Source organism: Roseomonas mucosa ATCC BAA-692, assembly GCF_000622225.1.
In the GTDB taxonomy this organism is placed as follows: domain Bacteria; phylum Pseudomonadota; class Alphaproteobacteria; order Acetobacterales; family Acetobacteraceae; genus Roseomonas; species Roseomonas mucosa.
On the sequence record NZ_KK211415.1, the window covers coordinates 4952 to 49222 of the forward strand.

Here is a 44271-nt window from a genome sequence, read left to right on the forward strand (position 1 = left end):
GCGCCGCCCCGCCAAGGTCCGGGCCTTCTTCCAGGCCCCTTCCGTCCGCTACGCCGCATAGACAACATGATACCTTTTTGAGGGCCGGATTAGTAACCACTATCCTGTCCTCTGGCCGGAGGACCGCCAGGTAGAGCGTGGTCAGGATCGTCGCCATGGAGGCGGAGGAGGCCTGGTGGCCGCCGACCTTCAGCCCGTCCGTGTTCGGGCGGAGATGGTTGGCATGATGGATGGTCCATGTCGCCAGCCAGAGGACCTTGCGCTCCAGCTCCGCCAGGGCCTGAAGATCGACGCCCGTCACGCCTTCCCCCTTTTCCCGGTGGACTGGAACCGGCTAGCTGCGCCGCACGTTCCAGAACTTCGCGAAGCCGGGCAGCACGCCCGCGACATCCGCGCGCAGCACCGTGGGCAGGAAGACCTGTGCGACGGGGATCCAGTTGGCCTCGCGCAGCGTCTGCACCTGCAGCTCGCGCGCGATTCGCTGGCGCTCCGCCTGATCCGAGGCCAGGAACCAGTCGCGGTAAAGCTCCTCCACCCGCGCGCTGGTTGGCCAGCCCACCCAGGCATCCCGGCCATTGGCCCGGATCGAAGGGACCACGGTCGGGTCGGTGAAATAGTCGCCGTCCGCGCTGACGCCGAAGATGTTCCAGCCGCCCTTGTCCGGCGGCTGCTGGTTGACGCGCCGCTGCACCACGCTGCCCCAGTCCATCGCCTGGTAGTCGAGGTTGAAACCCATCTTGCGCAGCAGGTCGCCCATGACCTCGCTGACGGCGTTGTTCACCGGGCTGTCGGTGCCGACCAGCATCACCACGCGCTCGCCCTTGTAGCCGGCCGCGGCCAGCTCGCGCTTCAGAGCGTCGAAGTCGCGCCGGCCGCGCATCTCCTCCAGCCCCGCCTCGGTGGCCATCGGGCCGCCAGGCAGGAAGATGCCGACCTTGCCGCCGCGCAGGCCAGGATCGGTGCCGCTGATCATCTGCTCGAACTCGTCCTGATTCACCACGGAAAGGACCAATCGGCGGATTGCAGCATTGTTGAAGGGCGGATGCAGGTGGTTGAACTGGATGAAGGCGATCGTGCCGGCGCGGTTGGTGATTTCCGCGCGCAGCGACCTGTCGCGCCGGACCAGGGGCAGCAGGTCGGGGATCGGCCGCTCCCACCAGTCCACCTCGCCGTTCTGGATCGCCGCCAGGGCGGTGGAGGCATCGGGGATCACCTGCCATTCCACCCGCTCGAAATGCACCTGCTTCGGGCCGCTGGAAAGGCCGGGCTGGCCGCCCTGGCGCGGCGCATAGCCGTCGAAGCGCGCATAGGCCACCCGCGCGCCCGGCAGCCGCTCATCGGGCAGGAAGCGGAAGGGGCCGCTGCCGATCATCTCCGCCATCGGCGTGCCGGGATCGGAGGGGATCAGCCGCGCCGGCATGATGAAGGGCGTGTAGGGCGTGGTCTTCGCCAGGGCGAGCGGCAGCAGCGGGAAGGGACGCTTCAGGCGGAAAAGGATGGTCCTGTCGTCAGGCGCGGACAGCTCGTCGGTCGCGGCCATCAGCGTCTTGCCGAAGGGATCACGGCGCGCCCAGCGGCGCAGGCTGGCCACGGCATCCGAGGCCAGCACAGGCTCCCCGTCATGGAAGCGGAGCCCGCCGCGGAGCCGCAGCATCCAGCTTCGGCCATCATCGGCGACCTCGTGGCCCTCCACCATCTCCGGCACCGGCTCGCCGACGGCGTTCAGGCCATAGAGCGTGTCGAAGATCATGAAGCCGTGGTTGCGTGTCACCGTGGCCGTGGTGATGCCCGGGTCCAGCACCGCCAGGTCCGCCTGCGGAATGACGCGCAGCACCGAGGAGGGGCGCCCATTCGTTTGGGCGCCTGCCAGCCGTGGGGCCGCGAGCGAAGCCATGCCCGCCGCGAGGAAGCTGCGCCGCTTCATGCCTTGATCTCCTCCCTGCCGCCGGGTTCGTCCCCGCCGGATCATGCTTTGGCCCAGGTCTAACCCTCCGGTCTCCGCAAGCCAAGCCGGTCTTTCGGCACCCTCCGGCAGCGGCCATCATCGCGCCACGCCAACCCCGATCCCGTGATGGGCATGCCTCATGAACCCCTTCCAGGCCGACTGGACGACCCTGCGCATCCTGCTGGCGACGGTGGAGCTCGGCAGCATCACCCAGGCGGCGCAGCGTTGCGGCATCGCCACCTCGGCGGCGGCGAAGCGTCTGCAACTGCTGGAACGCGACTGCGGCCTGCCGCTGCTGGAACGGGGTGCGCGCGGGGTGCGCCCGACTGCGGCGGGGGAGGCGATCGCGCAGCATGCGCGCGCCCTCTTCGACCTCTCGGCCCGCTTCGCCGGGGATTTCCGCGCCTTCGCCAGTGGCGGACAGGGCAGCGTCCGGCTGGGCGCCTCGGCCTCGGTGATCGCGGGCCACGACCTGGGGGCGTTGCTGGCCGGCTTCGCGGCGCGGTATCCCGCCATCCGTGTCGAGCTGAAGGAGGAGACGAGCGGCACGATCCTCCACGACCTCGTGGAAGGACGGGGGGACCTGGGACTGATCACCAGCGCCAGCGAGATCCTGTCCTCCCTGGAGGCCCGCCCCTGGCGGCGCGACCGGCTGGTCGTCCTGTGCCGGGCGGACCATCCCCTGGCGACGGCCCGATCCCTGCGCTTCGGTGCGCTGCTGGAGCATCCGCTCATCGGCGTGCAGGAGGGGGGCGCGCTGTCGCTGATCCTGGACGACGCGGCACGCAGGCTCGGCCACCGGCTGGAATTCCGCTTCCAGGTCGGCGCGACGGAGGCGGCCCGTGGCCTGGTGGCGGCGGGGCTGGGCCTCGCCGTGGTGCCGGAGGGACTGGCCGGGACAGGCCCCGGGACGCCTGCCCTGTGCGCCGTGCCGCTGGAGGAGGGCTGGGCGCGGCGGCAGTTGCGGCTGATCACCCGGCCGGCGGCGATGCTGCCCCCCGCCGCGCGGCTGCTGCGGGATCATCTGGCCCGGCCGACTTCCGCGGATGGCGGACGCTGATCCCGCCAACCACGGCTTCACCTCCGCGCCTCGCGGGGGCATCATGCGAGCATGAGGAACGCCAAGGAAAAACCCGCCGTCACGGTGCGGGAGGTAGGGCCGCGCGACGGCCTGCAGATGATCCGGTCGGTGATGCCGACCGGGACGAAGCTGCGCTGGATCGCCGCCATGGCGGAAGCCGGTATCCCGGAGATGGAGGTGGCGAGCTTCGTGCCGCCCGCCGCCATGCCGCAGATGGCCGATGCCACCGAGGTGGTCGGCAGCCTGCGCGCCTCGCATCCGGGGCTGCAGGTGATGGCGCTGGCGCCCAACCTGCGCGGCGCGCAGAATGCCGCGGCCGCCGGGGCGCAAGCGATCGTCCTGCCCGTTTCCGCCAGCGAGGCGCACAGCCGCTCCAATGTCCGCCGCAGCCGGGCGGAGCAGGTGGCGGAGTTCCGCCGCGTGGTGGAATGGGCCCGCACGCTCGGCGCGGCGCGGCCCTCGATCGAGGCCGGGATCTCCACCGCCTTTGGCTGCTCCCTTCAGGGCGAGGTGCCGGAGCGCGAGGTGATCGCCCTGGCCGCCGAACTGGCCGGGGCCGGGGCCGATGCTGTCGCCCTGGCCGATACGCTGGGCTATGCCAGCCCCCGGCAGGTCCGCCGCCTGGTGCGCGCGGTGCGGCTGGAGCTCGGCCCCGTGCGCCTCGGCAACCTGCATCTGCACGATACCATGGGCACCGGGCTGGCCAATGTGCTGGCCGGGCTGGAGGAAGGCGTGCGCGGCTTCGATGCCGCCCTGGGCGGGCTCGGCGGCTGTCCCTTCGCCCCCGGCTCGGTGGGCAACATCGACACGGAGGACCTGGTCTATCTCCTGGAATCGGAGGGCTTCGACACGGGCATCGATCTCGCCGCGCTGATCGAAACGCGTGCCCTGTTGCAGGAAGACCTGCCCGGCGAGGTGCTGCACGGCCGTGTCGCCAGGGCCGGCATCCCGCGCACCTTCCATCCGGCGCGGGAGGCCGCCGCCCGGCCGGCCGAGGCGGCACCGGAGGCCGTCCCGGCCACGCCGCGCGGCACGACCGGTCCGCTGCATGGCATCCGCGTGCTGGAATTCACCCATATGATCATGGGGCCGAGCTGCGGCATGGTGCTGGGCGATCTCGGCGCCGACGTGATCAAGGTCGAGCCAGGCCCGGAAGGCGACAACACCCGGCGCCTGATGGGCGCGGCGATCGGCTTCTTCCCCAGCTTCAACCGCAACAAGCGCAGCCTGTGCCTCGACCTGAAGCGCCCCGAGAGCCTGGAACTGGTGCGCCGCCTCGCCGCCGAGGCCGATGTGGTGCTGGAGAATTTCCGCCCCGGCGCGATGGACAAGCTCGGACTCGGCCATGCCGATCTTTCCGCGCTCAATCCCCGGCTGATCTATTGTTCCTGCAAGGGCTTCCTGCCCGGCCCCTACGAGCACCGCGCGGCGCTGGACGAGGTCGTGCAGATGATGGGCGGCCTCGCCTACATGACCGGGCTGCCTGGCAAGCCGATGCGCGCGGGCTCCTCGGTCAACGACATCATGGGCGGCTTGTTCGGCGTGATCGGCATCCTGGGCGCGCTGCGCGAACGCGAGGCCACGGGGCGGGGCGCGCATGTGCAGTCGGGGCTCTTCGAGACCAACATGGTGCTGATGGCGCAGCACATGGCCGCCAACGCCATCACCGGGCAGAACCCGCCTTCCTTCGGCGATCCGGCCATGGTGAAGCCCTGGTCGGTCTATGACGTCTTTGACACGGCCGATCCCGGCGAGCAGGTCTTCGTCGGCGTCGTGACGGAGACCCAGTGGCGCGGCTTCTGCGAGGCCTTCGGCCTGTCGGACCTGTTGCGCGACCCGGCGCTGGCCACCCAGGCGCAGCGCGTGCTCGACCGGTCCCGATACCTGCCCCGCGTCGCGGAGGTCTTCCGGCGGCTTTCCAAGGCCGAGCTGATGGCCCGTTGCGAGGCGCTGGGGCTGAGCTTCGCGCCGATCGCCCGGCCGGGCGACCTCTTCGACGATCCGCATCTGCGGAATTCGGGCGGCCTGCTGGACACGGAGATGGCGAGCGCCGAAGGCGCCGCCCGCGTCGCGCCCGGCGGCACCGCCGCGCGCCCGCTGGCGGGGCTGCCGGCCCTGCCCGTGGCCGTGGACGGCGCCCGCCTGGGGCTGCGGCGCCAGCCGCCGCGTAGCGGCGAGCACAGCCTGGAGATCGCGCGGGAGGCCGGGCTGTCCGAGGCAGAGATCGGGCGCATGGCAGCGGCGGGCCTGCTCTGGGCACCCGACCTGCCGATGGCGGCGGAATGAGCGACCGCCTGGAACTGCCGGGACGCGTCCTCTTCCTGTCCGGCGACCCGGAACTGGTCACGGCGCAGCTCGGGGGCTGCGACCTGACGCTTGCCGAAGCGGGGCGGCTGCGCGACGACGTCTCCACCGACGAGATCACCCCCCTGCCGTCGCTCGTCCATTTCGACGAAGCGCTGGCCGACCATGCCTATACCGGCGTCAAATGCGATGACGCCTTGCCGTTCCAGCCCGGAGCGGCGCGCGCGGGTGGCTTCTCGGTGGTCGTCGCCGGGGCACGCTACGGCAAGGGCTCCTCCCGCGAGCACAGCCCGCTGGCCGAGAAGATGGCCGGCATCCGGCTCGTCATCGCGGAGAGCTTCGAGCGTATCTACCGCCAGAACGCCGACAATCTCGGGCTCTTCACCTCGACGGATTTCGGGCTGGTCGAACGCATCCGGCGCGGCGAGTCGATCGGGGTGGAGGAGCTCGTCGCGGGCCGGGACGCGGTCACCGCCGCCGTGCTGCGGGCCGGCGGGCTGCTGGCCTACGGACGGTGCGTGCTGCGGCACGCATCCGGCGCACGCCCGGCGGTGTTACCGGGGCCGCAGACCCTGGCCGCCAAGATCCTGGCCCGCCATGCCGTGGCGGTTCCGGGTGCCGGGGAGCGGCCCGAACCGGGCTCGGGGATCTTCGTGCGCGCCGACCTGCGCTTCATCCACGACATCTACACGGCGATGTGCCGCTTCATGCTGCGCGGCGCCTTCGGCGAAACGCCGGTGCTGGAGGACCCTGGCTCCATCCTCACCTTCGAGGACCATTATTCCTACGCGCACCGGAGCCCGGCACATGTGGAGCGCGGATTGCTGCCGCATGTCCGGGCGCTGTCGGAGGCGCACCGCGCCTTCGTCGCCGAGCATGGGCTGACGGATCACGGCTACCTTCCGGGCGGAGAGGGCTCCGAAGGCATCTCGCACGCCCTGGTGGCGGAACGCTACGCCCTGCCGGGGCGGCTCATCGTCGGCACCGACTCCCACACGCCGCACAGCGGTGCGCTGGGCTGCCTGGCTTTCGGCGTCGGCACCACGGACATGGCGAATGCCATGGTGACCGGCATGGTGCGGCTGAGGGTGCCGGAGGTGCTGCGCATCGAGATGCAGGGCAGCCCGCCGCCCGGCGTGACCGCGAAGGACATCGTGCTGCATCTCCTCGCCCGGCCTGGGCTGAAGGCCGGCACAGGCGTCGGAAAGGTCTTCGAGTTCGCGGGGCCGGGCGTTGCCTGCCTCGGCATCGACGAGCGGGCCACGCTCACCAACATGACGGCCGAGCTGGGGGGCTTCGCCGGGATTGTCGCCCCCGATGCCGAAACCCGGCGCTTTCTGCGCGATCGGCGCGGCATCGACTTCGAGCCGGAACCCTGGATGTGCAGCGATCCGGGGGCACCCTATGCCGAGGTGATCACCCTGGACCTGTCGCACCTGTCGCCCATGCTCGCCGCGCCGGGCGATCCGGGGCGGGGCGTGCCCGTCGCGGCGCTGGACGGGCCGGTGCGGATCGACATCGCCTATGGCGGCTCCTGCACCGCCGGGAAGCGCGAGGATTTCGACCATTACCACGAGGTGCTGGCCTGGGCCGTGGCGCGCGGACTCAGGCCGCCGCCGCATGTCCGGCTGCTTCTGCAGTTCGGCACGGCGGCCGTGCGGGACTATTGCGCGGCGCGCGGCTACCTCGACACCTTCGCGCGCATTGGCGCCGAGATCCTGCAGCCGGCCTGCGGCGCCTGCGCCAATTGTGGCCCCGGAGTCTCGGTTTCTCCTTCCCAGGTGACGGTCAGCGCCATCAACCGCAACTTCCCGGGCCGCTCCGGCCCCGGCCAGGTCTGGCTCGCCAGCCCGCCGACCGTGGCCGCCAGCGCCATCGCGGGGGAGCTGATCTCCTTCCAGGCGCTGCGGGAGCGATATCCCCTCTCCATGCCGGGTCTCGCGGGGGGCGCCGGGAAAAGCGTGCCCGGCTGACGCGACGGTGCGGCGCTCAACGCGCGCATTCGGCCAGGAAGTCCCGCATCAGGGCCGCGACACGCTCCGGCCCTTCCAATGGCAGGAGGTGCCGGAGGCCCGACAGGACCTCCAGCCGGGATTCGGGGAAGTGCGGCGCCATGAGCCTCCGTTGCGCCGCCGGGCCCAGATCCGCGTCCTCGCCGCCAGCCAGGATCAGCGTCGGATAGGGCAGGATGCCGACGCGCCGGCCCCAGTCCTCCCGGCTGCCGGATTCAAGCCAGTGGCGCCAGGCGGCGGGGTTGGCGCGCAACACGTCCTCAATCGCCAGGCGGCGTGACTCGGGCGGCAGTGTGACGACGTTGTTGTCGATGAAACGCTCCGCCTGGGCGCGGCGCTCCTCGGGCGGTCCCTGGAACCATCCGAGCATTTCCTCGCGGTGGGCCTCCGCCATGGGTTCGGGCGAAGGGGGCGAACCCGCCAGCAGGACGAGCCCGGCCAGGCCCTCCAGCCCCGCCTCCCCGTCGAGCGCCCTTCGCGCCAGCACCGCGGCGAGCTTGGCCCCCATGCTGTGCCCCACCAGGACCCAGCGGCCAGGGGGACAGCCAGGGGGACAGCTAGGGAGCTGTGCGGCGATGATCCCGGCGAGGCGATCCGCCATGTCGGCGACGGCGTAGCCGGGTTCCGCCGCCGCCGCGCCGAAGCCCGGCAGATCGAGGGCCAGCGGCCGCACCCCCTCCCCCAGGCACCGCGTCACCTCCTGCCATTCCCGGGCACTGCCGCCGAGGAAGTGCAGCAGGACGAGGCGGATCGCGTCCGGGCCATTGCGGTCCGCGGCCGGGGCGCTGGAAGGGGGCCTGGGAGGGGTTGGTTCCATGCAGGGCAACTGGGGGCGCATCGCGCGGCATCAAGCGGCCGCCGGCACCCGGTTCCGCGTCTTTCCGGCAGGCATCGTGCCACTGGGGCGGTTGCGCTTCCCGCTTTGCTCCCCACAGACAGACGATGCAACGAGACATGCACCGGATCTCCATTCCCGCCCCGGCGGAAAGCCCGCCCGAGGGCGCCGGCTTTCCCATCCAGAACTATGCCGCGCTGGGCGACGGGCGGTCCGTGGCGCTGATCGCGCCGGATGGGGCGGTGGGCTGGTGGTGCGTGCCCAACATGGACTCACCGCCCCTCTTCGACCGGATCCTCGATCCCGGAGAGGGCGGCTATTTCCAGATTCGCCCCGAGGGTGCCTTCGAGGTCGAGCGGCGCTATCGCCCGGACAGCAACATCCTGGAGACGCTGGTCACCACCCCGGGCGGGCGCGTCCGGGTCACGGAATCCTTGAACAGCAGCCTGGCCGGGCGCCTGCCCTGGAGCGAGTTCGCCCGGCGCATCGAGGGCCTCGCCGGAACGGTGCGGTTCCATATCCAGGCGGTCTTCGGCACGCGCGGAGACACGGCCTCGCCCTGGCTCCAGCCCAACCCGAACGGCTGCGTCTTCCATGTCGGTCCGCTGCTCGGGATGATGCGCTGCACGCCGAACATCCGCATCCTGGAGGAGCAGGACCGCAGCATCACCGCCACGGTGACGCTGTCCGAGGGTGAGCGTGCCACCGTCGCCCTCCTGGCTGCCGAGGACGAGCCGCTGGGCGTGCTGCCGATCGAGGAGATCGATGCGCGGATCGATACCAGCGACGAGGCCTGGCGCAGCTGGGCGGGGGACCTGCGCTATGACGGTCCGCACCGGGAGGCGGTCCGGCGCAGCGCCCTGGCCCTGAAGCTGCTGCTCTATTCACCCTCCGGCGCCATCGCCGCGGCTGCCACGGCCGCGTTGCCGGAACGGATCGGCGGCGACAAGAACTACGACTACCGCTATGCCTGGATCCGCGACGCCGCCTATACGGTGAACGCCTTCCTCCGCATCGGTGCCATGGCGGAAAGCAAGGCCGCCTTCACCTGGCTGATGCAGCGGCTGGGCGAGCACGGTCCCCGGGTACTCTATACGCTCTGCGGCGACAAGGCACCGGAGGCAAGGGTGATCGAGGCGCTGCCGGGCTATCGCGGCTCCGGCCCCGTGGTGATCGGCAATGCCGCCGCGCACCAGCACCAGCACGGCGTCTATGGCGACATCTTCGAGACGGCGGCGCTTTTCGTCGGCGACGGCCATATCATCGACCAGCGCAGCGCCCGCGTGCTGTCCGGGCTGGCGGATGAATGTGCCGATCGCTGGCGGCAAAAGGATTCCGGCATCTGGGAACTGGAGGAGCCGCAGCACTACACCATGTCCAAGATCAGCGCCTGGCAGGCCCTCGCCCGTGCGGTGGAGCTGGCGGAGGCCGGGCACCTGCCCTCCACCTGCGTGCCGCGCTGGCAGCGCGAGCGGGACCGGATCGCGGCATGGATCGACACGCATTGCTGGTCCGAGAAGCGCCGCGCCTATACCTTCTTCCCCGGCACCGAGAGACTGGATGCCTCGCTGACCCTGGCCGTGCGCTTCGGCTTCGACGGACGGGAACGCCTGTCCTCGACGCTGGACGCAATCCGGGCGGAACTCGGCCGGGGCGCCCTGCTCTACCGCTATTCCGGCGCCGAACAGGAAGAGGGGGCCTTCCTGGCCTGTTCCTTCTGGATGGCCGAGGCCCTGGCCATGCTGGACCGCGACGCGGAAGCCGAGGCGGTCTTCACCGGCACGCTCGACGCCGTCGCCCCCGGGGTCGGCATCATGAGCGAGATGGTGGAGCCTCGGACCGGCGACCATCTCGGCAATACGCCGCAGGGGCTGAGCCACCTTGCGCTGATCCATGCCGCCTGCACGCTCCGGGGCGACCGCAAGCGGCCGTTCGGGCGCAGGGAGGGCGCGGGCTAGAACAGGCTCGCCGGCGGGGTGCATGGGGCCGGGGTGCCCGCGTCTTCCCCCCGGACCGTGGTCCCTGTGCCCGGTGCGGGGGACTATGCCAGGGTGGCGAGCAGGGCCTGGGCGACGGCCGCCTGGCAGGGCTCGATCACCGGCAGGCCGAGCGCATCCTCCAGGAAGCGCCGGTGCCCGGCCATGCCGGCGCAGCCGAGGATCACGCTGTCCGCTCCCCGTGCCTTCAGCGCCTGCCCGAGTTCGAGCAGGCGGGGCCGGGGTCCTTCCGTGCCCGTCAGGATCTCCATGGGCAGGTTCAGCGGCAGGCTCGCGACGCAGCGCGCCTCCAGACCCATGGCCTGCAACACGCGGCGCTGACGCTGCACGCTCGCCTCGACGAAGGCGATGATGCCGAAACGCTCGCCCCGCGCCACCGCGGCGGCGATGCCGGAACGCAGCGCGCCGAGAACCGGCCGCGGGGTCACGCTGCGGAGCAGGTCGATGGCCGGGTCGGAGACGCAGGCGATGACATAGGCCTCGGCTGGCTCCGCCTCCACGAGACGGCAGAGCGGCTCGGCCACTGCGTGCCAGTCTCGCCAGGTCGCGATGGCGGGTGGACCTTCCGGCAGGCCGGTCACTTCCAGCCGGGGCCCGTGCGCCATGGCCTGGGGCTGCACCGAGGCCCGGATCGTGTCGGTGCAGCTCGGCGAGCTGTTCGGGTTGATCACCAGGATACGGGACATGCCGGAAGCCTTTCCTGCGAAATGGATCGCCCGGCAGGTCGCAGCCGCCCCGCGCAGCCCGTGGCTGCCAGCGCCTGCGCACATCAATCCGGCAGGATGGCACCGACCTGCTCGGTGATGCGGCGGTAATGCTCGGGGCGGCGATGGGCGGCGAAGTTGAACATCTTCTCCTTGCCCTGGCGGCAGGCGTCGAGGTCGCAGTCGGCCACCACCACCTCGTCGCCCAGGGTCTTGGCCTGCGCCACGATCACCCCGTTCGGATCGACGATCACCGAGCTGCCGATCAGCCCGGAGCCGTCCTCGTTGCCGGCCTTGGCCACGCTCACCGCCCAGGTCGCGTTCATGTAGGCATTGGCCTGCGCCGCCAGGTTGGAGTGGAAGGTGCGGATCTCCTCGTTCTCGGTGCTGCCGCCATTCGGGTCATAGGCGGCGGAGTTGTAGCCGATCAGCATCAGTTCCACGCCCTGCAGCCCATAGGCACGCCAGGCTTCCGGCCAGCGGCGGTCGTTGCAGATCAGCATGCCCATCACCGGCCGGCCCCAGGCCTCCGGACCCCGGAAAGCCTCGAAACCCTGGTCGCCGTATTCGAAGTAGCGCTTCTCCAGCTGCTGGAAGCGGTCCCCCACACGCGGCTCCACCGAGCCGGGCAGGTGCACCTTGCGGTACCTGGCCAGGATGCTGCCATCGGGGCTGGTGGTGATGGCGCTGTTGAAGCGCCGCCCTTCCGGTGTGCGCTCGGCATAGCCGACATAGAAGCCAACACCCAGCGCCTTCGCGCGGTCGAAGAGCGGCTGCACCGAGGGGTTGGGCATGGCTGTCTCGTAGTACTGGTCGAGCTCCGCCCCCTCCAGCAGCCAGCGGGGGAAGAAGGTGGTGAAGGCCAGTTCGGGGAAGACCACGAGCTGCGCCCCCTGGCCTGCCGCCTGTTCCAGCAGCGCGATCAGGCGGGCCAGCACCGCTTCCCGGCTGTCCACGCACTGGGTGGGTCCCATCTGGGCGGCGGCGAGGCGGAGGATGCGGGACATGGCGGGAACCTTGTTGGCCGGAAGCGCTCCGATCATGCGAAGCGTTTCTGGGCAGCACAAGGGCCAATGCCATGGAATAATTGCCGGAGTTATATGGTTTGTTTATAGGCTGCCGCATGCTTACGCTGCGCCAGCTGGAAATCCTCCGCACCATGGTCCGCTTCCAGACCACCATGGCCACAGCCCGGCACCTGAACCTCTCGCAGCCCGCGGTCAGCACCGCCATCCGCCAGATCGAGGCGCAGCTCGGCTTCCCGCTCTTCGAGCGTGTCAACAACCGCCTCCATCCGCTGGAGGCAGCGAGCATCGTGCAGGAGGAAGCAGAGCCCCTGCTCGCCCTGCATGCGGCGCTGACGGATCGCCTGCAGGACCTGCGCGAGGCCAAGACCAGCCGCCTGCGCATCCTCTCGACACCGCCCCTGGGACAGGGCGTGGTGCCGCGGGTGCTGGGCGGCTTCGCCCGGCGCCATCCGAAGCTGAAGATCCATTTCGACATCCGCGACCTGAACGACGTCGTCCGCGCCGTGGAAAGCGGGGCCGCCGATCTTGGCATCGGGCTCGGCCTGGGGCCTCAGGCGATGCTGGAGGTGGAGGTGCTGGCCGAGGCGCGGATGGTCGCCATCTGCCCGCCCGGCCATGCGCTCGCCGGGCTTGCCGTGGTGACACCCGGGGATCTGGGCGCACACAGCCTGGTCGCGCTGGATGCCGATACGCGCATGGGGGCCGCCGTGCGTCATGCCTTTCAGTCCGCGCGGCAGCCCTTCCTGTTCCGGGCGGAGGTCCGCACCTGCAGCACCGCCTGCGCCCTGGTCGAGACGGGCACCGGCGTCTCCGTGGTCGATCCCTTCTCCGCCGCGCATCCGCCGCCCGGCAGGCTGGAGATCCGTCCCTTCGAGCCGGCCATCCCTGCCACCGCCTGGGCCTTCTGGTCGAACCGCAAGCCGCTCTCACCACTCGGCCGCCGCTTCATCGGAGAGGTGAGACTTGCACTGGCGCCGAAGCCATGAGGGCTGCCCGCCGAACAGTGAGCGCCGAGCTGTCAGAACGCTCCGCGCGCCCCGGTCAGGCCGGCGCGGAAGGCCTCGAAGCCCGCGGCATCCGCGAAGGCCTTCTGCGTGCCGGGGCGTGTGATGGAATCCGCGGCATAGGTGGCGCCCCAGGCCATGGCGGCCTCGATGTCGCGCGAGCGGACGTAGTGCTGGGCGAAGGCGCCGATGAAGGCGTCCCCGGCACCGCTGGTGTCGCGCGGCCGGACCGTCACGGGCGGCACATGCCGCACCCTTTCCGCCGTCACCAGCAGGGCCCCTTCGGCCCCCAGCGTGACGATCACCGTGCGGACGCCTTTCTCCACCAGCACCCTCGCCGCCCGCTCCGCTTCCTCGCGCGTGGCGGTGGGCAGGCCGGTCATGATGGCGAGCTCCGTCTGGTTCGGCACGAGGAAGGTGGCGGCGAGGACCCGTCCGACATCGAGCTCCGGCGTCGCCGGCGCCGGGTTCAGCAGAACCTCGATCCCTTCCCGCGTCGCCCAGTCGATGGTGTGGTAGACCGTCTCCAGTGGGATCTCGAGTTGCAGCAGGATCAGGCTGCATCGCCGCAGGTCCTCCGCCGCCGCCTCGACATCGGCGGGCAGCAGGTGCTCGTTGGCGCCCTTGACGATCAGGATGCGGTTTTCGCCTGAAAGTTCGACGAAGATCGGCGCCACGCCGCTCTGCGTGCCCGGCACGGCACGGACATGGCGCGCGTCGATCCCGGATTCCTGGAAGTTGCGGATCGTGCCCTCGCCGAAAAGGTCGTCGCCGACACGGCTGACCAGCATCACATCGCCCCCCAGCCGGGCGGCGGCGACGGCCTGGTTGGCACCCTTGCCGCCATGGCCCATCGAGAAGGACGGGGCCGCCAGGGTTTCCCCGGCCTCGGGCATGCGATCGATATAGGTCACGAGATCGACCATGTTGCTGCCGACCACGCCGATACGGCCGCCGGAACTATGCCTGTTGCTTCCGACCATGGTTTCCTTGGTCCCCTCGTCTGTCTTGTCATTGGCCGGTCAGCGGCGCCAGCCTCGCTGGCTCCAGGGGCGTTTGATCGGATGCATCGCGCGTTGGCATCCCCCGGGGGCGCAGCATTGGCGCCGATAGCCCAAGGAGGCCAGTTGTCGGGCGGCGGCCTCCTTGGGCGTGATACGAACCATTGCTTTCAGCGGCCTGCCGGCCCGCGAAGGTCGCCGCCGATGCGGCGGGCCTCACGGGCAGGACGCTAGGCGGTGACGGCGGTCAGCGCCTGGTCGATCGCATCGGTGATGCGGTCGATGTCCTTCTCCGTCGCGATCAGGGCGGGGCTGAGGGTCAGGGTGTTGTTCAGCCCCGGCAAGGAGCGGTTGGTGGCGCCGATGATGACGCCGGCCTCCATGCACTTCGCCACCACGGCCTGGACCTTGGCCTCGGCCAGCGGCTCCTTGGTCCTGCGGTCCGCCACCAGCTCGGCGCCTTGGAACAGGCCGCAGCCGCGCACGTCGCCGATCACCGCATGGCGTTCCATCAGGGCCAGCAGGTTGCCGCGCAGGCGCTGGCCCATCGCCGTCGTGTTCTCCAGCAGGCCCTCATCCTCGATGATCCGCATGTTCTCCAGTGCCGCCGCAGGGCCGGCGAGGCAGCCGCCGAAGGTGGAGATGTCGCGGAAGTAGCTCATCGGATCGGCGGCATTGTCCTTGAACAGGTCGAAGACCGCCTCGGTCGTCACGGTGCAGGAGATCGCTGCGTAGCCCGAGGCCAGGCCCTTCGCCATGGTCACGAAATCCGGCTTCACCCCATACTGCTGGTAGCCGAACCAGGCCCCCGTCCGGCCCAGGCCGCAGACCACCTCGTCGATATGCAGGAGGACGTCGTACTTGCGGCAGATCTCCTGCACGCGCGGCCAGTAGCTGGCCGGCGGGGTGATGACGCCGCCGCCGGCGGTGATGGGCTCCAGGCAGATGGCCCCGATCGTGTCCGGCCCCTCGCGCAGGATGACCTCCTCGATCGCATTGGCGGCGGCAATGCCGTAATCCGCGGCATCCGGGTACTGGCTGCGGTACTCCAGGCAGTGCGGCACCTCCACGAAGCCCTCGGGGAAGGGGCCGTAATCGGCATTGCGCTGCGGCTGGCCGCAGGCGGCCAGGGCGCCGAAGGTGGTGCCGTGGTAGTCGCGCTCGCGATAGAGGATCTTCCACTTGCGGCCGCCGTGATGGCGCGCGGCGATCTGGCGCACCATCTTGAAGACCTTCTCGTTCGCCTCGGAACCGGAGTTCGAGTAATAGACGCGGGTCAGGCCCGGCATCTTCTCGATCAGCCGCTTCGCGAAGGCCGCCCCCGGCGCGCTACCCTTGGCGCCGGCGAAGTAGTTCAGCTTCACCAGCTGCTCGCGCACCACATCGGCGATCGATTCACGGCCATAGCCGACATTGACCGTCCAGACCCCACCGGAGGTGGCGTCCAGATACTCCTTGCCCTTGGCATCCCACACGCGCATGCCCCGGCCTTCGACCATCAGCTGCGGATCGACGGTCTCATAGGCCTTGTGCTGGGAAAGATGGTGCCAGACATGGGCGCGGTCGGCCTCGATCAGCCCGGCGATGTCGTTGGTCTTCGGAACGTAGTTCATGATCAGCCCTTCGCTGGATCGTCCGGACCGGACATGCGCCGTACGATCAGATGCCCCATCAACATGCCCCCTGGCCGACATGCTCCCGGCACGGGCGAACGCAGGCACGCGCCCGGCTGCCCCGACCGGCCCGTTCGGCATCCGGAAGAGCCGCACGCCACGCCCTGTGGCAAGGCGTCACGGCCCATGACCCGATGGAACAGGCCGGCCGCGATACCAGGAACATGCTGGAATGACGGCGTCGGGAAGCGTAACGCGATGCGGCACCCGGCCTCAAGCCCCGGCGGGCATCGCGCGGAGCGGAATGCGGCGGAGGCCCGGCCGTCAGGCCCGGTCCACCATGCGTATGCCACCCGGCGAAGCGGACGCGGCCTGGGGGCGGCCTATCCTGCCGCGATCAGTTCCCGGATGCGGCTGGCCAGGGCCTCCATGGCGAAAGGCTTGGTCATGACATGCATGCCCGGCTCCAGGTGCCCGTCGCCCACCACGGCGTTCTCGGCATAGCCGGTGATGAACAGCACCTTCAGCCCCGGCCGTCCGACCCGGGCAGCATCGGCCATCTGCCGGCCGTTCATGCCGCCGGGCAGTCCGACATCCGTCACCACCAGGTCGACGCGGGCATCGGATTGCAGCACCCGCAGGCCCGAGGCGCCGTCGCCTGCCTCGATGGCAGCGTAGCCCTGTTCCTCCAGCACCTCCATCACCAGCATCCGCACGGTGGGATCGTCGTCCACGACGAGGACGGTCTCGCCGAGTTCCGCCCGGGGCGCCTCGGCCAGTTCGGGCACCGGCTCGGCCACCTCGGCCTCGCCCAGGTGCCGCGGCAGGTACAGGCACACCATCGTGCCCTGCCCGACCTCCGAGTAGATACGCGTCTGCCCGCCCGATTGCCGGGCGAAGCCATAGATCATCGACAGGCCCAGCCCCGTGCCCTGGCCCAGCGGCTTGGTGGTGAAGAACGGGTCGAAGGCCTTGGCGATCACGTCGGGCGCCATGCCCATGCCCGTATCGGAGACGCAGAGCGAGATATACTGCCCCGGCGCGGTGTCGCGTTCGCGAGCGGTGCGCTCGTCGAGCCAGCGGTTGGCCGTCTCGATGGTCAGCCTGCCGCCATGGGGCATCGCATCCCGCGCGTTGATGCACAGGTTCAGCAGCGCGTTTTCCAGCTGGTTGGGATCGACCAGCGTCGGCCACAGCCCGCCCGCGCCCACCACCTCCAGCTCGACGGAGGGCCCGACGGTGCGGCGGACCAGCTCCTCCATTCCCGCCACTAGGCGGTTCACGTCCGTCGGCTTGGGGTCGAGGGTCTGCCGGCGCGAGAAGGCCAGTAGCCTGTGGGTCAGGGCGGCGGCCCGCCTTGCCGCGCCCTGGGCGGCCCCGACATAGCGATCGACGTCCTTGTACCGCCCCTGGGCGACGCGGGTGCTGAGCAGTTCCAGCGCACCGATGATACCGGTGAGCAGGTTGTTGAAGTCATGCGCGATACCGCCGGTGAGCTGGCCGACGGCCTCCATCTTCTGGCTCTGGCGCAGCTGCTCCTCGGCGAGCAGCAGGTCGGCCGTGCGCTCGGCGATGCGCTGTTCCAGCGTCTCGGTCAGGGCGCGCAGCTCGGCGGTGGCACGGTCGCGCTCCGCCTCCATGGCGCGGCGCTCCTCCACGTCGACCAGCACGCCGGGAAAGCTCAGCGGCGTGCCGTCGGGCGCATGGTCGACGCGGCCATTCGCCTCGATCCAGTAGTACTGCCCGTCGTTGCGCCGCACCCGGTACTGGTGGGCATAGGCGCCGCCGCGGGCGATGACGTCCTCAATGGCGGCGATGAGGCCCGCCTTGTCGTCGGGATGGACGGTCGCGACCACCTGTTCGAGGCTGAGGCCGACGCGCCCGAGCGTGGGATCGAGGCCGAAGCTGCGGGCGAAGGCTTCGTCCACCGTGAAGCGGTCGGTCGGCAGGTCCCAGAACCAGGTGCCCACGATGGCCCCGGCCGCGAGCGCGAGCTGGACGCGCTGGATGTTCTCCCGCGCCAGCGCCTCGCTGGCGCGCAGGGCGGCCTCCGCTTCCCGTCGCGACGTCACGTCGCGGAACAGCACCGACACCTGCCGCCGGCCCGCCGGCTCGATCCGGGCGGCCGAGACCTCGATATGGCGTCCCGCCGCGGCGAAGTAGCGCTCGAAGCGGATCGGCTGGCCGGTGCGGAGCACGCCTCCGTAGAGCTCGACCCAGCCATCCGCCTCGTCGGACGCGAAGCCCCGGATCGTCCTGCCGACGATGTCAGGGATGCCGGTATGCCGCTCGTAGCCGGGATTGGCCTCGACATGAACGTAGTCGCTCAACGGTCCGTGCGGCCCGTCGAAGAACTCGATGATGCAGAAGCCGTCGTCGATCGAGTTGAACAGGGTGCGGTACCGGGTCTCGCTTTCGCGCAGGGCCTCCTCGGCCCTCTTGCGGTCCGTGATGTCGAGCACGGTTCCGATCAGCCGCACCGGCTGCCCATCCTCGAAATGCGTCTCGCCCTGGGCGGAGACCCAGCGCTCGATCCCGTCCCGCAGCCCGACGGTGCAGTACTCGGCGGCAAAGCGGCCCGATCCCGCCGGGTCCATGGACCGCCGCACCGCCTCGTCCGCCCGCACCCTGTCCTCAGGATGCAGTCCCGCCAGGAAGGTGCCCTCGTAGCTTACCGGCACCCCGGGCGGCAGGCCGAACAGCGCGCGGCAGCGGTCGTCCCAGGTCAGCTCCTCCGTCCGCACCCAGTAGTCGAAGGTGCCGATCCGGGCCCCCGCCGTGGCCAGCCGCAGTCGGTTCTCCCGGTCGCGCAGGGCGGCGTCGGCCCGGCGGCGCTCGCTCTGGTCGAGCAGGGCGCCGATCATGCGGACCGGCCGTCCCTCCGCGTCGCGGATGACGTAGCCGCGGTCCAGCACGTCCGCGTAGCTGCCATCGGCCCGGCGGAAGCGGTATTCCTCCGTCCAGCCCGTGCCGGTGCCGTCGATCACCGCATGGATGCTGCGATCCACCCGCGTCCGGTCCCCGGGATGGATCTGGGCGATCCACCAGTCCCCGGTCGGCTCCACCTGCCCGGGGGTCCAGCCATAGGCATCTTCCAGCGCCTCGTTCCAGAGCACGCTGTTGTCCGCGAAGCTCCAGTCCCAGATCGCGTCGCGGGTCGCCCGCTGCGCCAGGCGGAAGCGTTCGTTGATCGCTTGCAGCGCCTGGCCGGCGAAGTGCTGTTCGGTCCGGTCCCGCAACATCTTGAGGTAGCCGGTGTGGGCGCCCCGCTCGTCCCGGAGCTGCATCATCTCGCCCGAGGCCCAGAAGCGGGAGCCGTCCTTGCGGCGGTGCCAGCGTTCGTCGGCGGCCCGGCCGTCCCGGGTCGCCCGCTCCATCTCGGCCTCCGGCAGGCCAGCCGCCTGGTCCTCCGGCACGAAGATCACGTCCGCCGCCCGGCCGAGCATCTCGGCCTCCGTCCAGCCCAGGATATTCGCCGCTCCGGTGTTCCAGCCGGTGACCCGCGCCGCGAGATCCGTGCTGATGATGGCGAAGTCGGTGGCGCTGTCCAGGATCTGCCGCCGGAGCGCCTCCGACCGGGCCTGCTGCGCCAAGCTCAGGCGGAGGGTCAGCTGGCTCATGACCTGGCGGGCCAGGGTCTTCAGCACGAATCGCTGCCGGGGCGTCAGGCCCTCCGGCCGGGGCTTCGTGTCGAGGACGCAGAGCGTGCCCAGGGGCAGCCCGTCCGGGGTTTCCAGCAGATGGCCGGCGTAGAACCGCAGCCCCGGTTCCGAGGTGATCAGCGGGTTGCAGTTGAAGCGGGGGTCCTCCAGGAGGTCCGGGACAACCAGTTCGCCGGGCTGGAGCATCATCCGGGAGCAGATCGAGTTGTCGAGTGGCATCTCCCGCACGCCCAGGCCGACTTCCGCCTTGAACCACTGTCGGCTCTTCGCGATCAGGTTCACGGCGGCCATGGGCGCCTCGAGCAAATCGGCGGCCAAGCGGGCGAGGTCGTCGAAATCCTGCTCCGGGGGCGTGTCGAGAATGGCGTAGCAGTCCAGAGCCGCGAGCCGGTCGGCCTCCGTCCAGGGACGGTCCTCGTTCTGGTCGGTCACGACGATCGGGACTCCACCGGCGCCTTGTCCGCCGGGCGGCTGGCCTGTCCGGAGGATCGGGTGGACCGGCCATCGCCAGTGACCCTGGCCTGGACGGCCACGCCGGCTATCCGGCGTCGCCCCGATGCCCCTCGCTCCCTGGTGCAGGGCGCAATTCGGACGCAGGCAGGGCTACGGGGGGAGCTGGAAGGCATGAAGGCCGCCTATACCAATGGTACGATCGGGATGAAATCCTCATGCCGGGAACGCCGTGATACCCTCCTCCAGTTGCAGAGGTGTCTGCCGTGACACGATCGGTCCGCTCGCGATCGTAACCGGCCCCGCGCCCGGCACATGAGGGATGGAACCCTGGGGGACCTTGTGACGCACTGCATGGGACGGCAGTAATCCACGCTCTGTGTTTCCGGGGTTTCTTCATGCGTTGGCTCTATCCGCTGATCCTGTGCGCGCTCGCGGGATGCTCCGGTGGGCTCCGCACGGCGAATACTCCGGCCAGCCCGGCCGACAGGGCGGCCTTCTGCGCGGAACAGGCCCGGCAGACGGAGGCGAACTACGCCGCGAAGGACCAGTTCGACGCCTACGTCGCCGGTGCCCAGGCACACCGGGATTGCCTCAGCGCGGGGCACTGAAGGCCGGCTTTCCCTGCGCCCTAGAAGGGCCGGTGGATCAGCGCCGCAAGGGAGAGCGGCAGCGCCGGCGGCATGACCAGGGCGCGGAGCTTCAGGAAGCTCCAGGCGCTGGCGTCCTGGCCCTCGCGGCGGATCGCGACGAGCCAGAGCAGGGTTGCAAGCGAGCCGGTGACGGACAGGTTGGAAATCGGCCAGGAAGACGTTCAGCCCGTCCAGCCCGTAGCGGATACGGGGGAGCGTGCCGCTGCGTGGCGGCGGGTGGGCGGCAGGGGCCATGCGGTCGGCATCCTCGGACGGGCCCTGGCCAAACGCCGCGGTGCCTTTCCGGGTTGGCACGGACATCCTGGCCCGGCAGGCTTCGCCCGGGCTGGACCGCCATCCGCTGCCGGACAGGTTCCGCGAAGCCATGCGGCCGCCCGCAGGAGGCACGGGCCGCCGGCCTTCAGCCGGCCTCTCCCCGCCGTTCCCGCGCCCGCAGCCTTTCGCGATGCGCGGTGTAGAGGCCGCTCGCGATGATCACGCCCGAGCCCAGGAGCATGGCCTGCCCCGGGAAAGCGCCGAAGACGACATAGCCGACGAAGGCGGAGGTGACGATCTGGCCATAGGAGAAGGGGGCCAGCACCGAGGCGGGCGCCTGACGGTAGGCCTGCACCACGAGCATCTGCCCCGCCGAGCCCAGCACGCCATGCAGCAGTCCGAGGCCGAGCTCCCAACCCGTCGGCATGCGGAAATCAAAGGGCAGGAAGAGGGTCAGCGCCACGAAGCCGGTGCAGGCCGTCCAGAACATCGTGGTCCCGGGATGGTCCGCCACGCCGATGCGGCGGGTGATCACCACCGCGCCCGCCCAGGCCGCGGCGGTAAGTAAGGGCAGGACGGCCGCCCACTGGAAGGTGCCGCCGCCGGGCTGCACCACGATCAGCACGCCGACGAAGCCCACCAGCAGCGCGATCCACCGGCGTGGCCCGACCACCTCCCCCAGCACCGGGATGGAAAGCAGGGTGATGAAGGTCGGCGCCACGTAGTTGATGGCGGTGGCCTCGGCGAGCGGGAGGTAGCCGAGGCCGATCACGAAGAGGACGGAGGAGGTGAGGACGCAGAGCCCGCGCAGCAGTTGCAAACCAGGCCGCCGCGCGTGAAGGCCGCGGAAGCGGTTCCTCCCCAGAAGCGCGAGCGTCATCGCCACGAAGACGAGATAGCGGATCCAGACGATCTCGCCGCTCGGCAGGGTGCCGCGAAGATGCTTGGAGACCGCGTCGGAGCAGGAGAAGAGCGTGACCGCGCCGAGGATCAGCAGGATGCCGCCGAGCACGTTGTCCTGCGGCGCCAGGCTGGCCGGAACGCTGCCGCGCGGGGCGGTGGCCGGGGCGAGATCCGGAGGGATGGGCACCTCCGTGGCGGGTTCTTCCGTGGGGTCCGCCGCCATGCCCCCGTCCGGCCTGGCCGCGCCATCCGGTGCGGCTGCGGAGAGGGGTCTCGGTCCAGTCATGGTGCTCGCTGCGATCCGTGTTCGGGAAAGGGGGAGGTATCCGGCCGACATGGCCACAGGATGGGCGGAGGGGGCAAGGCGCGGGGACGTCGTTCCAGACGGCCCGGAATGCAACCCCGGGGACCGATCCTCTCCATCTCCGCTCCCGCCGCTTCCCGCTGTCCCGCGGCCCCGGAACTCGAATTCGGCCGCGCCGGCCATCCGCCGCGGTCAGGGCGCGGCCTTCGGCGCCTCGTCCTGCCGGCTTTCCCGGCCGTCGCGGCGATGCGGCGGCCGGGTCAGCGCGATGCGCCAGGAGGCACGCATGGTGCGCTGGATCCGGTCCGCGACTTCCGGCGAGATCAGGCTCTCGTCCCGTATGCGGTCGATCACCCTGGCCCCGTCGCGCAACCCTTGCAGAAGCAGCAGCCGCTTCTCCAGCGTCGCGGTGATGTCGGGAAAGCGGGCACGCATCTGGTCCACGGCCTGGTCCAGGCGCTCGATCCGGCCCACCAGGACGCTGTCCAGCAGCACGGTCATGCGGCCGCTCAGCAGCGGGCCGATGGAGGCCTGGTTGTAGCGGCGGAGCTGCTCCAGGACCGCGCGCCGGCAGAGCAGGAGCTCGAAGCGGTCGGAGAGCGCATTCTCCAGCGGGCGGCGGAGGCCGAGGCGCCGGTCGAGCCATTCCAGGACCGGCATGGTCCAGCCCGATTGCAGGATCCTCTGCGCGGCGCGGTTGTAGCCCAGGCGGCCCTCCCGGCGCGCGGCATCGATCATGTCGCCGGTGTTGCGCATCATGGTATCGAGGTTGCGGATGGAGATGACGCCGCTGCTGAACAGCGGGATCAGGCTGCGCTCGCGCGTGGCCAGCGTGACCAGCCCGATGATCAGGCGGTCCCGCTCGGGCAGGGCCAGGTCGAAATCCTCCTGCGCCAGCCCGGCTTCCATGCCGGTGCGGTATTCCGCCGCCGCCTGTCGGGCGATCTCCTCCGGCAGATGGAAGGTCCTGGCGGTCTCGGCCATCCGTCCCAGCACCTCGGTCGTCGCCAGATGCACCGCCTGCCACTGCAGGGCCTGGTTCTGCGGCGAAAGGCGGTCGATGCCCAGCATACGGATCACCCAGCGCAGCGTGGTGCCGTTCACCAGCAGGCTGAAGAGCACGAAGGCGGTGGCGAAGCGGGCGACGAAGAGCCGCTGTTCCGGTGGCAGGACGGGGTTCTCCGCCAGGCCCAGCGCCAGCACCACCGTCACTGCCCCGCGCAGGCCGCCCCAGGCGATCACCAGCTTGTAGGCCGTGCTCACCGGCGCGCCGAGTCGCAGCCAGCCCAGCAGCGGCAGCAGGCCGAAGAGCACCAGCAGCCGCGCGCCGAGGGCCGCCACGACGAGGACGAGAAGCAGCAGCAGGTCGTGCAGCTCCATCCCGCCGAGCAGGTGGCGGGCCTGCAGCGTGGCCAGCAGGAAGATCATCGCCCCGGCCAGCATGGCGAGCTGTTCCCAGATGAGCTGGAGATGCGTCCAGTTCCGGGGCGAAAGCCGCGTGCGGCCCAGCGCGTTGATCACCAGGCCCGCCGCGACGATGGCCACGACCCCGGAGACCCCGATCCCCTGGTCGGCCAGCAGGTAGAGCGGATAGGGCAGCGCCAGGGTGAGGGCCGCCTCCGCCAGGGCGAGCCCGCCGAGGGCGGGGAGCAGCGCCGCGGTGATCCGGCCGGCGACGATGCCGAAGACGGCCCCGCCCCCCAGGGATACGGCCAGTTCCCGCAATCCGGCGATGGGCGAGGCCGCGGCCGCATCGCCGCTCAGCATCGCCAGCAGGACGCTCATGATGGCGATGGCGGCAGCGTCGTTGAGCAGGCTTTCCCCGGAGACCAGGCGCATGAGCCGCCCCGGCGCCCCGACCTCCCGGAACACGGCGATGACGGCGGCGGGGTCGGTGGTGGCGATGATCGCGCCGAGCAGCAGGCAGACCGTCAGCCCCTGCGCCGTGACCGCCGCCATGGCGAAGCCGATGACGGCCGTGGCCACGAAGACGGCCACCACGGCCAGGAGCAGGATCGGCCCCAGGTCCGGCAGCATCTCGCGGAACTCGATGGACAGCGCCGACTGGAACAGGAGCGGCGGCAGGAAGACCCAGAGATAGGCCTCGGCCGGCAGGCTGGGGCTGAACAGCAACGACAGGCCATCCTGCACCGGCCCCGGCAGAATGGCCGCGGCGAAGGGAAGCAGGCTGCCCAGCGCGATGCCGGCCAGCGACAGGACCGTGGCGTCCGGCAGGCCCGTGCGGGCCGCCATGACCTGCACCAGGACGATCACCGCCAGGAGGCCGCTGCCCAGGGAGAGAATCGTCGCGATGAGACTCACGGGAGGGGTCCTGGCAGGAAGCGGCGGCACCACCCGAACCGGGGCACCAGCCCTGGCCTATCAGCCGGGCCCGCGCCTGGGAAGCGGCACCACGGCCGCCAGTACCGGCAGGCGTTGCGGCCATGCGGAAGCGCCGCCGCCGGGCCCCGCTCACGCTTTATTGGGAAAAGCACATCACCCGGCGAGGAGGTGGCAATGTCGCCGCCCCCATGGTGCGGGTCCTTCCGGGCCGCAGAGGCGTCGACGATGTTCCGTTCCACCTCCGACGCGGGCGTCACGGCCGCGCTCTGCCACAGGAGCGGGAGGCGGACCGCGGAGCCTGACTGAAGCGCGCGGCACCCGTCGCCGCGGAGCGATGGCGTGTCCTTCGGGGCAGGCCACGGCTCCGACGGCATGTGCCCCGGTGCGGTCATGCCACGCGCCCGTTCCACCGGGTCCGGGATCACTCCTGGACCGGCCCGTGCCAGGCCTGGCTTCATCCGGCCCCCTGCCCTTCCGGCCTCACACCAACACCCGCACCCGGGCCAACTCCATCCCCGGCCGGCCCGGGTGCCGGACAGCAGGAGCAGCTTTTCTTGACAACCCTCCAGGCCATTCTGATCGCGATCCTGCAAGGCGCGACGGAGTTGTTTCCCGTCAGCAGCCTCGGCCATGCCGTCCTTCTCCCGGCCCTGCTGCGCTGGAACCTGGACCAGCGCGCGCCGGAATTCCTGCCCTTCCTGGTCATGCTGCATGTCGGCACCGCCCTGGCGCTGCTGCTCTACTTCTGGCGCGACTGGCTGGCCCTGATCCGGGGCGTGCTGGGGGCGGGACAGGCTGGCAAGGTCCGGGAGAACCGGCGCCTGCTCCTGCTCATCGTCATCGCGACCATTCCCGCGGTGATCGTCGGCTTCGTGCTGGAGCATTCGCTGCGGGGCCTGTTCGGCTCCCCCGTGGCAGCCGCGGCCTTTCTCGCGGCCAACGGGCTGCTGCTGCTGTTCGGCGAAAGGCTGCGCGGGCGCGCCACCGCGCCGCGCTCCATGTCCTCGCTCACGCCAATGGACGCCCTGGTGGTGGGGATCTGGCAATGCGGAGCCCTGATCCCCGGCATCTCGCGCAGTGGCGCCACCATCGTCGGCGGCCTGCTGCGCGGTGTCGGGCACGAGGGCGCCGCGCGGTTCAGCTTCCTGATCGCCACGCCCATCATCCTGGGCGCGACCGTGCTGGAGGTGCCGAAGCTGCTGCATGCGGCCATCCCGCCCGGCACCTTCGGCCTCTCGGTCCTGGCCGCTGCCGTCGCGGGGGTCACCGCCTGGCTCAGCACTGCCTTCCTGATGCGCTACTTCCGCGAGCACGAGGCCTGGGCCCTGAACCCCTTTGCCTACTACTGCCTGCTCGCGGGGCTGGGCAGCCTGGCCTGGCTGCTCCTCGCCTGAACGGCAGCCTGGAAGCGGCGTGCGGAACGTCCGCCGGGGCGCGTCACCCCTGGCCTCCTCCGGTGCCAGGGGCAAGGTGGCTGTCGCGCGGCCCCATGGCGAAATCCGGGACGGCTTCGCGAGTCAGGCGGAACCCGCGCCGCCCCGCAGCACCGAGAGGATCCGCTCCTGCTCCTCCGGTCGCAGGAAGAGGCTGTTGCCGATGCTGAGGCTACGCGCCGCGAAGTCGCGCGCCCGCGGGCAGGGGCGATCCGGGACGATGCCGCCGAGATAGGCATAGTCCGGCAGGGCGCGCGCGAAGAGCCGGCTGACGCCCAGCCCCTCCCTCCAGAGCCGGGCCAGCGCGGCCTCGGCATCCCGGGCGCGGTCGAACACCAGCACCAGGACGGGCCAGGTGCCCCGCTCCCCCGGGCGGTCCCCGAGCACCCGCAGGCCGGAACATGGGACGAGGCGAGCGGCGAAGCCCTGCGCCTGCCGCCGGGTCGCTTCCAGGAAGTCAGGCAGGCGCGCCAGGGCACGGCGCCCCACCGCCTGCCGCCAGGAGCCCACGCGGTGCAGCGGCACGTCGAGTGGAAAGCGGTCGCCAAGCGCGGCTTCCGTGTCGCCGGCACACAGGGCGCGGCGCAGGCCACGGCCATAGGCCATGGTCAGGCCCAGCGGGTTGTAGAGCAGCCCGTAGCCGAGCAGTTCCAGGCTGCGCCGTGCCTCCATCCACCGGTCGGGGCGCAGCATGGCGGCGGCGCTGTCCCGCAGCCCCTGGCGCAGGATCGGATCGCGGCTGACCAGCACGCCGCCCTCATAGAGCGTCAGGCCCTTGCCGACCGCCAGGCTGAAGAAGCCGATATGCCCTCGCAGACCGACCGGCACGCCCCCTGCCCGCGCTCCCAGCGCCTGGGCCGCATCCTCGATCACCCAGGCGCCGCATCCCTCGGCCAGGGCCAGCACAGCGTCCAGCGCGGCCACCCGGCCGGCGAGATGGGTGGGCAGCACCGCCAGCAGCCTTTCGTCGCAGAGCGGCGCGAGGCTGTCCGGGTCCAGCTCCGCCGTGCCGGGGAGCGTGTCGCAGGGGCAGACCTCCAGACCCAGCGCATGGATGGCGATGGCCACCAGCGGGCAGGTGAAGCCCGGCACCGCCACGCGCCGCCGGCTGCTCCGCGCCATCAGGCTGCGTAGCGCCACCATCAGCGCCGCGGTGCCGGAACAGGTGAGCAACACCTCCTCCAGGCCAAGGAAATCCGCCAGCGCCGCTTCCATCCCTCCCGCACCGCCGCCCGGGCGCAGGTCGCGCCAGAGCAGCGGCAGACCCGCGGTCGGAGGCAGTTCGCGCCAGGGGGAACGCGGCGGAAGCCGGGAAGGAGCCATGGCGGTGGGAATCAACCCGGCACGGCGCCGGGCGACGGGGCTGTCGATGGCATCCCGTTCCGATGCGGCCCCGGCCCGGCGTGGGTGCCCGCCGCCCCGGCCTCCGGTTCGTCCGTCTCGCTCAGGGCCAGGCAGACGATCCCGGCCAGGATCGCCGTGCCGCCCAGGATCTGCGCCCAGCCCAGGTGCTCGCCGAAAAGCGGCACGGCGAGCACCATCACCACCAGCACCTCCAGATGCGAGGCGGCGAAGGCGGGGCCGATCGGCGCGTGCCGGAGCAGGGCCATCCAGGTGAAGAAGGCGCCGAGATAGCCGCACAGCGCGACATAGACCCAGGGCTGCGCCAGGACCCGGCCCAGCCAGGCGAGGTCGGCCGTGACCGGCAGCGCGCCCATGGCGGCATACTTGAAGCTGATCTGCGCCAGCGCGTCGAAGGAAAGCAGCAGCAGGAAGCCCAGCAGGTAGAAGCGCCGCATCAGCCGATTCCCACCACCGCCACCCCAAAGGCGACGAGCAGGATGCCCGCCACCCGCAGCCGGGTCAGAGCCTCGCCGAACAGGAAGCGCCCGGCGATCATGATGGCGATGATGTTCACCGAGCCCAGCAGCACGCCGTCCGACAGCGGCACCAGGGACAGGAAGGCCAGCCAGACCACGAACTCGGCCACATAGCAGCCGAGGCCGAGCCACAGCCAGGGCCGCGCCGCCATCGCCCGCCAGCGTGCCATGCCGTCGCCGCCGGTGCGGGCGGCCGCCTTGAAGGCCAGTTGCCCGCCGGTGTCGAGCAGGATGTTGAGCATCCAGAAGGTGAGGATCATCGCGGACATGGGGAACTCCGTGCCGGCTGCGCGGCGCGCCATGCCAGGGGCGGCGGTGCGCCGCCCCAGGCGTCACAGGAAGCGGGCAGCGCTCAGGCGACCAGCATCTCGCGCAGCGTGGACTCGGCGGCCTCAAGCGTGCGGTCCACGTCGTCCTCCGTATGGGCGAAGGAGACGAAGAGGTTCTCGTAGGCTCCCGGGTGGAACAGCACGCCGCGCTCCAGCATCCCCTCCCACCAGTGGCGGAAGGCGTCGTGGTCGGCATGGCGGGCCGCGTCGCGGTAGTTGCGGATCGGCTCGCGCGAGAACCAGAGCTGGAAGACCGGGCCGAGGCCGACGACATGGGCCGGGGCGCGCAGGTCGCGCACCAGGCGCTGCAGCCCTTCGCGCAGACGGTCGGAGACGCGGTAGAGGCGTTCGTACATGCCGGGCTGGGCCAGTTCGTCCAACGCCGCGTTCGCCGCCGCCACGGCGATGGCATTGGCGTTGTAGGTGCCGGCGATGGAGACGCGGCCCTCGGCCACCAGCGCCATGATGTCGCGCCGGCCGCCCATGGCGGCGACCGGGAAGCCGCCGCCGAGGCCCTTGGCGAAGACCGACAGGTCCGGTGTGACGCCGTAATGCCCCTGCGCGCCGGCGAGGCCGATGCGGAAGCCGGTGATGACCTCGTCGAAGATCAGCAGCGCGCCGTGCTTGCGCGTCAGGTCGCGCATCGCTTCCAGGTAGGCGGGCTCCGGCAGGATGCAGCCGGTGTTGCACATCACCGGCTCGGTCAGCACGGCGGCGATGTCGTCGCCCTCGCGCTCCAGCGCCTCGCGCAGCGCGGCGATGTCGTTCCAGGGGAGGATGATCAGAGACTGGTCGATGCCCGCCGGCATGCCGGGGCCCTGCGGCACCGGGCGGGGCGCGGCATCGGGGCCGGCACGGCCCAGATCCGGGTGCTTGCTCCAGTAAACGCCGTCGGAGAAGCCGTGATACATGCCCTCGAAGCGGATCACCTTGCGCCGGCCGGTGAAGGCGCGGGCGAGACGCACGGTGTAGAGCACGGCCTCGGTCCCGGTGTTGCAGAGGCGGACCTGCTCCACGCTCGGAATGGCGGCGATGATCTTGCGCGCGAGATCGGTCTCCTCCGCCGCCGGCAAGGCGAAGACCGTGCCGCGTTCCTGGATGCAGTCCACCACCGCCTGGGTCACGCGCGGCGGCCGGTGGCCGAGCAGCATCGGGCCAAGGCCGAGCAGGTAGTCGATGTACTCGTTGCCATCGACATCAGTCAGGCGCGCGCCGGTGCCGTGCGAGATGAAGAGCGGATAGGGGTCCCAGCCCGACCAAGTGGCGCGGGCGGTGCTGTTGACGCCGCCGGGGATCACTTCGCTGGCCTTGGCGAAAAGGGCGGCGCTGGTCCGGCTGCGGTCCGGGTTCTGGTAGCTGAAGGTCATGATGTCTCGTGTCTCAGCGGATACCGATCTGCCGCGCCCCCCGGGTCGCCGCGCCATCGGGGTACGGGACCGGCAGGCCGGGTGGGCAGGCCATTGCAGGTGCCGTTCCAGCCGTGATGGCAGACGGGAGAGAATGAGGGATCACGAAACAATGAGTTGATTCGGCGGGATTTTATGGGTGGCATGGCGATATCCCGGCTTGGCAGGCAGGCTCGGCTGACCAGATGCCGGGCCCCGCATTCCGGGGATGGCTACAAGATTTGTAGCTCCGGAACCGCTCGTCCGGGGGCCTCTGTCGTCGGTTTCCCCAGGCTGGAGGCTGTTTTCCCCTTCAGGCACCCGATGGCACGCGCCTTGCGCTAGCGACACCACCCGCCCTTGATGAGGCCAGCACGGTGTCCGCAGAGTTCCAGGTCTATATCGACTTCGACGGCACGATCTCCCTCCAGGATACGACCGACCTCCTGCTGGAACGCTTCGCCGACCCGGCCTGGCTGGATGTCGAGGCCGAATGGCTGCGCGGCGCGATCGGCTCGCGCGAATGCCTGCGCCGGCAGGTGGAGCTGCTGCGCCTGACGCCGGAAGCTTTGGACGGCTTCATCGCCTCGGTGCGGATCGATCCCGGCGTGCCGGCTTTCATGGCCTTCTGCCGGGCGCGGGGCCTGCCGGTGATGGTCCTCTCCGACGGGCTGGACCGCGTGGTGTCTGGCGTGCTGCGCCAGGCCGGGCTGGGCGAGCTGCCGGTGCTGGCCAACCGGCTGGAGCGGGTGGGCGCGGAACACTGGGCGTTGCGCTTTCCCCATGCCCGCGCCGAATGCCGGGCTGCATCCGGCCATTGCAAATGCGCCCGCCTTACCGGCCCGGCCGGCCTGCCGGGACTGCTCATCGGCGATGGGCGTTCCGATTTTTGCGCCGCGGGCGAGGCCGGGTTCGTCTTTGCCAAGAGCCGCCTGATCGCCCATTGCGAGGCCGAGGGCATTGCGCACCAGCCCTTCCGCGACTTCGCCGAGCTGCTTCCGCGCTTCCTGGCCTGGCTGGAGAGCCGCCCGCACCGTGCTCCGAATGCCCCGCTGGCTGTCCCCGTGAAGGGCCCGCACGGCTGGCGGGAGCGCAGCCTTGCCTGAGACCCTGTCGATCGGGCCTGGCCGCGCCTGTTCCGGGACAGAGGCGGCACGCCCGCCCGTGCTTGTGCTGGATCTGGATGCCTCCCTGACGAGCCAGCCCGGCCTCGCCGGGCTGCTGCGCGACGGGCGCGCGATCCACATCGGGGCGCGTGACCTGGCACCCCGGCTGCGCATCGTCGCCGCCCGCCGGCCGCTGGCCCGGCTGCGGGAAAGGCTGCGCGAGGCGGCGGGGGCGGAGAACGTCCCCGGCACCATCGCCTTCTACGGCTCCGGCGACTTCCATCACCTCGCCACGCTCTTCCTCGCCCGGCTGCGCGAGAAGGTGACGCTGCTGCATTTCGACAACCACCCGGACTGGGTGCGCTTCCCGGCCACGGTGAACTGCGGCGCCTGGATCAACCGGGCGCTGGAACTGCCGCAGGTGGCACAGGTGGTGACCATCGGTCCGGCCGGGGAGGACCTGGTCCGGCCGCAATGGAAGGGTGCCAATCTCCGCGCCCTGCGCGAAGGGCGGCTGGAGGTGCATGCCTGGCGCGGCACGGAAAGCCGCTACTGGGGACGCCCCTTCGAGGCGCCGGGCTGCCGCGCTGGCGGTGGCCGCATCGCCTGGGATTCCCTGGCCGATGCCTCCTGGGACGGCTTCCTGGAAGCGCTGGATGCGCGGCTGCCCGGCCGCCCGCTCTGGTTTTCACTGGACAAGGACGTGCTCGGCCCCAACGAGGCGCTGACCAACTGGGAACAGGGCGGCATGGCGCTGTCGGCGATCCTGGGCGCGGTGCAGCGGCTCGGCCGCCGGCGCGGCATCCTGGGGATGGATGTCTGCGGCGACTACTCGCCGCCGCGCTTCCGCGACCCGTTCCGCTGGCTGCTGTCCGCCACCGACCGGGCCACCGTGCCGGAGCCTTCCGCGGCCGCGCTTGCCGTCAACGACCGCAGCAACCGCCGTATCCTGGAGGGCTTCGGCGCCCTGCCGGGAACGGCCCCTCCCCTCCCCCTTCCTTCCGAACGGCTCCTTGCCGCCCAAGGCCCTTCCGCATGATCGTCGACCGCAGTTGCTTCCTCCGGGGCCGGACCAGGACCGGCGTGCTGCTGATCCATGGGCTGGGCGGAACCCCGGCCGAGATGGCCCATCTCGGCCGGAGCCTCTACGGGACCGGTGCCCATGTGCTCTGCTGCCAGCTTGCCGGCCATTGCGGTACGGAGGAGCAACTGGCCAGGACCGGCTGGCGCGACTGGTACGACAGCGTCGAGGCCGCGCTGACCCGGTTGCGCGAAAGCTGCGACACGGTGATTGTCGGCGGCCTGTCCATGGGGGCCGTGCTGGCTGCCCGGCTGGCACGCGAGGAGCCGGAACGGGTCCAGGGGCTGGTCCTGCTGGCCCCGACCCTCCGCTACGACGGCTGGGCGATGCCGCGCTTCAGCTTCCTCCTGCGCGGGCTGGTGCATCTGCCCTTCGGCCGCCGCTATCGCTTCCGGGAGCAGGAGCCCTTCGGCATCAAGGACCCCCGCATCCGTCGCTGGGTCCAGAAGTCCCTGAACACGCCGGGCAACCTCGATGCCGGACTGGAGGCGACGCCGGCCCTGGCGATCCGGGAGATGTGGCGGCTGGTCGCGGACATGCGCGGCACCCTGCCGGAGATCCGCCAGGACACGCTGCTGATCCATGCGCGCGAGGACGACGTGGCGAGCCTTCGCAACGCCTTCCACTTCCAGCGCCATCTCGGCGGCCGGGTGGAGACGCTGGTACTGGAGGACAGCTACCACATCATCACGGTGGACCGGCAGCGCCAGATCGTGAACCGGCGCGTGGCCGATTTCGTCCGTCAGGCCGGTGGGTGGGAACTCGCCCCGCTTGCCGCGAAGCCGGAGGTGGTCTCGGACAATGATGCGGCCCATCTGTGCGATGCTGTCTGAGGGGGGCCTGCTGCCCGGTTCCGAGGGGTTCGGCCATGACCCGGGCGCCGGTCTGCGGGCCAGAATCCTGCCCGGCATCCATGCCCTGCCGCGCGAGGCCTGGGAGTCCTGCCTGCCCGGCGAGGCGGAGAGCTGGGCCTACCATGCCGCCTGCGAGGCCGGGGCGTCGCCGGAGTTGCGGATCGGCGCGGCGGCTGTCCATGACGGACAGGGGCTGGTGGCGGCCGTACCGCTGTTCCGCATGTCCTACCGCCTCGATACCCCATTGCAGGAAGGCTCCGGGCGGCTGGGGCGCGGCCTGGCCCGGCTGCTCCGCCCCGTGGCGCAGCTCAGGCTGCTCGCGGCCGGCTCCCCCTTCACCGAGCGCTGCCACCTCGCCCTGCGACCCGGGCTGACGGCGGAAGGGCAGGCCGCGGCGCTGCGGGCCCTGCTCGGGGCGCTGGAGGGGGAGGCCCGCGCGGCGCGCGCACCGCTCCTGGCCTTCAAGGACCTGGATGCCGGGGATGCCGCGCGGCTGGCGCCGGTGCTGGAGCCCGCCGGGTTCCAGCGCATCGCCAGCCTGCCGGTCGCCGTGCTGGATCTGGGCACAGGAGCGGGCGGGATGGAGGCCTATCTCGCCTCCCTGTCCGCTGGCACGCGCAAGGACCTGCGGCGGAAGCTGCGCAGCGCCGGGGCCGTGCGCATCGAGCACAGGGAGCATCCAGGGGAACTCGCCGCAGCGATCGAGGCACTCTACGAATCCACCCGGCGGCAGAGCGGCGTGCATTACGGGCCCTTCGAGGAACTCCCCCGGGACTATTTCCGCGCCGTGGCCGAGGCCCTGCCGGGCCGGGCACGCTTCGTGCTCTACTGGGTGGGCGGGGAGCTGGCGGCTTTCAACCTGCTGCTGCTGGAAAGGGACCGCGTCATCGACAAATTCCTGGGCATGGCCTACCCCCTGGCACGGCAGCATAATCTCTATGCCGTGAGCTGGGCGGAGAATGTCCGCTTCGCCCTGGAAACGGGACGCCATCTGCTGCAATCCGGCCAGACCGCCTATGCCTCCAAGTTGCGTTTCGGAAGCCGTCTGGAGCCCTCCGCCATCTTCGCCCGACACCGTAATCCCGTACTGAACCGTGCGCTCCGCCTCGCCGCACCCTATCTGGCCTTCGACCGCTGGGACCCTGATCTACGCGATCAGGGCGCGCGTTCCGCTGTCCGGGGGTGATGCCGGGACGGTGCGGAAACCCGCCGACGCGATGCCGCCTGCCTGGAAGCCGGGGAACCACGGGCAGGGCCTCCGGCCGCGCCCCTGGGACCGGCTTCGGGGCGCGGTCTTCCCGAAGGTCAGGCTGCGCTGGCAACTGACCTTCGCCTTCATGCTGGTAAGCGTCATCCCCGTGCTGCTGGCGAGCTATGTCGCGGCGGAAATGATCTCCTCGCGTTTCGAGCGCAGCCGCGAGCGCTGGCTGAACGACACCGCGCGGCTCATCGTGAGGCAGTTGCTGGAGGCAGAAGAGGAGGCGCGGCTGGCCACCGCCATCTTCGCCAACAGCCTGACCCATGCGCAGACGCTGGAGGGCGACCTCGCCGGATTTTCCGCGGATCTCCTGGTTTCCACGGGCTACGACCTGGTCGCCCTGTACGACCCGGACGGCCATGTGGTGCTGAGCCAGGGGCTGTCCGGCGACACCGCCTGGCTTCCCCGGCAGGACGGGGCCGGGTTCTACATGACCATGGCGGGGGGCACGCCGGTGCTGCTGCTCGGCTCCTCCCACCGCTTCCTCTTCGACGGGCGCCCCTATATCGCCTTCGTGGCGGACAAGGTGAACGACCGGCTCATCGCGGCCGCGCAGACGATCTCCTCGCTGCAGGTCAGCTATTTCGGCGCCCGGGGCACGCCGGCGCTCAGCTTCTCGAAGCGGGAGGGCCTCCCCGGCTTCTCCGTACCACTCGAGGCCCTCGCCCGCCTGGAGGCCGGCGAGCAGAGCGTTTCCGCCATGGCCCTGCCAGACGACAGGCTGGCCAGCGGCTTTGCCGCGCTGCGCGACCGCCAGGGCGCGCTCGTGGGGATCATCGCCGCGCGCCTCGCCAGCAATACGCCGGTCCTGTCGAATCTGGGCCTGCTCCAGCTCTTCGTCGCCCTGTCGCTCTGCTCCGGGCTGCTCTCCTTCGTGGTGGCGCTCGTCGTGTCCGCGCGGATCTCCCGGCCGGTCAGGGACCTCACCGCCGGCCTGCGGCAGGTGGCGAGCGGCAACTATGCGACCCGTGTCCGGGAAAGCGGAGACGGCGAGCTGGCGGAACTGACGGGCGGCTTCAACGCCATGACGGAGCAGCTGGAGCGGCTGCGCAGCATGGAGGCGGAAATGCGGCGGCGGGAGACGCTCGCCACGCTTGGCGAGGCCGCCACCACCATCGCGCACGAGATCCGCAACCCGCTGGGCATCATCAAGACCTCCAGCCAGGTCATCCGGGGCCGCGACGGGCTTTCGCCCGGGACCGAGCGGCTGCTGGACTTCGTGCTGGACGAGGTGAAGCGCATCGATCATCTCGTGCAGGACCTGATCGACTATGCGCGCCCGCGTGCCCTTCGCCTGCAGGTACTGGACCTGGCGGACGACGTGATCGCTGGCGTGGCCGATTTCGCCGAGGCGGAGCTGAGCCGCCGGGGCATCACCTGCGCGATCCTGAAGCCCTCCCTTCCGGTCAGGATCGCCGGCGATGCCGAACTGCTGCATCAGGCGTTCCTGAACGTGCTGATCAATGCCATGGAGGCGATGCCGGACGGGGGAGAGATCACCATCCGGGTGTCGCGGGAGGCGGCAGTCGTGCTGGCGAGCGTGGAGGACACGGGCAAGGGCATCGCCCCGGAGATCGTGGACCGGCTCTTTGATCCCTTCGTGACCAGCAAGCTGCATGGCACCGGCCTGGGCCTCGCCCGCGTGCGCGCCGTGGTGGAGAGGCATGGCGGCCGCATCGAGGCCGATAACCGGATCGGCGGCGGGGCCCGCTTCGTCTTCCATTTCCCCCTCGCCGAGGAGAAAGGTGATGGCCTCCTCCATCCTGATCGTTGACGACGAGGCGAGGCTGGCGGAGGTGCTGGCCGTCGGCCTCGAAGGGCGCGGCTTCGAGGCTGCTTTCGCCTGCTCCGCCGATGCGGCCCTCGGGCATGTGGCCACGCAGCGCGTGGATCTCGTGCTGACGGATCTGCGGATGCCGGGGCTTTCAGGGCAGGAGCTGCTGCGGCGGCTGCGGGCCGAGCACCCCGGCCTGCCGGTCGTGATCATGACAGCCTATGCCAGTGTGCGCGACGCGGTGGAGCTGGTGAAGGAAGGCGCCTTCGACTATGTCGCCAAGCCCTTCGACCTCGACGAGGTGGTGACCACCATCCAGCGCGCCCTGCATGTGCAGCAGGTGGAAAGCGAAAACCAGCGCCTGAGGCAGGAGCTGGAAGGGCGCCACGACTTCTCCAACATGGTCGGCCGGAGCCCGGTTTTCCAGCAGGCGCTGCAGCAGGTCGCCGAGGTCTGCGAAAGCCGCGCCACGGTGCTGCTGCAAGGGCCAAGCGGCACGGGCAAGGAGCTCTTCGCCCGTGCCGTCCACTACAACAGCGACCGGCGCAAGCGGGGCTTCGTCGCGGTGAACTGTGCCGCAATCCCCGAGGCGTTGCTGGAAAGCGAGTTGTTCGGCCATGTGAAGGGCGCCTTCACCGGCGCCATTGCCAGTCGCGACGGCCGCTTCACCATGGCGCATCAGGGCACGCTGTTTCTGGACGAGATTGGCGACATGCCCCTCGCCATCCAGGCGAAGCTGCTGCGTGCTATCCAGGAGCAGTGCTTCGAGCCGGTCGGCAGTACGCGGACCATCAAGGTGGATGTGCGCATCGTCGCCGCGACGCATCGCGACCTGCGGCGTGCGGTGGAAGACGGCCGGTTCCGCGAGGACCTGTTCTACCGTCTGAATGTCTTCCCGATCAATGTGCCGCCCCTGAACCAGAGGACCGGCGACGTGCCGCTGCTCGCGCAGCGTTTCCTGCAGCAGCACGCCGCCTCGATGGGCAAGCGCATTTCCGGCTTCAGCCCGGCGGCGCTGGCGGCCATGGAGAGCTATGACTGGCCGGGCAATGTGCGGGAGTTGCAGAACTGCGTGGAACGGGCGGTGATCGTGGCGCGAGCGGAGATCATCGACCTGCCGGATCTGCCGCGCTATCTCTTCGAGACCCGTGTACCGTCCGCGGCCGCGGCGCGGCTGCCGGGGGATCTCGACGCCGAACTGACGCGGCTGGAACGGGAGATGATGCTGGAGGCGCTGCGGCAATCAGGGGGCGTGCAGGCACGCGCGGCCGAGCGCCTGGGCATCAGCGAGCGCAGCTTCTGGCATCGCATGAAGAAGCTGGAGATCCGGATCGACCGTCATCTTCGGGACGATCGGACGGAGCCGGGCGCTTAAGCGGGACGGTGAGGCCGCCAGACGGGACGACCGGTGCTTCGCGAGGCCAGAGGCCGGGGACATGGCAGGCACGGCCGTCCTGGCTTCGGAGATTGACAAGTCTCTTTCAGGAACCGGCTTGGCGGGCATCGGAAGCTTCATGACATCGGGCGTGAGCAAAGATCGAGTCAGCCGTTATTATGATCGGCTCGTAGCTTCCCAAGCATCGGCCTTTATATGATAATGACATTCGTTTGCACTTTCCCGTGAACGTGAAGCGGGCCGTCTCAGCCAGTCTCGTCCGGAGTGGAGGATAGATGACACACGAGAACAGTACGGAGCCAGCTTTCCGAACCGAAACGGACTCCATGGGAGAGGTTCAAGTTCCGGCCGATCACCTCTGGGGCGCCCAGACGCAGCGGTCGCGCGTGAACTTTCCCATCGGCGTTGACCGCTTCCGCTTCGGCCGCCCGGTGATCCGCGCCCTGGGTATCCTGAAGAAGGCCGCGGCCCAGGCCAATGCCGAACTCGGCCAGATCCCGCGCGACAAGGCCGATCTGATCGTGCGCGCGGCGGATGAGGTCATCGCCGGCCGCTGGGACGCCGAGTTCCCCCTGGTCGTGTTTCAGACAGGCTCCGGCACCCAGACCAACATGAACGCCAACGAGGTGATCGCGAACCGCGCGATCCAGATCGCCGGTGGGCAGGTCGGATCGAAGAAGCCGGTGCATCCGAACGACGATGTGAATCACAGCCAGTCCTCGAACGACACCTTCCCGACGGCCATGCACATCGCGGCGGTGGAAGTGCTGACGGGCACCACGATTCCGGCTGTGCAGCAACTGCGTGACACGCTGGACGCCAAGGCGCGGCGATACGAAGGGATCGTCATGGTGGGCCGCACCCATCTGCAGGACGCCACCCCGGTGACGCTGGGCCAAGTGATCGGCGGCTGGGTGGCGCAGCTGGACGACGCCGTTGCGACGCTGGAGCATGCGCTGAAGGGCCTTCTCCGCCTGGCGATCGGCGGGACCGCGGTGGGCACCGGGCTGAATGCCGACCCTCGCTTCGGCGAGACCGCAGCCCGGTTCATCGCGAACGAGACGGGCCACCCCTTCATCTCCGCACCGAACAAGTTCGCCGCCCTGTCGGCCCACGACGACCTCGTGAACACCAGTGCGGCCCTGCGCACGCTGGCCGGCGCTCTGATGAAGATCGCCAACGACGTACGCTGGTATGCCTGTGGTCCCCGCGCAGGGTTCGCCGAGCTGCGGATCCCGGAGAATGAGCCGGGTTCCTCCATCATGCCGGGCAAGGTCAACCCGACGCAAAGCGAGGCGATGACAATGGTCGCCGTGCAGGTCTACGGCAATGACGCAGCCGTTGCGTTCGCGGGCAGCCAGGGCAACTTCCAGCTTAACGTCTACAAGCCTGTCATGGTGCACAACGTGCTGGAATCGGCCGAACTGATCGCCGATGCCTGCCGCGCGTTCGACGAGCACTGCGCCCGCGGCATCGAGCCGAACGAGGAGCGCATCCGCGAGCACCTGGACAGTTCACTCATGCTTGTCACCGCACTCAACCCACATATCGGCTACGAGAAGGCGGCCAAGATCGCGATGACTGCATACCGCGAGAACACGACCCTGCGCGCAGCGGCTTTGAAACTCGGCCATGTCACGGACGAGCAGTTCGACCAATGGGTGCGCGCGGAGGACATGACCGGGCCAAAGCCATAGGCTTCGGCGTCTGGCCTGCTTCCACCCCTGGCTGGATCGGAGGTCAGGCCAGCCTATGTCCCGGTCGCCAAACCTCCTTGACGGCTTCAGCGGTGGGATGCGCCTTGGTAGTGCCCTCAGGTCCAGCATGTTCTTCCGCTTTTTCGGGCCTGGCACGGGCGAGGTCGTCCTGGTTGTGGGAGGGTTTCTTCCGGCCCCGGCATCCGAAGCGAGGTCATGCGGGGGTCAATGCCGCTTGCGGGTGCGGCCGCATCGGGCATGCTGTGTCCCGAAGAGCGGACGCCGTCTCCAGCGCCGCTTGCTGATGCCGGGCCGGCCCTGGGACTTTCCCGGATCCAGCCCGAGCCGGAGGCCGCGGAACGTCGGGCATCAGTGCTGCTCGATGGCTTTCCGCAGGGCACGCCGGAACCCCTCGTCGCACAGCCATAGTCCTCCCTGCCCCGAGAGACGCGCGCCAGCCCTGCCCCGGTGATGCGCACCGGAGACGGCAAGGCAGCTGCTGCGAAGGCCCGCGTCTTGTTGCGCCGCAACAGAAAGTCGCGCTGAGGACCATAGCGTGCGCCACGATATGCCAGCCCTGCTCGCCGCCTCCTGAAGCCAAAGCACTTGGCAGTGGCCGCATGGCCCCAACTCAGGCCTGCTATCGAAGGGTGTGCCGGGGAGGTGTGTAACGGGAGCACAAATTCGGCTTGAAGTGCGACCAGGAATCACTAATGTGGATGCATCGATGTGATTGCAACGGTCCGGATTGACAACGGAGCCGAGCTCATTAGGCGGCGGACTGGGGAGGTTCAGCATGTTTCTGATGAACAATTGGTATGTGGCTGGCTGGGAAGCGGACCTTCAGCCGGGCAGTGTTGTAGCCCGGCGCTTCCTGAACTTGCCCGTGGTGCTGTTCCGAACCATGGCGGGCGAGATTGGTGCTCTTGAGGATCGCTGCTGTCACCGCGCCATGCCGCTCAGCAGCGGCGTCGTCGAGGGTGAGGCTCTCCGGTGCTTCTACCATGGGCTTGAATTCGCAACGAACGGTGCCTGCACCAAGGTTCCCGCGCAGGACAAGGTCCCGAGCTCCGCGCGTGTGCGAAGCTATAAGCTGGTGGCACGAAATCATGTGCTTTGGATCTGGATGGGCGACCAGGAACAGGCCGACGAAGCCCAGATCCCGGCGTATGAGGTGCATGACAATCCAAGGTGGGCGTGGACGCCATCCTACTTCCACCTGCAAGGCAACTGGCAGCTCCTGATCGAAAACCTGCTCGACCTGTCGCACCTCTCTTATGTGCATCCCAAGACGATCGGCGGAAATCCGGCGATCCACTTCCGCGCGCAGATGACCACCACGCGTACCGAGCGAACGGTCCGGGTCGAACGCCGGATGCCAAACTCCGCGCCGCCACCGACCTATGTGGCAGCGAAAGGGTTCACTGGTCTGATCGACCGCTGGCAGGAGATCGAGTTTGAGCCGGTCCTGATTCGCATCAACACCGGCGGGTGCGATGCCGGCACCGGCGCTTATGAAGGTCGTCGCGACCAGGGCTTCTCGATGTCGGGATTCCACGGGATCACGCCGGAGACGGAAAGCACGACGCATTACTTCTGGTCCATTGCGACCGATGCAGTCGCGAACGGCGTTCCCGAGACTGTCTTCCGGCAGACCTATGATACCTTCGTCGAGGACCGGGCTGTTCTTGAACAGCAGCAGATCCGACTCAGTGAAGACCCTCTGCGGCCGAAGGTCGATATCGTCAGCGACGCGGGTGGCAACCATGCACGCCGGATTCTCGCGCGGCTGATGGAAGCCGAACGTACGCAGGTTGCGGCGGAATAGCATCCATGCTCCAGCCCTGGCTTACGCTTCGCATTCTGCGCAAGCAACGCGAAGCCGAAGACATATTCTCCTTCGATCTGGCGTCGCGTGATGGTGAGGCTCTTCCGTCCTTCGACGCTGGATCCCATATCGATGTGAAGGTCGCGGAAGGGATCGTACGGCAGTACTCGCTTTGCAATTCGCCGGACGACCGTCGCCTCTATCGCATCGCGGTCCTCCGCACGCCGGATTCTGCTGGAGGAAGCCGCGGCCTGACGGAACGCTTCGAGGAAGGAGACTTGGTGGAGGTGGGTGCGCCCCGCAACCTCTTTCCTCTTTCTGCTTCGGATGGGCACAGCATGCTCTTTGCAGGCGGCATTGGCATTACACCGATCCTCTGCATGGCGGAGCGTCTGGCCCGGACCGGGAAGTCATTCGAACTGCACTACGCTGGCCGCTCCCGCAACCGTATGGCCTTCCTGCGAAGCATCGATGGGGGACCGCTGGCTGGTTTCTCCCATGTCTACTGCGATGACGAACCGGATCAGCCGCGCCTGGACCTTGCAGGGCTGCTTTCCGGACATGCGCCCGATACCCAGCTTTACGTGTGCGGCCCGACGGGCTTCATGAGCGCCGTGCTGGACACCGCGAAAGGCTTGGGCTGGCCGCCGGAACACCTGCACCGCGAGTACTTCGCGGCGCCTGCTGCCACGCAAACCGGTGCGGATACGGCTTTCGAGGTGCAGGTCGCCAGTACCGGCGCCAGGTTCCTGGTGCCACCAGAACGCTCGGTCGTGAGCGTGTTGGCAGAACACGGCATCGAAGTGAATGTCTCCTGCGAGCAGGGTGTCTGTGGCACATGCCTGACCAGGGTGCTGGATGGAGAGCCGGACCACCGGGACCAGGTGCTCACCGACAGCGAGCGTTCGGCGAATGACCAGTTCACGCCCTGTTGCTCGCGGGCACGGACGCCAGTGCTGGTGCTCGATCTATGAGGCGCTCAGGGCCGCTTATGGGGCGCTGGAGCTTCCGGCTCATAGGCATTGACAGCCGGAACGTTTGTCATGAGGCGGCGCAGGAGGTCCAGAAGCAGGCGACGCTCCTCCGCGTTTACCCCCTTCATGAGCAGCGCTTCTCGCGCCAACGCAACTTTCAAGACACGGTCATGAAGCGCCCGGCCCGCAGGCGTCAGCCAGATCAACTTGCGCCTCGGGTCCGTCTCGTCAGGCTCCGAGCGCGTGTATCCAGCCTGGAACAGGACATTCTCTGCCCGGCTGATAGCCGACTTGTCGACCCCCGTGGCATCGGCGACGATCTGAAGTGTCAGGCCATCGCCCTGAGCCAGCATGGTCATCAGCCGCCATTCGGCAACACCGATGCCGAAATGCTCGCGGTAGGTACGCGACGCCCCTGTGGCCAGGGAGTTGGAGAGACCTGTGATGAAGAACGGGAGATAGTTCTCAAGGTCCAGCACCGGTCCGTTCTTCGAGCCGTGCGCCATACGAGCCAGATCCTTCCTACCTTAGGGGAAGGGAATAAAAGCGTATGACGAGGCTGATGACTACCGACCTCTTTGCCCTGGCCGTGACGCTGCAGACGATCCGGCGCCGTGGAGATGTTTGTGTCGGTGTCCTCGGACAGGACGGACAGCCACTCGACTTGGACGATGCGGCACAGGACTGGCGGGCCTTCGTTCGCTTGGTGACGGACGAGATCTTATCCAACGGCGGCGAATCAACCACGGAGACGGCCGACATCGCCCTGGTGCGAGGGACAGATTCCTATCGCCAGTTTGTCGCCGGACATCCCGCCTTGGTCCAGCAGGTCAGCGCCGTGGTCACGGTGCGCGACAGTGTCGTTGAGGAAGTATTCGACGAGTAGAGACCAACCGGCACTAAGTTATCTACAGCATACCAATTAACAAAGCAGGAGGATAACATGAATGCTGACGACATAGGTCGGCACGTCCGGGAACGCAATATGACGCCGTTCCAGACGATGGTGGTGGGAATCTGCATCTTCATCAATCTTCTCGACGGATTTGACGTTCTCGCCATGGCTTTCACGGCCCCGGCCATTGCGAAGGAATGGGGGCTTCAGCCGACCGAGCTCGGGATCCTCTTCAGCGCGGGTCTGGCAGGCATGGCAACCGGCTCCGTTCTGCTCTCGCCACTCGCGGACCGGTATGGGCGCCGGGTGAGCATATTGATCTGCCTCGCCCTTATGACGGTCGGAATGCTGCTGTCGGCGGCAGTGCAGAGCACAACCCAACTTCTCATCCTGCGATTTGTGACAGGGCTGGGTATTGGCGGAGTACTCCCCAGCATCAACACGCTGATCGCAGAGTATGCTTCTCAAAAGCGTCGAGATCTCTGCATCGGTCTGATGACGATGGGTTATGCCGCAGGAGCGACCATCGGCGGGATTGTCGCGGTCTTCCTCATCTCCAATTTCGGGTGGCATTCGGTATTCCTGGCCGGCGGCATACTTTCGGCCGCGACCGCAGTGCTGGTTGCACTGGCTCTTCCAGAGTCCATCGATTTCTTGCTGGCACGCCGTCCGGTCGATGCACTGGGTAAGATCAATAATGCCTTGTCCCGGTTGCAGTTGCCTGTGCTCGACAGCCTGCCGCCGGTGGCCGTGCACGAACGCCATAGGACCGAATTCGGGACGATTCTTTCCGGTGCCATGAGGCGCACGACCCTCCTTGTCTGCAGCAGCTTCTTCCTGGCGATGATGACCTTCTACTTTCTTCTCAACTGGACGCCCAAGATCCTCGTCGACCTCGGCATGTCCATGGAGGGTGGCATTTCCGGCGCCGTCCTGATGAATATTGCAGGGGTGATCGGGGGGGTCCTGCTTGGCTGGTGTACGAACCGGTTCGGCCTTGGCCGGCTCACCATTGCCTACATGACCCTGTGCTTCGTGAGCGTCGTGGTCTTCGGTATGCTGCCGAGGTCGACGATCGCGCTTCTCTCGGGAGCATTCGCGATCGGCTTCTTCATGAATGGCGTGATCGTCGGACTTTATGCCCTGGTACCGACGGTTTATCCGCCTACGGTACGTGCAACAGGGGCCGGACTGGCGCTCGGGTGTGGACGGCTAGGCGCAACGGTTGGCCCGTTCCTGGCAGGCATGCTTATCGCGGGCGGATGGTCCCCCCTCACCTATTTCGCGGTTATGGCGCTGCCGATGCTACTTGCAGCCGTCGTCATCAGCCGTATTGCCGCAAGCCCCGTCCATGCGGCGAAGGTAACCACTGCACCGGAGGCCGCTTTCGGAGACCTTTGAACAGTCGCCACTGGCCACACAGGATGGCAGCTGACCGTCAAGTTGGTGGTGCCATCATGAAAGCTTGGCGCCTTGGGGCAACATGCGTGCGCGGGTTGCCCTAGGTCTGGAGGAATGGAGCCAGTGCCTTCCATACCGTCTAGCCGGTGTGGAGATCGGGAGCGGGATGAACAACCGCACCGGGTTTGTCGCAGGCTCTAAACTCCGAAAAAATGATGCAACGACGAGGAAGGTGATAGCGAACCGCTCATCACATCAGGCAAGCTCATCCACCCCTTTCACATCCGTGGTACAGAGTGTAGCGGCCTTCAGAGATCAAGCACGAGCCGTGCTGATCGTGCACGTGAAACGCACAAGCACATCCTGTCGTTCCGGGCTTTCTCGGCGTCGGTCAGATACATGTCCTGGTGGTCCGGCGTTCCATCCAGCACCACTGTCAGGCAAGTACCGCAGACTCCTTGTTCGCAGGAAACGTCGACGTTAATACCATCGCGAGCCAGTGCGGCCACGATTGTCTCGTCTGCCGCGACGCTGACAGTCCTTCCTGTACGCCGGGCCTCGACTTCAAACGCGCCTTTGGAGACAGTCTCATCGACTAAGAGCGCCTAACAGAACCGCCTAATCTGGCCGAGGCAGACGAGGGCGCAGGCGAGTGTGGTGAAGGCGAGGTGGATGTCGGCGCGGCGCTCGTAGCGGATGGTCAGGCGTCGGTAGCGGGCGAGCCAGGCGAAGGTACGCTCCACCACCCAGCGGTGTCGTCCGAGGCGGGCGCTGCTCTCGATGCCACGGCGTGCGATGCGCGGGGTGATGCCACGGGCGCGGCACTCCCGGCGGCAGCGACGGTGGTCGTAGGCCTTATCGGCGTGGAGTTTGCCCGGCCTTTGCC

General features: G+C 69.2%; 33 protein-coding genes and 2 pseudogenes. 18 read left to right on the forward strand and 17 right to left on the reverse strand.

What is annotated here, in order from left to right:
• Together BT98_RS25755 and BT98_RS0122470 are read right to left on the reverse strand one after the other, a co-directional pair.
• Positions 1–301: pseudogene (locus tag BT98_RS25755) on the reverse strand (transketolase); the annotation flags it as partial.
• 33 nt (positions 302–334) lie between these two features.
• Entirely contained in the window at positions 335–1924 is a 1590-nt protein-coding gene (locus BT98_RS0122470; protein ID WP_019462112.1) for an ABC transporter substrate-binding protein, read from the reverse strand.
• Between the two features lie 160 nt (positions 1925–2084).
• Between BT98_RS0122470 and BT98_RS0122475 the strand changes: the two genes are divergently transcribed.
• Genes BT98_RS0122475 through BT98_RS0122485 form a run of 3 tightly spaced genes read left to right on the forward strand, consistent with a single transcriptional unit; the run spans position 2085 to position 7303 of the window.
• Complete coding sequence (locus BT98_RS0122475; RefSeq protein WP_019462111.1) at positions 2085–3005, forward strand: LysR family transcriptional regulator; 921 nt, start codon at positions 2085–2087, stop codon at positions 3003–3005.
• 51 nt (positions 3006–3056) lie between these two features.
• Positions 3057–5312 (forward strand): hydroxymethylglutaryl-CoA lyase, encoded by a 2256-nt coding sequence (locus BT98_RS28320; RefSeq protein WP_026033377.1) that lies wholly within the window; start codon positions 3057–3059, stop codon positions 5310–5312.
• Entirely contained in the window at positions 5309–7303 is a 1995-nt protein-coding gene (locus BT98_RS0122485; RefSeq protein ID WP_019462109.1) for an aconitase family protein, read from the forward strand. The genes BT98_RS28320 and BT98_RS0122485 overlap by 4 nt, the downstream gene beginning before the upstream one ends.
• A 16-nt stretch (positions 7304–7319) precedes the next feature.
• Here BT98_RS0122485 and BT98_RS25770 read toward each other — a convergent pair whose 3' ends face one another.
• Positions 7320–8159, reverse strand: coding sequence for an alpha/beta fold hydrolase (locus BT98_RS25770; protein ID WP_157223119.1), 840 nt, complete (start codon positions 8157–8159; stop codon positions 7320–7322).
• Between the two features lie 137 nt (positions 8160–8296).
• On the opposite strand from BT98_RS25770, the gene BT98_RS0122495 reads away from it, so the two are divergent.
• The gene (locus BT98_RS0122495; RefSeq protein ID WP_019462107.1) at positions 8297–10135 is read left to right on the forward strand and encodes a glycoside hydrolase family 15 protein; all 1839 of its coding nucleotides are present in this window, start codon (positions 8297–8299) and stop codon (positions 10133–10135) included.
• A gap of 83 nt (positions 10136–10218) precedes the next feature.
• Here BT98_RS0122495 and BT98_RS0122500 read toward each other — a convergent pair whose 3' ends face one another.
• Both BT98_RS0122500 and BT98_RS0122505 read right to left on the reverse strand, forming a co-directional pair.
• On the reverse strand, positions 10219–10860 hold the full coding sequence (locus BT98_RS0122500; RefSeq protein WP_019462106.1) for an aspartate/glutamate racemase family protein: 642 nt from the start codon (positions 10858–10860) through the stop codon (positions 10219–10221).
• Positions 10861–10943: 83 nt separating this feature from the next.
• Entirely contained in the window at positions 10944–11885 is a 942-nt protein-coding gene (locus BT98_RS0122505; protein WP_026033376.1) for an N-carbamoyl-D-amino-acid hydrolase, read from the reverse strand.
• A 116-nt stretch (positions 11886–12001) separates the two neighbouring features.
• On the opposite strand from BT98_RS0122505, the gene BT98_RS0122510 reads away from it, so the two are divergent.
• Positions 12002–12892: a LysR substrate-binding domain-containing protein gene (locus BT98_RS0122510; RefSeq protein ID WP_019462104.1), complete on the forward strand. Its 891-nt coding sequence runs from the start codon at positions 12002–12004 to the stop codon at positions 12890–12892.
• Positions 12893–12924: 32 nt separating this feature from the next.
• On the opposite strand, the gene rbsK is transcribed toward BT98_RS0122510, so the two are convergent.
• The 3 genes from rbsK to BT98_RS27045 all read right to left on the reverse strand — a co-directional run bounded on the left by rbsK (position 12925) and on the right by BT98_RS27045 (position 19618).
• Entirely contained in the window at positions 12925–13893 is a 969-nt protein-coding gene (gene rbsK / locus BT98_RS0122515; RefSeq protein WP_019462103.1) for a ribokinase, read from the reverse strand.
• Between the two features lie 248 nt (positions 13894–14141).
• Positions 14142–15524: an aminotransferase family protein gene (locus BT98_RS0122520; protein WP_019462102.1), complete on the reverse strand. Its 1383-nt coding sequence runs from the start codon at positions 15522–15524 to the stop codon at positions 14142–14144.
• A 383-nt stretch (positions 15525–15907) separates the two neighbouring features.
• Complete coding sequence (locus tag BT98_RS27045) at positions 15908–19618, reverse strand: PAS domain-containing protein (RefSeq protein WP_019462101.1); 3711 nt, start codon at positions 19616–19618, stop codon at positions 15908–15910.
• 416 nt (positions 19619–20034) lie between these two features.
• Between BT98_RS27045 and BT98_RS0122530 the strand changes: the two genes are divergently transcribed.
• Positions 20035–20247, forward strand: coding sequence for a hypothetical protein (locus BT98_RS0122530; RefSeq protein WP_019462100.1), 213 nt, complete (start codon positions 20035–20037; stop codon positions 20245–20247).
• A gap of 442 nt (positions 20248–20689) precedes the next feature.
• Here the strand turns inward: BT98_RS0122530 and BT98_RS0122535 are convergent, their stop codons facing one another.
• Both BT98_RS0122535 and BT98_RS0122540 read right to left on the reverse strand, forming a co-directional pair.
• A complete protein-coding gene (locus BT98_RS0122535; protein WP_019462099.1) occupies positions 20690–21670 on the reverse strand; it encodes a DMT family transporter in 981 nt (326 codons plus the stop codon).
• A 273-nt stretch (positions 21671–21943) separates the two neighbouring features.
• The gene (locus BT98_RS0122540; protein WP_019462098.1) at positions 21944–24073 is read right to left on the reverse strand and encodes a cation:proton antiporter; all 2130 of its coding nucleotides are present in this window, start codon (positions 24071–24073) and stop codon (positions 21944–21946) included.
• Positions 24074–24648: 575 nt separating this feature from the next.
• Here BT98_RS0122540 and BT98_RS0122550 point away from each other — a divergent pair.
• On the forward strand, positions 24649–25488 hold the full coding sequence (locus tag BT98_RS0122550) for an undecaprenyl-diphosphate phosphatase (RefSeq protein WP_019462096.1): 840 nt from the start codon (positions 24649–24651) through the stop codon (positions 25486–25488).
• Positions 25489–25611: 123 nt separating this feature from the next.
• Here the strand turns inward: BT98_RS0122550 and BT98_RS0122555 are convergent, their stop codons facing one another.
• The 4 genes from BT98_RS0122555 to BT98_RS25785 all read right to left on the reverse strand — a co-directional run bounded on the left by BT98_RS0122555 (position 25612) and on the right by BT98_RS25785 (position 29103).
• Positions 25612–26850 (reverse strand): DegT/DnrJ/EryC1/StrS family aminotransferase, encoded by a 1239-nt coding sequence (locus BT98_RS0122555; protein ID WP_019462095.1) that lies wholly within the window; start codon positions 26848–26850, stop codon positions 25612–25614.
• Positions 26851–26861: 11 nt separating this feature from the next.
• Entirely contained in the window at positions 26862–27326 is a 465-nt protein-coding gene (locus tag BT98_RS25780) for a DMT family transporter (protein ID WP_019462094.1), read from the reverse strand.
• Complete coding sequence (locus BT98_RS0122565; protein ID WP_019462093.1) at positions 27326–27676, reverse strand: DMT family transporter; 351 nt, start codon at positions 27674–27676, stop codon at positions 27326–27328. The genes BT98_RS25780 and BT98_RS0122565 overlap by 1 nt, the downstream gene beginning before the upstream one ends.
• A gap of 83 nt (positions 27677–27759) precedes the next feature.
• On the reverse strand, positions 27760–29103 hold the full coding sequence (locus BT98_RS25785) for an aspartate aminotransferase family protein (RefSeq protein WP_019462092.1): 1344 nt from the start codon (positions 29101–29103) through the stop codon (positions 27760–27762).
• Positions 29104–29498: 395 nt separating this feature from the next.
• On the opposite strand from BT98_RS25785, the gene BT98_RS25790 reads away from it, so the two are divergent.
• The 9 genes from BT98_RS25790 to BT98_RS0122615 all read left to right on the forward strand — a co-directional run bounded on the left by BT98_RS25790 (position 29499) and on the right by BT98_RS0122615 (position 41089).
• Positions 29499–30227 (forward strand): HAD-IB family phosphatase, encoded by a 729-nt coding sequence (locus BT98_RS25790; protein WP_019462091.1) that lies wholly within the window; start codon positions 29499–29501, stop codon positions 30225–30227.
• Positions 30220–31266 carry an arginase family protein gene (locus BT98_RS0122580; protein ID WP_174978050.1) on the forward strand — a complete coding sequence of 349 codons (1047 nt, stop codon included), beginning with the start codon at positions 30220–30222 and terminating at the stop codon, positions 31264–31266. The genes BT98_RS25790 and BT98_RS0122580 overlap by 8 nt, the downstream gene beginning before the upstream one ends.
• A complete protein-coding gene (locus BT98_RS0122585) occupies positions 31263–32141 on the forward strand; it encodes an alpha/beta hydrolase (protein WP_019462089.1) in 879 nt (292 codons plus the stop codon). Before BT98_RS0122580 ends, BT98_RS0122585 begins: the two co-directional genes overlap by 4 nt.
• Complete coding sequence (locus BT98_RS0122590) at positions 32131–33348, forward strand: GNAT family N-acetyltransferase (protein WP_019462088.1); 1218 nt, start codon at positions 32131–32133, stop codon at positions 33346–33348. The genes BT98_RS0122585 and BT98_RS0122590 overlap by 11 nt, the downstream gene beginning before the upstream one ends.
• Positions 33349–33379: 31 nt before the next feature.
• A complete protein-coding gene (locus tag BT98_RS26385; protein WP_019462087.1) occupies positions 33380–35194 on the forward strand; it encodes a sensor histidine kinase in 1815 nt (604 codons plus the stop codon).
• Complete coding sequence (locus BT98_RS0122600; protein ID WP_019462086.1) at positions 35169–36569, forward strand: sigma-54-dependent transcriptional regulator; 1401 nt, start codon at positions 35169–35171, stop codon at positions 36567–36569. Before BT98_RS26385 ends, BT98_RS0122600 begins: the two co-directional genes overlap by 26 nt.
• Before the next feature lie 296 nt (positions 36570–36865).
• On the forward strand, positions 36866–38287 hold the full coding sequence (gene fumC / locus BT98_RS0122605) for a class II fumarate hydratase (RefSeq protein WP_026033375.1): 1422 nt from the start codon (positions 36866–36868) through the stop codon (positions 38285–38287).
• A 796-nt stretch (positions 38288–39083) separates the two neighbouring features.
• Positions 39084–40115 (forward strand): aromatic ring-hydroxylating dioxygenase subunit alpha, encoded by a 1032-nt coding sequence (locus BT98_RS0122610; RefSeq protein WP_051004931.1) that lies wholly within the window; start codon positions 39084–39086, stop codon positions 40113–40115.
• A 5-nt stretch (positions 40116–40120) separates the two neighbouring features.
• Positions 40121–41089, forward strand: a complete 969-nt coding sequence (locus BT98_RS0122615; protein WP_019462083.1) for a PDR/VanB family oxidoreductase — start codon at positions 40121–40123, stop codon at positions 41087–41089.
• A 5-nt stretch (positions 41090–41094) separates the two neighbouring features.
• Here the strand turns inward: BT98_RS0122615 and BT98_RS0122620 are convergent, their stop codons facing one another.
• Positions 41095–41595, reverse strand: a complete 501-nt coding sequence (locus BT98_RS0122620; RefSeq protein WP_019462082.1) for a MarR family winged helix-turn-helix transcriptional regulator — start codon at positions 41593–41595, stop codon at positions 41095–41097.
• Between the two features lie 56 nt (positions 41596–41651).
• Between BT98_RS0122620 and BT98_RS0122625 the strand changes: the two genes are divergently transcribed.
• Positions 41652–41975 (forward strand): hypothetical protein, encoded by a 324-nt coding sequence (locus BT98_RS0122625; protein WP_139341732.1) that lies wholly within the window; start codon positions 41652–41654, stop codon positions 41973–41975.
• Between the two features lie 57 nt (positions 41976–42032).
• Positions 42033–43385 (forward strand): MFS transporter, encoded by a 1353-nt coding sequence (locus tag BT98_RS25800; protein WP_115359366.1) that lies wholly within the window; start codon positions 42033–42035, stop codon positions 43383–43385.
• Positions 43386–43693: 308 nt separating this feature from the next.
• On the opposite strand, the pseudogene BT98_RS27050 reads toward BT98_RS25800, so the two are convergent.
• Together BT98_RS27050 and BT98_RS0122635 are read right to left on the reverse strand one after the other, a co-directional pair.
• Positions 43694–43927, reverse strand: a pseudogene (locus tag BT98_RS27050) (2Fe-2S iron-sulfur cluster-binding protein); the annotation flags it as partial.
• A 63-nt stretch (positions 43928–43990) separates the two neighbouring features.
• Positions 43991–44271 (reverse strand): transposase (locus BT98_RS0122635; protein WP_027297343.1); only part of this gene is annotated, 281 nt, incomplete at its 5' end.

Bases quoted from the DNA above. Each gene is read 5' to 3' on its own strand.
- BT98_RS0122585 (WP_019462089.1), top strand. From the start codon at position 31,263: ATGATCGTCGACCGCAGTTGCTTCCTCCGGGGCCGGACCAGGACCGGC.
- BT98_RS0122610 (WP_051004931.1), top strand. From the start codon at position 39,084: ATGTTTCTGATGAACAATTGGTATGTGGCTGGCTGGGAAGCGGACCTT.
- BT98_RS0122500 (WP_019462106.1), bottom strand. From the start codon at position 10,860: ATGTCCCGTATCCTGGTGATCAACCCGAACAGCTCGCCGAGCTGCACC.
- BT98_RS25785 (WP_019462092.1), bottom strand. From the start codon at position 29,103: ATGACCTTCAGCTACCAGAACCCGGACCGCAGCCGGACCAGCGCCGCC.
- BT98_RS0122555 (WP_019462095.1), bottom strand. From the start codon at position 26,850: ATGGCTCCTTCCCGGCTTCCGCCGCGTTCCCCCTGGCGCGAACTGCCT.
- BT98_RS0122495 (WP_019462107.1), top strand. From the start codon at position 8,297: ATGCACCGGATCTCCATTCCCGCCCCGGCGGAAAGCCCGCCCGAGGGC.
- BT98_RS26385 (WP_019462087.1), top strand. From the start codon at position 33,380: ATGCCGCCTGCCTGGAAGCCGGGGAACCACGGGCAGGGCCTCCGGCCG.
- BT98_RS25780 (WP_019462094.1), bottom strand. From the start codon at position 27,326: ATGCGGCGCTTCTACCTGCTGGGCTTCCTGCTGCTGCTTTCCTTCGAC.
- BT98_RS0122615 (WP_019462083.1), top strand. From the start codon at position 40,121: ATGCTCCAGCCCTGGCTTACGCTTCGCATTCTGCGCAAGCAACGCGAA.
- BT98_RS0122485 (WP_019462109.1), top strand. From the start codon at position 5,309: ATGAGCGACCGCCTGGAACTGCCGGGACGCGTCCTCTTCCTGTCCGGC.
- BT98_RS0122535 (WP_019462099.1), bottom strand. From the start codon at position 21,670: ATGGCGGCGGACCCCACGGAAGAACCCGCCACGGAGGTGCCCATCCCT.
- BT98_RS0122520 (WP_019462102.1), bottom strand. From the start codon at position 15,524: ATGAACTACGTTCCGAAGACCAACGACATCGCCGGGCTGATCGAGGCC.
- BT98_RS25800 (WP_115359366.1), top strand. From the start codon at position 42,033: ATGAATGCTGACGACATAGGTCGGCACGTCCGGGAACGCAATATGACG.
- rbsK (WP_019462103.1), bottom strand. From the start codon at position 13,893: ATGGTCGGAAGCAACAGGCATAGTTCCGGCGGCCGTATCGGCGTGGTC.
- BT98_RS25770 (WP_157223119.1), bottom strand. From the start codon at position 8,159: ATGGAACCAACCCCTCCCAGGCCCCCTTCCAGCGCCCCGGCCGCGGAC.
- fumC (WP_026033375.1), top strand. From the start codon at position 36,866: ATGACACACGAGAACAGTACGGAGCCAGCTTTCCGAACCGAAACGGAC.
- BT98_RS0122620 (WP_019462082.1), bottom strand. From the start codon at position 41,595: ATGGCGCACGGCTCGAAGAACGGACCGGTGCTGGACCTTGAGAACTAT.
- BT98_RS0122600 (WP_019462086.1), top strand. From the start codon at position 35,169: ATGGCCTCCTCCATCCTGATCGTTGACGACGAGGCGAGGCTGGCGGAG.
- BT98_RS0122530 (WP_019462100.1), top strand. From the start codon at position 20,035: ATGCGTTGGCTCTATCCGCTGATCCTGTGCGCGCTCGCGGGATGCTCC.
- BT98_RS0122625 (WP_139341732.1), top strand. From the start codon at position 41,652: ATGACTACCGACCTCTTTGCCCTGGCCGTGACGCTGCAGACGATCCGG.
- BT98_RS0122505 (WP_026033376.1), bottom strand. From the start codon at position 11,885: ATGTCCCGCATCCTCCGCCTCGCCGCCGCCCAGATGGGACCCACCCAG.
- BT98_RS0122470 (WP_019462112.1), bottom strand. From the start codon at position 1,924: ATGAAGCGGCGCAGCTTCCTCGCGGCGGGCATGGCTTCGCTCGCGGCC.
- BT98_RS0122590 (WP_019462088.1), top strand. From the start codon at position 32,131: ATGCTGTCTGAGGGGGGCCTGCTGCCCGGTTCCGAGGGGTTCGGCCAT.
- BT98_RS0122510 (WP_019462104.1), top strand. From the start codon at position 12,002: ATGCTTACGCTGCGCCAGCTGGAAATCCTCCGCACCATGGTCCGCTTC.
- BT98_RS0122565 (WP_019462093.1), bottom strand. From the start codon at position 27,676: ATGTCCGCGATGATCCTCACCTTCTGGATGCTCAACATCCTGCTCGAC.
- BT98_RS28320 (WP_026033377.1), top strand. From the start codon at position 3,057: ATGAGGAACGCCAAGGAAAAACCCGCCGTCACGGTGCGGGAGGTAGGG.
- BT98_RS0122475 (WP_019462111.1), top strand. From the start codon at position 2,085: ATGAACCCCTTCCAGGCCGACTGGACGACCCTGCGCATCCTGCTGGCG.